We start from the raw sequence: 57,135 nt of genomic DNA, 5'->3' as shown, positions 1-57,135 counted from the left end.
ACACACTCGGTTGGGGTCTCATCTCCAGGCAGAAGCCAACTCTCATCGAGATGATCGGCCGGTGCGCCCCCGCACACGAGTGCAGCCACTGAACGCCGCACCCAGGTCGCGCCGGCGGGCGGCGGTGGCCGGCCGGGTGTCCCGGAACCGCTCGGGGCCCCTACGGAGTTAATCCGGAGAAGACCCCCATGAGAAGTAGATCCGGCCCTGCGAGAACCAATCGCAGGGCCGGATCTACACCTACAGGGGGCAATGCGACCTGGTGTCAGGCAACCTCGTCGCGCCAGAGAGCGACGATGTCGGGGCGCAGGGCGCCAGCGCCGGTGAACCGAGGTCGGCTTCCGCGGTTGATCTGGGCGCAGTAGTCGGCCAGGTGGTTGGCGTTCTGTGCGCGCCAACCGTGGCCCAGCGCCCAGGACTGAATCGCTTCCGCAGGAAGCTCGTATCCCGCATCGTGCAGCGCGAGCAGCGCGCTGACGACATCGCGCTTCTCGTAGCCGGCCTTGATCGTGTTGCTGTGGTTGATGAGCAGTGTGATGCTCTCCATCCCTCGAACAACGACCGGGTCGAGACCCTGACCCGCAGAAGTGGTCAACTGCCAGTCGCGGCCGTCGCCGAGGATCTCCGCGTCAACGGCCCGCACCCACCCGGCAAGGCGCTCGGGCACCCACGGCACGATGCACATGGCTGTCGGCCTACCGATCGGCATTTTGGCCAGGTCCTCGGTGTCCTGCCACATTCCGAGTACCGGGCCCTCGTACCAGCCCGAGGAGAACCGACCCCGGGACGTCCCGACGAGGACGTCTGGATGGCGTGAGATGGCCTCCACCTGGCGATCGTTGCGGATGTTGCTCTTCTGCGGAGTCCACAACAGGATCTTCTGCCCCGGCTGCTTGCGCTGGCGCACCCAACGGAAGGCGCGCTCGATGGCAGTCGGGTCTGCCGAACTGCTGTTGGTGACCGCGCAAGGGTAGTCGGGTTGCTTCTCGAACATCACTTGCTCCGCCTGTTGTACGGCGACTGGTTGGTCGGCTTCAGGCTGACGCCGAGATCGGATGCATGCGTACGGACGGCATCCTCGGTGCGTCCGAGCTTGAGTCCCATCACGCGGGTCGGGGTGTTCTGATCGGCGAGCCGACGCAACTGCTGATCGTCGTTGCTGGTCCATGCCTTGCCGTGGTTGCTGGGGTTCTTGCTCATGGCGTTGCTCCCTCCTCAAGAGAGCGTGCGACTGACAGCCAAAACGAGCCGACGCACCGTTCCCACCGGAGTTCACCCCATCTGGGGTAGTGCCTGGTGCAGTGCGTTACCGTGACCTAACAAGGCTCCAATCTTGTGCAGGCCCTGGCCTGTCGGCTCACCCCGACGGTCGGGGCTTTGCTGTCGACGCGTATCCCGCGGAACCTCGACCCGACCGCCACAACATGTAGGCGAATCACATCGATGTCACCACTAGATGTTCTTACGCTATCGGGGCACACCGACATCTCTTCCACACAGCAACGGGATGTCGTCCCCCTCAATCGTCCTCGGGTGTTTGGGTGAGGGCCCGAGCAACGGCAGGTGCCTGCATCATCTCGCGGATCGCGGCAGCGAATTTCGGGGCCTGAGCGGCCTCGAGACGGGCGGCGAGGTTGAACGGCCTGCCGAGCCGGCGGTAGTACCCGATCTGGTCGAGCAACGCTTCGCGGACCGTGGCGATCGCGTCCCGGTGGACGAGCATCAGGAAGTCGTCCGGGGTGTACACCTCGTAGTCGAGGCGCTCGTCGTTGGCCGCGGCGAAGTCGTGGAATCCGCGATCATTGGTCAGGACGTACTGGACACCACCATGCTCTGCGGCGACATGCAGATGCGCGTCGTACTCGTCGGTGTACGCGAGGTCCGGGTCGATCTCGTATCCGGCGATCCGGCCGTGTTCGGCGACGATGTCGACGATCTTGTCCCGCACTCCCCCGATCTGACGATCGGAGAAGTGCGGGTGGTTCTTCCGCAGGTGGTAGACCAACTCCGCCAAGATGTCCTCGGTCCAGCGCAGGTGGAACAGCGGCGGACCGGACCTGGTGGCCAACAGGCAGATCCAGTCCCGCAGCGTCCGCGAATACAGCACGTTCGCGTCCGGCAGCACGTTCGGAACTCGTGAACTCACCCGAGTGACAATAGGCGCCGGCACCGACCACCCTGTCACACCACCGGTCTCGGACCGTCAGTAGTCCAGGCCCTCCGCCTCTTCGAAGTCACGCAACTGCTGCAGCGCCGCCCGTTGCCGCTCACGCAGCCGATCCCGGTAGGCGAGAACATCGGAGGTGTTCAGTCGGGTGTGGGTGCCGACCTTGTGCGCAACGATCTGACCATCCCGGACCAGTTTCATCAACGTCGGCCGCGAGATGCCGAGCAGATCCGCCGCCGACGTAGTGGTCAGCTCCTGCGGCATCGACCCAATCGTCACCGTGCCACCGGCGGCGACGATCCTCACCACCTCAGCGAGAACCCCTGCCAGCTCAGCCGGTACCACCGACCGCAGAGCTGTGGGGTCGAACGCCCCGGCCTGCGCCACCTGATCGGATGTCACCGTCAGGGTCGTCTTCCCGACGCCACTGTCGATCACCGCGTTCATCGTCTCGGACCTCCCTGCTGTCTGCACCGACCGTAACCCGATTTCACTTACAAGTGCAACATCGTTTTCTGGTGGACAGTCCACCCCGAAGTGCGCGACCACAAACCAGCTCTTCCCGGATCGGGAACACTGACGGCGGTTTCCACAGGCCGATCGGACCGTTGCCGAACACGCAATCCAGCACCGGCAGCACATGCCCACCGGGGTGGAGTAGCCACGCTCCGGCTCGCTCGCCTACCGGCCGAACTCACCGACGACACGACCGGTCAGGAGTGGAGACTGCACACAGGATTCGTGCCGGTGGCCCAGCCTCGCATTTCGAGCCACCGCAGAACCGCAGCAGGCAGCTCCCCTCCGACGTCGATGCCGCTGATCAGCGGCCCCACCCCGCAGCGCGTGCAACTGACCGCCACGACCTGCTCGTGGGGCTGACAGTGCGCACAATGCCGACACTCACGCACCTGCCCGCCGGGGTCGAGATGCAGCCAGACGGTGTCGAGATCGTCGAGATGCGGAATCATCTCGCGGCGCGTTTCCGGCCGGTACCCGCAGGTCGGGCACTCGAGCCGGTCCCCGGATCCGGCTGCCGTATCGGGCTCGGCCGAAACCGTCGGGGTGTGGGCGGGCGGAATCGGAGCGGCGGTGACCGGATCGGCCGGTCGCGCAGGCAGGTGCCGGTAGAGGGTCGAACGGGTCAACCCGGTCTTCGCGACGATCTCTGCGACCGTGGCGCCGCCGTCCCGAAGCTGGATGGCGTAGGCCAGTTGCGCTTCGGACACCACCGAGGGCCGGCCGATCCGGCGTCCTTGCGCCGTGGCCACCGCCCGAGCGTGCGCGGCCCGCTCGAGACTGTAGGTGCGTTCCATCTGCCCGAACAGCGCCAGCAGCACCACCGCCAACTGCGCCATCGGATCGTCCGTATCCGACGAGTCGATCCGGATCGGATCGGCGAGGTTACGTACCCCGACCCCGCGCTCGCGCAGGTCGTGGATCAGGTTCAGCGTGTCCCGCACGGTGCGGCCCAATCGGTCGAGGGTGTGCACCACGATGATGTCCCCGTCGCGGGCGTACTCAAGCAGCGCCACCAGGCCCGGTCTGTCGGTGGTGGCCCCGGATTTCTTGTCGACGTAGATGCGCTGCGGGTCCACCCCCGCTGTGGTGAGTGCGTCGATCTGTCGGTCGAGGTCCTGTCTGGTCGTCGACACCCGCGCATAGCCCAGTTCCATGCGCCGGAGAGTATCGAAAGTTGTGTCCGTACCATGATTTCGACACGCAGTTATGGGATTAACTTTTGAGACGCGCTTTCCCGATCTTCTCGACAGTTCGATGTCAGGTTTCGAAGTTGCCTTCAGTGATTTTCGAAGTCCTGTTCAGCGGTGAGACTCGACACTGGATGTCGTTCGCCCGCCTGTGATTTCGTCGATGGTGTCAAGTGCGTCTCGTCTTGGGATGTCGGTCGACTACGAGAAACTGAAAGCCAAGCACGCCGAACTGCTCGCGTACTGCGCCGACCTCGAAACTCAGCTACAGCCTGGTGCATGGTTCATCGGATGAGCCGGCTGGTCCGTAACCACCGGTCGATGTCGGGTCCGGCATCGGCGGCGGTTTCGCCGCGCACAGCGAGACCGGTCCGGATGCTGGTGTGCGGGAGCATGTTTCGATAGTCGTCCTCGACGGTGCCGATGCCGCTGACAGCATAGGTGACGAACGGCAGGATCGTTTTGCCGGTGAGGTCGAGGGCGTGGACGAAGGTGGACATGATCATGGGTGCGCGCACATTCCAGACCGGGCTGCCGAGCAGGACGATGTCGTAGTCGCTGATCTGCGGTAGCGGGTTCGCGATGGCGGGGCGTGCGTCGGCGTGTTCCTCGGCGACGTTGCGTTCCACGGTGTCGTCGTAGGACGCGGGGTACGGGTCGGCGGCCTCGATGCGGTAGCTGTCGCAGGTGATGCGCGAGGCGATCATTTCCGCGAGTACTTGTGTATTGCCGATCCGGAGGGATCGGCGCCCGCCGTTCCAATAGTTTTCGCCGGCGCGGGAGAAGTGGGCGAGCAGGACCTTCGCGTCCGGATCGAGGGCCATATCGGGTGAGACTCCTGTCGAGGGCCGGGCTTGCTGCGGTTGTCCGGTGGTGCAGGCCGCCGCGATGAGGCCGGCCCCACCGAGGGCACCGGCACGGAGTAGAGCGCGGCGGGACAGATTCTTCGCCATTTGACCTCCTATCGGATTCACGAACACCTCGGGCGCGTATCGGCCGGGCGGTTTGGGAGCGCGGCCCGGTAGGCGCTGGTCAGCGTCGGTGCCAGTGCACCGTCGCGGCGGTGGCCGCGGCCAGCAGGATCGCCGTGGCGAGCAGGTCGATCCGCAGACCGGTCTGGAATCCTGGAGCGACCGCGATGACGGCGCCGAACACGGCGACACCGAGTGATCCGCCCATTTGGCGGGCGGTGTTGAGGACTCCGCTGGCGGTGCCGGCCGCGTGCGCGGGGACGGCATCCAGCAGCAGGGAGGTGATCGGTGGGACGGTAAAGGATCCGCCCACTCCGATCGGCACCATCACCACCGCGATCAGCCACAGCGGTGCCTGTGCGGGCTGGAGGGCGAGCAGGACGAGTCCGGTCATCATGGCCAGTTGGCCGCCGAGGACCGGTACGAGTCGTCCGTAGCGTTCGGCGATGCGCGCGACGAGCGGGTTCAGGGCTGCGACCAGTCCGGTCATGGGCAGGAACAGCAGTCCGGTCGCGAGCGCGGAGGTGCCGCGTTGTTGCTGGAAGTACAGGCTTTGTACGAACACCACTCCGTAGAAGGCGGCCATCGACACGAACGCCACCACCAACCCGACGATGACGACCGGTGCCCGGAACAGCGACGGCGGAACCATCGGATGGCGGCCGCGGCGCTGGGCTCGCACGAATACCACCGCCGCGAGCACCGCCACCAGTATCGCGGCCATGATCAGCGGATCGCTATAGCCGCGGTCTGCGCCTTCGATGACAGCGAACGTCGTTGCGCCGAGTGCTAGGACAGCGCAGATCTGGCCGACCCAGTCGAAGGGATGAGGACGCCGCGGTGATCGCGAGACGCGGGTCAGCAGGGCGAGTGCTGCGGCGCCGACGGGCAGGTTGAGGAAGAAGATCAATCGCCAGTCGATCTGGGTCAGCGCGCCGCCCACGACGGGTCCGGCGGCCGCGGCGACCGAGCCGCCCATCGCCCACAGCGCGATCGCGCGGGCGCGCCGGGGCGGGTCGTCGTAGGCTTCGCGGATCAGCGCCAGCGAGGTGGGGGTGATCAACGCCGCCCCGAGGCCCTGCACCAGCCGTGCGGCGATCAGCAGCGTCAGGGTCGGGGCGAGCCCGCACGCGGCCGAGGCCACCACGAACAATCCCATGCCGACGCCGTAGGCGCGGTGCGCGCCGACGCGGTCGGACACGGTGCCGGCGCACAGCAGCAGCGCGGAGAACATCAGGGTGTAGATGGTCACGACCCACTGCAGCCCAGCCAGGCCGCCGCCGAGCCCGGCCCGGATATCGGGCAGGGCGACATTGACCACCTGCGCGTCCAACGCGACGACGAAGAACCCGAGCATCGCCACCCCGAGCGCCGCGCCGGATCGTTTCCGCGTCGCGGTCGTCGCCGGCCGGCTCGACACCGCAGACCGTCTCGGATCCGTGCCGGTCGAATCACTGATCGTCATAGATCCACACAACGCTTGCCCCGCGCGCAGGTGGAAGGACCTGCCATAACGTGTACTGGCAGTACCTTCCACCCTCGGCCACGATCGACGTAGCGTCATCGATGTGGACCACCGCGAACAGGTGCACCACCTTCTCGCCGCCCGGCGAGACCGACCACTGGCCCCGCGTAATCGCCTCGAAAGGAACCGGTACCGATGACCGTCCCGACGTTCACTCTCAACAACGGCGTGCAGATCCCTGCTCTCGGGTTCGGGGTGTTCCAGACCCCGCCCGAGGAGACCACCGACGCGGTGCTGGCGGCGTTGGAGACCGGTTACCGTCACATCGACACCGCCGCCTCCTACTTCAACGAGCGCGGCGTCGGCGAAGCCCTGCGACGCTCCGGGCTCCCGCGTGAAGAGGTGTTCGTCGAGACGAAGGTCTGGATCTCCGACTACGGCTACGAGGAGACTCTGCACGCGTTCGACAAGAGCGCCGGCAAGCTCGGCGTCGAGCAGATCGACCTGTTCATCCTGCACCAGGCGCTGCCCGGCAACTTCGACCGCACCCTCGCCGCCTACCGGGCCTTGGAGAAGCTGCTTGCCGACGGCCGGGTGCGCGCCATAGGGGTCAGCAACTTCATGCGCAAACACCTCGACGCACTGATGACCGAGGCCACTATCGCCCCCGCAGTCAACCAGATCGAGGTCCACCCCTTCTTCACCCAACCCGACGTCCAGGCCGCCGACAGCGAGCTCGGCACTCTCACGCAGGCGTGGTCACCGATCGGCGGGATCACCAGCTACCGGGGCACCGGCGCCAGCACCTTCGACGACCCCACCATCGCCTCCATCGCGCAGGCCCATGGCAAGTCACCGGCCCAGGTGATGCTGCGCTGGCACCTGCAACAGGGACGCTCCGCGATCCCGAAGTCGGTGAAGAAGAATCGGATTGCCGAGAACTTCGACATCTTCGATTTCGACCTCACCACCGCGGAGCTGGCCGCGATCAGCGGCTTGGACCGAGGCGTGCGCGGCGGCCCCGAACCCGAAGCGGTCACGCTCGAAGCCTTTTCCCGGGACATCGACGAAGCCTGATCATGGATCACCGCAAAGACGTGCACGACTTCCTCGCCACCCGGCGAGCCCGGATCACCCCGGCCCAGGCCGGGTTACCGGCCTCCGACGACAAGCGCCGCCTGACCGGTCTGCGCCGCGAGGAAGTCGCCACTCTTGCCGGGATCAGCGTCGACTATTACGCACGCCTGGAACGCGGCAACCTGCGCGGGGTATCCGACTCGGTCCTCGAGGCTCTCGCGCGGGCGCTGCGCCTCGACGACGCAGAACGAGCCCACCTGCACGATCTCGCGCGCACCGCCAACGCGACCACCGCCGCCCGGACACGAACAGCGAAAACCGCACGCACCCCGCGTGATCCGGTCCGGCAGCACGTGCGCGCCATCCTGGCCGGAATGACCGGAACACCCGCCTATGTCCGCAACGCCCGCATGGACATTCTCGCCGCCAACGCCCTGGCCACCGTCCTCTACGACGGGATCCTCGACCCGGGCGCCCTGCCGGTGAACCTCGCCCGATTCGTCTTCCTCGACAGCCGTTCCCGCGAGTTCTTCGGCGATTGGGAGACCATGGCCGACCAGATCGTCAGCACGCTGCGCACCGAAGCCGGTCGTTCTCCGGGCGACCGCGCGCTCAGTGACCTGATCGGTGAACTCACCACGCGCAGCGACGAATTCAGTACCCGCTGGGCCCGCCACGACGTGCGACTGCACCACACCACCCGCAAAACCCTGCACAACTCGCTGGTCGGTGACATCGAACTCACCGGCGACGCCCTGCACCTACCAGGTGACGGGCTGGTCATCATCGCCTACAGCGCCGCACCCGACAGCCCCGCATCCGAACAGCTGTCCTTCCTCGCCAGCTGGGCCGCTCAGCACCGGAGCACCACCGGCACCGGCCACGAAACCGTGGCCCACACCGAACACGCGAGACGATCCGACAACAGCTGAACAGACGCGCGAGGCGTCGGCGGGTCCGATCGCACAAACAAGCCGCCGTCCCGCGATCACGACCGACCCGATCGACTGCACCCCACGACGAACGGAGTCACCATGAGCGACAACAGCGGCCGCGTCGCGGTCATCACCGGCGCGTCCTCGGGCATCGGCGCGGCGACTGCCCGCGCCCTGGCCGCCGACGGCTATCGCGTCGCGCTTCTGGCCCGCCGCCTGGATCGCATCCAGGCTCTCGCCGCCGAACTCGACAACGGATCAGTCGCGATCCGAGCCGACGTCACCGACCGCGACGCACTCGTGGCCGCGGCCCAGCGAGTGGAAACCGAACTCGGTAGCGCCGATGTCCTGATCAACAATGCGGGGGTCATGCTCCTGGGCCCGTTCTCCCCCGACCGGCACGACGACTACCGCACCATGATCGAAGTCAACCTGCTCGGCGCGATCACCACCACCGAGGTCTTCCTCGACCAGTTGAAATCCGGCGGCGGCGATATCGTCAACCTCTCCTCCGTCGCCGGACGCACCGCCCGCGCCGGAAACGGCGGCTACGCCGCCACCAAATGGGGCATGAACGGCTGGTCGGAATCCCTGCGCCAAGAACTGCTGCCCGGCATCCGGGTCACTCTCATCGAGCCCGGCGTCGTCGACACCGAACTACCGACCCACATCACCCACGAAGAAACCCGGCAAGCCGTGCAGAAGGGCTACGACGCCGCCACCGTCACACCCGACGACATCGCCGAAGTCATCGCTTTCAGCCTCGCCCGCCCCCGCCACCTGGCCATCAACGAAATCCTGCTCCGCCCCGCCGACCAACTCGGCTAACCCCACTGACCGGGCCAGGCCGAAAACCCTTATCTGTCAGGAGGAATCCGACTAATGAAACACATCGAACTCGGCAACCTCGACGTCGCCCGGATCGGTCTGGGCGCGATGGGCATGTCCCACGGCCTGACCCGTGCCGGCACCGACGACGCGGAATCCATCCGCACGGTGCACCGCGCCATCGATCTCGGCGTCACCCTCATCGACACCGCCGAGATCTACGGCCCCTACATCAACGAAGAACTCCTCGGCCAAGCCCTCCAGGGACGCCGTGACCAGGTTGTCCTGGCCACCAAGTTCGGCCTCGTCTCCCATTCCGGAGCCGGGGCATGGACCCTCGACTCCAGTCCAGCCAACGTCCGCACCGCCCTCGAAGGATCCCTGAAGCGCCTCGGCACCGACCACATCGACCTGTACTACCAGCACCGCGTCGACCCGAACACTCCCATCGAGGAAACCGTCGGCGCCCTGGCCGAACTCGTCGCCGAAGGCAAGATCCGCCACATCGGCCTGTCCGAAGCCGGACCCGACACCATCCGCCGCGCCCACGCCGTTCACCCCATCACCGCCGTGCAGTCGGAGTACTCGCTGTGGACCCGCGGAATCCAAGACCGCGTTCTGCCCGTCCTGCGCGAATTGGGCATCGGCTTGGTTCCGTTCGCTCCCCTCGGCCACGGCTTCCTGACCGGCACCGTCCGCAACGAGAACGACTTCGGCGAAGGCGACTTCCGCCGCGGCAACCCCCGCTTCACCGGCGACAACTTCCGGCGCAACCTCGCCCTCGCCGACGAAGTCCAAGCCATTGCCGCCGACGTCGGCGCCACGCCCGCACAGGTCGCCCTCGCCTGGCTACTCGCCCAGGGCGACGACATCGCCCCCATCCCCGGCACCAAGCGCGTAACCCGCGTCGAGGAAAACACCGCCGCAGACAGCCTCCACCTCCCCGACGACGCCCTCACCAAACTCTCCAACCTCCCTCCAGCCGCCGGCGACACCCACACCGAAGCCGGGCGCCGCATGCTCGAACGCTGAACAGAACGAACCATCCGCTCGCCGGCACGCCCGAGCGCTGCGGAAACTTCAGCATCGCCTCCCTCTACCGCGCTCGCGAAGCAGAAGCCGAATACACCGCCGTGTGGATCACGCTGGGGTTCGCCAATAAGCCGATGACCACATCATCGACGGGGTATCGGTGATCAACGATTTCAAGGGGCTCGGCAACACCCGCGCCGTCTACGGGCGGCTGCTGAGCTGAACGGGCGGCCCCGGAACCACAGACCGGGGCCCCCTCGACCGCTGTCCCGAAGGGGGTGACGGGACCGCGGCCTCCCGCCGATCTTCTCAGGAAGCTCCACCAGATCCGTTGCTGGACAACGAATCTGGCGAATCGTACACAGCGGCGTAGGGAATTCCCGGGTCACTCGGCACCGGATCGCCAGTCTCCGGACTCGGCGGCTCACCGTCGGTCGCCGGGCAACCCGCGCCACCGGCGGGGCGCGATCGGACGGCGAGGACGGGCAGGCCGTGCTCGCCGGCCATGTGGTCGACCCAGTGGATGAACTCCAGGGCCGATCCGGCGAACATGCGCCGTACCCGGTCCTGGAAGGCACGCACGTCGTGGCCGGGCAGGAAATCGCGGGTGCTGATCTCGCCGCACCCACAGCCGCAGGGACGTTCGCGGAACTCGGCTTCTTCCGGGAGGTCGCAGTAGCCGACCGGGTTCTGTGAGGCGTTGACCACCGGATCGGGTTTGCCGATCCAGGCGTCGCGGACCGGGTGACCTTCGATCAGCACCTCGCCGTCGACGGCGACCCGATCCTCATGGACGGACAGGCCGTGGATCTCGGCAACGGCGCACACCCGGCCATCACCGATGATCAGGGCGAACTTTTCCCGGGACAGGCGTTCCTTGTTGGCCTTCCATACGCCTCGGCCTGCTGTCCATGCCTCCTCTTCGGTCAAACGCGGGAAGTAACCGACGTAATCTCGATTCAGCGGGTCGTCTGAGACTGGTGAGTAGTAACCGAGCTTGAACCGGACGGCCATGCAGCACACTCCTCGTGTAGACCTGGTGCGGTATTCATAGTGTTCCATCGATTAAAGTCAGGTGGCAAACGATGAATTGAACCAGATCAAACCAGATGCGTACTGATGCAGTGGCTTCGGCGCGAACCTGGTTGGGAGCATGTTCGGTCCGAATGATGGTTGTCGGGAAACGATCATTTGCCGACAACCGCGCGTGAGCGGGAAAAACCCCAAGACAGGAGTGTCGAAAACCCGCGCCGGGAAACAACGTCGGCAAACCCGATTTCAGCAATTTTCGACACCATGTTGATCGGCTACGGGCGGGTGTCGACCGCCGAGCAGAACCCCGCCCACCAGATCGACGCGCTCCGGCGCGCCGGGGTCGAGGCGGGCGACATCCATATCGATACTGCCAGCGGGGCGAAGGCATCGCGACCGAAACTCGATCTCGTCCTCACCCTCGCCCGCCGCGGCGACACCATCGTCATCACCCGCCTGGACCGGCTCGGCCGGTCGATGCTGCACCTGGTCAACCTCGGCGCCGATCTTCGTGAGCGGGGCATCGGGCTGAAGGTGCTCGAACAGGGCATCGACACCGACACCGCCGAAGGGCGCGCCATGTTCGGCATGCTGTCGGTGCTGGCGGAGTTCCAGCGGGAACTGATCGTCGCCAACACCCGCGACGGACTCGAAGCCGCCCGCGCCCGCGGCCGCAAGGGCGGCCGGCGGCCCAAGCTCACCGTCCACCAGATCGAACAGGCCCAGCGCCTCTACGACGAGGGCCGACACACCGTCCAGCAGATCGCCGACATCCTCGGCGTCAAACGCGGCACCCTCTACGGCCACCTCGACAAGAACAGCATCGGCACCCGGCCCCACTCCGGGCCCGCCGACCCACTCCCGACAGCCGGTGCACCGGCCACCGTCGTGGTCGACCAGGCAGACCCGGCACCAGATGTCGTGTCGGCCATCACCGAAACCGCAACCGCCACACCGCAAACCCTCGGTGTCCCCGCCGGTGATCCCATCGACGGGCGACCTGTTTCCCCGGGCGGTTCCAGCGCGGTGGTGACGGAGGCGGCGCCGACCGGCCTGGTCTGCCTCGTACCCGAGCCGGATCCGATCCGGCCGCTACCGACGGCCGATGACAACGCCGCCGGCGAACATGCTGAAACCGACTCCAGCACAAGCGAGTTCGCGCGCGAGCGGCCGAATCTGGCGTGGCGGCTCAAGCAGACCGCCCGCATGAACCTGCCCGATCCGCCGCCCGCGGTCTGCTCGAACGACGCCTGCGGCTACACCGCCCGCGAGACCTCCGAACGGGGGCGACTCCTCGAAGACATCAAGGTCGTCTGGCTCGAACCGGCCGACGACGGCGGCCTGATCGAGGCCCGCCACTGCCACCGGTGCCGCCCCCGCGACGTGCCGATCGCCGACATCGAGTGCGCGGCCTGCGACTGCGGCGGTCCCCTGCTCACCGGCGTCTACGCCACCGAACTCCGTGACACCGGCGAAATCCCGGCACTGGTCCGGCGCTGGCTGGCGGTGCGCCGCTGGCGTGTCACCGACGCCGGGCCTGTCTGCCCGGATCACCCCGACAGCTAGTCGGATCCGGGGTCGTTGGTGAGCCCGCCGAAGACCCATGCCGGGAACCCTCGCTTGAGCGCATAACGTCGAGCGATCTGTGGCCAATCTGGTGGTGGTCCAGCCTGCACCGGCGCGGCGGGCCACCAGCGAGGCGGATTCAGCAGGTCCCGCCGGGGTGGCGTGCGGGGTCGCACTGGGGGATCTCCGGGCGGCACCGGCCGGTAGGGCATCGGTGCGAGTGTGGGCCCGAGTTCCCCGAGCGCCGGAATGGACCGTTCGGCCGCCAGCCGCAGCGCCAACGCGGCAGCGCGCAGCAGCGTGTCGGCGACCTCGGGGTCCAGGCACTCGAAGGGCTCCAGCATCGCGATTCGGCCGCGCATCGAGAGTTCGATTGTGTCCCAGATGGTTTCCAGGACCGCGCCCGTGCGGGCACTGCACGACAGGCGGGACATGCAGAGTTCTTCGAGCACGCAGCGCAGCAGCCGGAACCACACCCCGGCGTGCACGGTGCGGCCCGGCAATCGCACCAGACCGGTGGTGAGTGCTTGGTAGGTGTAGCCGTCCATCGTGGTGACCGTCTCGTCCACAGCGACCACCGTGGCGTCACCATTCGCGATAGCGCCGGCGCGTTCGAGGCGGCAGCGGTGGGCGACGCAGCTGAGCATCAGCGGCAGATCCCACACCAGGGCGCGGCCGGAGTCCGGGTCGGTGGCGCAGACCGGGCAGGCCCGCGGCCTGCGCGGGGACGCCAGCCAGGGACCGTCCCACCGGGATTTGACGCGACGGACAATGTCGCGGTCGATGGTCCCGGGCAGCAGCAACACCGACTGACGCCCCACATAGTTGTCGAACAACTGCTGATGCTCGAACTCGCGCGGCCACAGTTTCTCGAACAGCCACGGCACCCAACCGGACAAGGTCATCGTCGCCAGCCGGGGCACTGGAACGCCGGTGCGGTCGGCGAGCGCGGCCAGCAGAGCTGGGTGCGGAAAGGTCGAGGTGACCCGGCGAATGTTCAGCCCGGAATCGGCACACAGGTCCGCCAGCAGCACTTTCACCGGCAGCTGATAGACCGTGGCGAGCCGTTCCAGCCACGACGACAACGATTCGATCGGCCCCGGTCGCGGGTGTATCGGCCATCGGGGCACGCTCACAACTCCAGGCGGGCGCGGATCTGGCCGAGTTCGTCCTCGTCGATCAGCACGCCCTCATCGGCCACGTCGCACAACGCTGTCGGCTCGGCGACACACCGGTCCAGCTCGTAGGCCACGTCGCGGGGATCGTATCCCTCGGCCACCAGCAGGGTTTCGGTTTCGTCCCAGGTGCGCCGTCCTGGGCACTTCAGTAGATCGTCGCGCAGGAATCGCGCAGGGATACCCTCACCGATCAGCACGTCACGGTGCCGGATGGCGTGGGCCGGAGTCGTATTGAGCGCGGTCAGCCACCGCAGCATCGCGCGGGCGGCATCGGCATCGACGCGGGCCCGCGCGTGCCAGGCGTTCATCGCCTGCATGAGTTCCCGCCCGGCCCGTTCGGCAGGAGTAGGGGCCGGTGGCCACGGTGAGTCACCGTCATAGACGGGCTGCGGCCGCGGTTCGGTCAGCAATCCGGCCAGAGTCCCCCGGGGTTGGATGCGCTGGTCGGCGGCCAGCACCAGCGCGGTCGCGGCCGCGGTCAGCAGCTTCTCCTGGGTGGGCCAATCCAGATTCTCGTAGGGCTGCCACACCGTCAGCCCGGCCCGCACCGGCTCACCGGTCGCGTCCCAGATCTGTTCGAGAAGCTGCTGCGAGCTGCGGGTGACGGTGGAACCGGCGAGGCTGAGCTCGTCGAGCAGACAACGCAGCAGCCGAAACCACACCCCGGCATGCACCGTGCGGCCCGGCAACCGCACCGAGGCATCGATCAGGGCTTGACGGGTGTAGCCGTCCAGGGCCGCCACTGGGCCGCAGATCGGAACCGCCTCGTTGGGCCGACCTGCTATCTCGGCCGCGAAAGTATCCGCGTCCAGCGCCAGTCGGCATCGGTGTTCGAGGCAGCTCACCGTGAGCGGCAACTGCCAGATCAGCGCGCGGGCCGGGTCGGGCCCGGCCGCACACTGCGGGCACGAGCGCCGCAACGGGCGTTCCGGAATCCACGGGCCCCGCCAGCGGCGGCGACTGGTCACCTCGAAACGCGGCGCCTCCCGCGGCGCCAGCAGCACCGAATACTGGCGGACATAGGTGTAGAAACCGTCGGTGGCGTCGCGTTCGGGCAGCGGGTAGGAGTCGAACAGCCACGGCACCCACCCGGGCAGCGTCATCGCCCGCAGCTGCCCCGCCGGCACACCGGTGCGCTCGGCCAGCGCGGTGAACACCGCCGGGGGCGGGTCTTCGTCGAGCACATCGCGGATGCCTACCAGCACACCGAGATTCGGGCCGAGCAGATCGGTCACCGGCACCCCGTAGATGCGGGCGAGCCGGCCCAGCCACGACGACAGCGACTCCAACGCACCCGGTGCCGGGTGCACCGGCCAGCGCCGCGGCGGCGCTGGGCTCACGCCAGCTCGCGTTCGAACATCCGCCGCCGCTCGGTCGGCCCCGCATACGACGCGAGCAGCAGGGTTCGCTGGTTGATGGTCTCCTCCCCGGACTCGATCGCCGCGATCGCCGCATCCGACAGCAGCGCGGTCAGCTCCCCAATCGTGCCCTCACACCGGGTGAGCAGGTACGACGCCATCTCCTCAGTCGCGATCGGCGAGGACCGGCGCAGCGGGAACGACGCCGCGAAACTCGCCAGCAACGCGCACGCCTCGTCGCCGGGCTCCCACAACGGCAGCGTGAACGGCGCGAAACGGTTCTCCAGCTGCGGATCGGAACGGATCGCCAAATAGGCGTCCCGAGTACCGACACCCACCAGCGGAATCCGCAACTCGTTGCCCAGAAACCGCAGCACGTTCAAAAACTCCCGGCGCGAGTCTCCCCGCCCGGCGAGCACATTGTGCAGTTCATCGATCACCAGCACCCGCACACCACAGGTCCGCAGCAGGCGCAACACCAGCTGTTCCAGCTCGGCCAGCCGCGGTGCCCTCGGCCGGATCGGCGCGCCGAGCGCGGCCAGCGCCGCGACATAAAACCGCGACACCGACGGCTCCGAGGGCATCTGCATGGTCAGCACCGGGATCTCCTCCCGATCGGCGTGTGAGACCGGCGGGTGGTCGCGGCGGAACTTCTCGATGATCATCGACTTGCCGTTGTTCGTCGCACCGATGAGCAGCAAGTTCGGCATCCGCTGCTTACCAGGCATCGTGAGCAGGCCCTCCAGCACGGCCAGGGCCTCGGTCGCGCGGGTGTAGCCGATCCACCGATCCGCCCGCACGTACTGGATCCGCTCGGCATCCGGCAGCATCGCCGGGCGCTGCGCCGACGGATGCAGATGCGACAGGTCGAGGGGTTCACCGATGCTCACCACTGCTCGATCACCTCGAACGGTGCCACCGCCACCGGTCCAGCACCCGATCCCGCCGGTGACGGTGGTGGTGCCGGCGGCAGGGTTTGGGCCCTGCTGCGTGCCGGGACCGCGTTGCGGCGTTCGGTGTTGCGGCGCGCTCGCCGGCTTGTCGCGGTCGCGTTCTCGGTGATGTGGCGCATCTGTTCGACCATCGCGAACAGCGCGTTCTCGTCGATCTCGGCGCGGCCCTGCTCCCGCAAACGGGCCACCGCCGCGCGCTGCTCCCACAGGCTGATCGCCGGCCGCGACCACGTCCGGTACGGCACCTCCAGATACTCGCCGGTCTCCGGGTGCAGCGCCCAGATCCGGGAGATATCGCGCGGGTCGCGCCGCAACACCACCTTCCCCAGCTGCTCGCGCCGCGCGATCAACGGCTTCAAAGCGTCGCTGTAGTACTGCACGTGATCGAGCACAAACCCGGTGCGCCGCAACGCTCTCCGTTCCACCGGCAGGAAATCGACCAGAAACGCCGTCTCGTTCGTCACCGTCGGTGGCGCACCGTGGGCAGCCACCTTCTCCGCCCACACTCCGCCCGGGGTCCGCCCGCCCAAACCGTCATGGGGTTCGCCGTGGTAGCAGGCCACGGCCAGGGCCATCCAGCGTTGCAACTCGGCAAGGGTGAGAACGGCTTTCGCGTCGCTGTCGTAGTCGCCGCGCTCGCGAATGTCGGAAAACGTCGTACCCGGCAATTCGTGGACCATCCGCATCATCGTCCCGACCAGCCGTTCCACGATCCCGCCGTAATGCGGGGCACCCGGCGGGCGGTAGCCGATCGCGATGCCGTGCTGGTCACAACCCCGGCGCAGGGCCTCGCTCTTGAACTCCGTCGCGTTGTCGGTATACAGCTGAAGGGGTTTGCCGCTCATCGGCCACACCGCCGCCTGAACTCCGATGCGTTCCAGCCACGCGCGTTTGTCGATCGCCATGTGCGCCAAACACAGTCCCACCGAGATCGCCGACGGTGCCTCCAGCGTGAGCACGAACCCAGGCACGCACTTGGTGGCCTCGTCGATCGCCGCCGTCACATACGGCCGCCCGATCGGCAGCCGGTGATGCTCGTCGACCACGATCACATCCGCCGGAGTGTGATCGATCTGCACCCGCTCCAACACCCCCGTCACCGGCGGCGCCACCCCGCCGGCGGGCCTGCGGGACCGGGCCGCCCCCTGGCCCTCCCGCGCGGTCACGGTCTTCACCGGATCCAGCCTGCCGATCCGGCGCTGCACCGCCGACCGCGACGGTGGCCGCAGCCCCCGCACCTTGCACTCCCGATCGATCTCCCGGCAGATCACCGCCACCGACCGCCGCTGCCGGGCCAGATACCGCGCCCGCAGCACCGAACGCACAATCTCCTCCACCTCCGCCGGCAGCCGCTCACCACCCCGGCCACCCGACGAACGGCGCGGCAGCAGATCCGAGGCCACCCCATCACCAGCCCGCCACCGTTTCACCAGCGCATATACCTGCCGCTGCGTCACCCCCAACTCCACGGCGGCCTCATCGGCAGCGGCCACGCTCACCCGATCCAATTGCGCGAGACGGCCGATCACCTCTGCCCGCTGCACCGCCACCTGCCAGCGGGCTTCCTCCGCGGTCAGCACACCGCGGTCAGCCACCGACGAATCCCCGGCCATCCCTTGTCCCTCACTGAAGACGAGTACGAGCGAAAAGCACGCTACTGAACCGGAGTTCGAGACACGCCGATGATCGAACTCCTCTTCAACCAGAACCGAACCCGCAGGTCAGCACTGAACACGACTTCGAACAATCACATTCGACGCGTGAGCATGGGCTGTCTCAATACCAAGGAACTGGGACGGTCGTGGTGGCACGTCGACGGTGATGACGTCGCCTGAGCGACCCAGCAGGTTACTGACTGTGCCTCTTGCCTTCTCCTGCGGGCTGTTCGGTCGAAGAGGTCCACCCCTGGCCGCCGGCGCCAATGGCTGCGGTCATGCGGTCGTAGGCGGCGAGGACAAGCCGTCGGGTGCGGTGCTCGCCGAAGTCTCGTTCCTCGGACTTGCGGACGACCGGGAACGAGTCGAGTACATGCTCGGCTTCGGTACGTGTTAGCCCGTACAGGTGGAGGAACGCGGCATCGAGGTCGGCACGCAGTAGTGCCCGTCGGTCCGGGTCCCACCGGATGACATCCGGCACACCGTCGAGGCCGCGGTCTATCCTGCAAAGTTCCTTGCATCTCCGAGGAGTTGACCACCGTCGACGACCAGTGTCTCGCCCGTGATCCAGCGGGCACCGTCGGAGGCGAGGAACAGGATCGCCGATGCGACGTCGTCCGGCTCACCGATCCTTCCGAGTGGGGTGGCCGCGGCCACCGATTGTTCCTGTTCCGCCCATAGCGCTTCGGCGAGCTTGGTGCGCACCACTCCTGGCGCCACGGCGTTGACGCGGATCGCCGGTGCGAGTTCCATTGCGAGCTGCTTGGTGAGATGGATCAATGCTGCCTTCGAGGCGTTGTACACGCCGATTCCCCTCTCGGCGACCATGCCTCCGATCGAGGCGGTGTTCACGATCGCGCCACCGTTGTCCGCCATCCATGCTTTCGCGGCGAGACCGCTCCACAGCAACGGTGCCCAGAGATTGACGTCGAACGTCTTCGAGAATCGCCCATGATCCTGTTCTGTCATCCGGCCGTAGGCGGGATTCGTGCCGGCATTGTTCACCAGGATGTCGAGACCGCCGAATCGCTCGATGACGTCGTCGATGCACCGCCGGGCACCGTCTTCGTCGACGGCGTGCACGCCTACCCCGATCGCCGTCCCCCCGACCTCTGCAGCAGCGGCGTCAGCGGACTGAGCGGAGCGGGATGTGAGTACGACGTCGGCGCCGGCGGCAGCGAACGCCTGCGCTGTGGCCAATCCGATGCCACGGGAGGCACCGACGACGAGCGCGGTGCGTCCTTTCAACTCGTATGGGCTCATCGGACGACCGCGACCTTCGCAGTGTCGGGCCTTACCGCTTCCCGGCTGGCGGACCTGTACTTCTTCAGTTCTCCCTTGGCAATGGCACGCAGGTGGACCTCGTCGGGCCCGTCGGCGATCCGGAGTGTGCGCAGGTGGGCGTACGCCATGGCCAGCGGAAAATCGTCGGTGACACCGGCGCCGCCGTGCACCTGGATGGCACGGTCGACGATTTTCAGGGCGATGCGGGGCGCGGCCACTTTGATCGCGGCGATCTCGGTTCGGGCCTGTTTGTTGCCGACGGTGTCCATCATGTGAGCCGCCTTCAAGGTGAGCAGACGGACCATTTCGATGTCGATGCGAGCCTCGGCGATCCAGTCCTGAATGTTGGCACGTTCGCCGAGTGGTTCTCCGAAGGTCGTGCGCGTGAGCGCCCGGGTACACATCAACTCCAGTGCTCGTTCGGCCATTCCGATTGCACGCATGCAATGGTGAATTCGTCCGGGGCCCAGTCGCGCTTGGCTGATCGCAAAGCCCTCTCCTTCCCCGGCGAGGAGGTCTTCCTTCGGTACGCGGACGTTGTCGAAGAGCACCTCGGCGTGGCCCTCGCGGTCGACATAACCGAAGACCGGGAGGTTACGCACCACGGTGACACCCTCGGCGTCGATCGGCACCACCATCATCGACTGTTGCCGGTGCGGTGGCGCGGACGGATCGGTCTTTCCCATCACGATCAGCACGCGGCAGTTCTGGTGCATGGCGTTGGAGGCGAACCACTTGCGGCCGTTCAGCACATAGACGTCACCGTCGCGTTCCATCCGGAGTTCGATGTTGGTCGCGTCCGAGCTGGCAACTGCGGGTTCGGTCATGGCAAAGGCGGAGCGGATTTCCCCGGCCAGCAACGGTTCGAGGTATGTCCGCTTGTGCTCGTCGGTGCCGAAGAGTGTGAGCACCTCCATGTTTCCCGTGTCCGGTGCACTGCAGTTGCAGGCCTCCGATGCGATGTGGCTGCGACCCATGATTTCGGCGAGGGGTGCATACTCCAGGTTGGTCAATCCTGGTCCCCATTCCGGATGCGGATGGAACAGGTTCCACAGTCCGCGCCGCCGTGCCTCGTCTTTGAGTTCTTCGAGGATCGGGGGTTGGAAGTGAGGATCTCCGGACTCACACATCTGCCGGTCGTAGACGGACTCGGCGGGGTAGATGTGCGAGTCCATGAAGTCGAGCAGTTCGGCTCGGTAGTGCTGAGTGCGTTCGGAGAGTTCGAAGACGCTCACCGGGGCTCCTGTCTGGCTGCGGCGACCACGGAGGCCGCACCTGCGGCCGGCAGGGTCCGAATCGATATCGGACCCCCGCCGGCCACAGGTAGGTGTGTGAGATGTCGCTGATGAATCAGAGGTCGAGGTGTCGACGGACGAAGGCGCCTGCCGTCGCGATGGACGCGTCGGCTTCCGGAGACCGTCCAGCCATGAACTGGAAGACGTGCTGCATTTCCGGTGTGATCTCCAGAGTCACCTCCACCCCTGCGCCGCGTGCCAGATCGGTGAAGCGTTCCGCGTTGTCCCGAAGCGTTTCGTAGCCGCCGGCGGTCAGGTACATCGGCGGCAGACCGGCGGGATCGGCGTAGAGGGGGTTGGTCAACGGATCGGTGGGTGACCCGTTCTCGCCGAGGAACATCTGGGCCATCATCTCCACGACGGCCCGGTCGATGAGAGCGTCGGTGCCGGCATTGGTTTCGAGGGTGGTGCCCCTGTGTTCCAGGTCGTACCAGGGCGAGAACGCGACAATCGCGGCCGGAAGGCGTTCACCGGCATCGCGCAGAGCCAGGACAAGGGTGGTGGCGAGATTGCCGCCGGCCGAGTCCCCTGCTGTGGCGATGCGTGTCGGCTCGATCCCTTGGGCAAGCAGCCACCGGTAGACCTTCTGTGCCTCGTCGAGTTGGGTGGGGTACGGGTATTCGGGTGCGCGGCGGTAATCGACGTTCAGCACTTTCACACCGGCCGCCTTGGCCAGGTGGCCGGCGAGTTTGCGGTGACTGTGCATCGACATCACCGAACATCCGCCCCCGTGGGTATAGATGATGGCGGCGTTGTCGGGTGCGCCCGCAGGAACGATCCACATCGCGCTGACGCCATCTGCGTCGACCTCGCGGTAGGTGACGTCCTCGGGTTCGGTCGCCAGAAGATGCGCTTCCTCGTAGATGTCGCGCATGGTGGCAAGGTCCATGTCGGGGTTGTCGGCGGCCCGCTTGGCCCAGCTTCCGTAGAGATCGCGCAGAGCGTCGGTGCGCACGTCGTTCGTCATCGTCGGTACTCCTGATTACTAGAGATGGGTTAGTGGGCGTAGGCGGGCTCGGTGGTGGTGATCTCGAAGCCGGAGTAGTTGTCTGCGGCGACCTGCTCGCAGATGTCCATGTACTTGTCGGCGCCGCCGAAGAAGACGTTGATGACGGCGGCCTTGCCGTCGACGTTGGTGCCGGTGAACCAGGAGTGCACGTCCTTACCGGCGGTGAGCAGGGTTTGTTCGGCGATGGCGGTGATCTGTTCGGTCCAGGCCTGCTCGGCTGCCTCGGTGGCTTCCATGCGGGTCGCGCCTTCGCGGCGGAGGTGGGCGATGGCCTCGGCGATCCAGTCGGCAGTGTTCTGCGCACACGGGGGGATGTTGGTGAACGGGCTCTGCGGTCCGGTGATCATGAACATGTTCGGGAAGCCGTGCGTACCGATACCCAGGTGAGTGCTCGGGCCGGGGGCCCACTTGTCGGCGAGAACGCGTCCGTCGCGGCCGACGATGTTCATTCGGGTCAGTGCTCCGGTGGAGGCGTCGAAGCCGGTGGCGAAGAACAGCACGTCGACCTCGTGTTCGGTGCCGTCGGCCAACCGGACTCCGCGGGGGGTGATCTCGGCGATCGCGTTGGTGGCCACGTCGACCAGGGCTACGTTGTCTCGGTTGAACGTCTCGTAGTAGCCCGTGCCCGACGGCGGACGCTTGGCGCCGAAGGGGTAGCGCGGGCACAGCAACTCGGCCATGGCCGGGTCCTCGACCGCGGCACGGATCTTGGTGCGCACGAACTCGGCTGCCGACTCGTTCGCGACGGGATCGAACAGCAGATCGTCGAAGGTGAACAGGAACGGGAATCCGCCGTTTGCCCAGCCCTGCTCGTAGATCCGGGTGCGCTCGGCCTCGTCCGTCGAGCCCGCGAGCAGGTTGGCCATGTCGAACGGGAACGAGAACCAGTGCCGGCGCACCTTGGCCCATACCTCGTCGTAACGCGCCTTGACCTCGTCCATCTCCTGCTGTGAGACGGGCCGGTTGCGGGCGGGGATCACATAGTTCGGGGTCCGCTGGAACACGGTCAGGTGCTCGGCCTGTTCGGCCAGCAGCGGGATGGCCTGCACTCCGGTCGAGCCGGTGCCGATGATCCCGACTCGCTTGCCGGCCAGGTCCACGCCCTCCTCGGGCCAGTACGCGGTGTGGTACCACTGCCCCTCGAAGGACTCGACGCCGGGAAAGTTCGGCAGGTTCGGGGCCGAGAGGATTCCCACGGCGGTGATCAGGTACGTCGCCGAGGTCCGCTCACCGGCCTCGGTGCGCACCTGCCACCGCCCGGAGTCCTCGTCGAACACCGCCGCCTCGACGCGAGTCCCGAACCGGTAACTGCGCCGCAGATCCAATTTGTCGGCCACGTACCCGAAGTAGGCCCGCATCTCCGGCTGGGTGGGATACCGCTCCGTCCAGTTCCACTGCTGCAGCATCTCCGGGTCGAACGAGTAGCAGTAGTAGTACCCCTCGCAGTCGGTCCGCGCGCCCGGGTAGCCGTTCCAGCACCACGTTCCCCCTACGTCCGGAGCGGACTCGTAGCCCTGCACCGTCAGTCCCATCTCCCGCAGCCGGTGCACCATGTACAGCCCACCGAACCCGGCCCCGACCACCACGGCATCTACTTCCCGACCCGGGATCGGCGGGTTCGGGCGCGATGTCCATAGCCCCATGGTGCCGCTGTACGGGCTCTTCCGGATCTGGAGCGCTGTCCCGGCTACCCGGACGGATCGTGCGTGTGGTCGTCGAGTTCCTCTCCGGCCCGCGGGCAGAGAATCCTCACCGGATGAGCAAGCCGCTGCGTTACGAGCTGGAGGGCCTGCGCAGCGCCCGCCGCGGCGACTACCGCATCCTGCTCCGTGTCGACGACGAGCACCGTGTCCTCCTGATCGTCGGCGTCGACCCCGCGCCCACATCTACCGACCCGGAGACCGCTGAGCTGGTCCTGCGGCTGGGCTACGCACGGCTGCAGCGGTCCGTGCAGATCACCCCGGACGTAGCCGTAGCGGTTGCCCGTGTTCGCCGGCGGCGAGGACATGACGCGGGGTTCGCCGAATCGTCGATCGTCCGAGGCTGCAATTCGGCACGAGGATTCCTCTCCGCGTCGGCTGAGGTTCACGGATTGCGGCGATCGGTCACGCGTACGGCGGCGCAAGGAACCGGGAAGCACGGTATCCGCGTCGGGCGGCTCTATATGGTGGCGCGCAGGGTGCAGACCACCCCGGCGTGATCACTCAGCTTTCCGGCCTCGTCACTGCCGGCCCAGGTCCGCAGACCGGTGCAGGGCAGGTCGGAGGCAATGTGATCGATCAACGGTCCGTGCTCGACCTCGCCGCCGGTGTGCAAGGTCCATCGGTCCATTACTTCGAGCAGCCGCTCGAACACCCGGATGGGTTGGCGTCGCCGCGGGATCCGCTGGTTGAAGTCGCCGGCGACGATCGTGGGGATCCGCGGGTCGAACTGGGCCGCCAGCTTCTCGATCTGGTCGCAGCATTCGAGGTGCTCGGACCAGTTCGTCGCATCCCGACGCCCGGTGGTCACATGCGCGCTCGCCCACGGGATGCACACCGCCAGCACCCGGATCGGGCCGAGTGGGGAGTCGGCGCTCGCGGTCAGCACGCGACCGGCCCCGGCACCGGTGGGCAAGGAAGTGAGGTCGGTGAGCGGCCACCGGGACCACAGCAGCGTCTTGCGGCGCAGCGGATGCGCGGTGGTGTCGTAGCCCCAGTCGGTACCGGCGTCGACGACATGACCGCCGTCGGGGAGCAGGTCGCATTGGCCTTCGGTGACGATCAGCAGGTCCGCATCCGCCTCGCGCAGCACGTGCCGGATGCGCTGCCCGCGGGGGCTGGAGGCGTTGGCCCACATGGTGTTCCAGATTGCGACGGTCAGTTCGGTGTTCTCCACACGGGCACTGTACGAACAGGCGGCGACACGACCGACAACCCACACGGGTGACATGTCCCCATCTTCGGAGTCCGAAGAGCGTTCGGTCTCGGCAGTTACCTTCCGAAGATCGACAGCACTATGGATCAGGGTGACTCGGTAGAGATCGAGCCGGGCAAGCCCGGGGTGCGGGGAGGGTGCGCGATGGTGGCAGTCGGTGCTGTGATGAGGAGGTGATCGATTCGTCTTTCGGGCAGAGCCTGCCCTCCGCTGTCGGTACCGGCACGCGGGAGGGGGAGGGGTGGGAGCAGGCGCTCGCGTCCCGGGTGGTGGTCGAGCGAGCTACGGGTGTGTTGATGGAACGTCATCGCCTGACCGCCGAGGATGCCGGTGGTGTGTTGGTGTCGGCGTCGCGGGAGGCGGGGATGCCGCTGCTGGAGTTGGCGCAGTCGGTGCTCGGTTCGGGCCGGACCGACGAGCCGCCGGTGATCCGGAAGATGTTGGCACGTCCTGGCGAACCCGCCGCGTTGCAGCGCGCGATCGCCTTCATCGACGCTCACGCCGAGTCCCGGATCCGGCTGGCGGACATCGTCGCGGCTGCCGGGATCGGTGCGCGGGCGCTTCAGTACGATTTTCTGCGCCACCATCAGATCACGCCGCTCGGCTACCTGCGCCGGGTGCGGCTGGAACGAGCCCACCGCGATCTGCTGGCTGCGGATCCGGCCGGCGGTGACACCGTGTCCGCGATCGCGGCCCGTTGGGGCTTCGCCAAGACGGGACGTTTCGCCGAGCAGTACCGTGCCGCCTACGGCCGGCTCCCCAGCCAGACCCTGTCCGCGTGACCGACCGCCCTTCGGCGCCGGGGCGGAGCGGCCCCGGATCGGATCGTTCGGGTGCTGGAACGGACCCCGGTATTCGTCGTCGCCGCCGACGAAGACGAATACACTGACCCCCGGAACGAACAGATGTGGTGGGTGTGTTCCGCCTGGGTGCACCGCCGGTGCGCTCCGGGCGCCGAGTGTGCCGGTGGGGCTCCGAGGGCGGTCCGCCGCCTTCCTGCTCCCTGCGGTGGCCGCGCCCGGTCACAACCGCCGACGGGGCGGGTCGCGCCCTGGCGCAGGGGGCTGGGGACGCCCATGCCCGCCTCCGTCGGCGGTCGGGTCGTTCTCGACCGAACCCGGGTCGCCTCGCCGGAACTGCGAGGTGCGCCGTCCGTTTTCCCCTATCCGGAGGATCCGTCTCGGTCGCTCCCGGCGCCGTCGTTGCGGTCGCCGTCGTCGTGATCGGTGGCGTGGCCGGGGTCGGTTCGTGGGGTGGGGCGGTGCCGGTCCGGGTGGGTGCCGTCCGGGCGGGCCGCCGACGGCGCACAGCCGTCGGTGGCGGCCGACGGTGGCAGGTCGGTGGAATACGGAGCGCGCGGTGGGGCGAGTTCGTCGAGCCGTTCGTTGATCGCGTGGGCGAGGAGGTCGTGCTGCAACGGCGGCAGTGGCAGCAATCCGCTGAGATACGCCTCGATCTCCACCTTGCCGGCCTCACCACCGAGACCGAAATACCGCAACCACAACTGCTCGACACTCAACCCACTGGCCCGTAGCGCCGCCAGGAACCGGTGGCGATCGCTACCGTCGGGCATACTCCGCATCGGGCGGGGGCGGTGCTCGGGATAGTGTGCCATCGCGCGACTCACGACTGCTCGAAGACAGTAGCGAGGATCGCCGCGGCCACCTCCCGCATCGGGGTGCGCTCACGTTCGGCGAGCGCGAGCATCCATCGCAGCGCCTCGTCCGCGCCGAGGTGCTCGCGCAACATCACGATCCCTTTGGCGGTGGCGATCAGGTCCCGGGTGCGTAGCGCCTCCTTGAGCTGATCGCCGAGTCGCTCGGAGCCGGCGAGGGTGGACGCGTTTGCCAGCAGCAGGGCGACCTGGGCGGCGAACCGCCGCAGCAGATCCTCGCTGGTGTCGGTGTAGGCATGCGGACGCGCCGAATACACCTTGATCGCCCCGAGCGTGCGGTCGGCCGAGACCAACGGGGCGCTGAGCACGGCACCCATTCCCGCTTCCGCGGCCAGCGCCGACCACCGCGGCCACCGCGATTCGGTCGCCAGATCGTCGACCCGCACCATGACCCGGTCCCGCAGCGCAGTCAGGCACGGCCCTTCCCCGAGTTCGTACTGCAGCGCGTCGAGCCGCTCGACCACCGGATCGGTCGCCGCCGTCGTGGTCTCGGCGCCGTCCCCGGCGAGCAGCGTGATGCCGGCCCCGACCGAACCGGGCAGGGTGTCCTTGGTCAGCGAGGTGGTCAACTCCACCACACTCGAGAGGGTCTGTTCGGACAGCGCCAGCCCCGACATTCCCGCATAGACCGCGGCCAGGGCGTCCGACTCCGGCTTTCGTGGAGGCGTCATCGCGTGCCTCCTTCGGCCGGTTCCCGCGGCCGCCGCTGCGACCCGCTCACCTCGAACCTACCCGTCTCGGTGCGTCGATGCGATGCTTGCCCGCCTCGGTCACCACCGGCTCGGATCCGGTGCCGACTCGCGCGCCTGTCCGCCTGCGCGCGGACATCCACTCCCAGGGTGTGCCGAAAAACGAATATGCTTACCCGAAAGCGAAGTCGTGCGGTGGTCGACCTGTTCGCCGACGGTTTCACTCAGCCGGGGATCTACTGTGCCAGAGACCGCGAGGACCGCTATGCACCGGCATCCGCTCGATCCGTCGATCACTTCCACCGTCTGCTGGTATCGGCAAGCTCCGGCCACCGCCGCAGAGATCACCTCGCTGCGCCGCGCCCTGGCCGGCTGGCTCGCCCGCATCGGTGTCGACGACCGATGCCGCCAGGACGTCGTCGCCGCGGTGTACGAGGCGTTGGCCAATGTCGTCGAACACGCCTACCCCGGCCGGGACGCCGGCGTCCACGGTGGGGTGGTGGAGGTGGATGCGACCTTCGTCGCCCACGAGCAGGACCTGGAGATCACCGTCGCCGACCACGGCCGGTGGCGAGCCGGGATGCGCGCGTCTCACACCGGGTCTCGGGGCCGGGGGCTGGAGCTGATCGCGGCGCTCACCACCCACACCCGGGTGAGTACCGCCGGAACCGGCACCACGGTCACCATGTCCTGGCAGGCGGACCTGCCGGTCTGACTGCGGCGCAGGCTCGGTACGGACTGCCTCCGAGCGACGGGTCGTCGAAAATACCGCCCAACCGGTTGTTCACGCGCGTATGGTCCCCTTGTGGGGGAGACATTGTGGCCGGTCGACACGGATTCCGTGTCCGTGCCCGGGTATCGGTGCCCGGCGTGTGGGGCCGACGCTGTCGCCGTGGCCGAGGTGATGTCGTTTGCGGACGGCTCCCGCCGCGACATCGGCGTCGTGGGGTTCTGCGCCCGCGGGTGCGGCTGGGGAGGGCGACTCGGATAACGACATCCCCGCGACGCACGAGCCGGGCACGGGAAGGGCGGTCTGCAGGTCCGGGGCGGCGACAGGATCGAGCCTGCGCGCAGCTCGCGCCGTCGAGTCGTGTCAGGCGAATCCCTCACAGTGCTGTCATGCACTCGGTATGATCTCTCACAGCCACCGTCACCCCCCTGCACGGTGGCCCAGACCCCGCCGGAGTTGCCCCAAGCTCTCTCCGGCGGGGTTTGTCGTCCCACGAACTCCGTCCTCTTCACGGCTCTGCTGCCGCATCCGACACGCCGGCCGGTCCGGGGGCCGCGCGTGCACGACTCGACCCCCGCCTCCGCGACGTCGCCGACGGTTCGACACCTCGGTGCGCCGACCGCGCGGCACAGGTGTGCAGAGGACCAGCCCGCCCTGTGACAAGGGCCACGCTGCACGGTAGGTTGGTGTAACCGCCAGAACTACTCACCAGTAGGGGTTCGACATGCCAGCTCCCAGCGCTGCCACCTTCGCTCGGTTGGCCGAGCTCATCGCCATCCCGGACGCGGCGAGCCGTCCCACCCGCTCGGTCGTGGAAGCTTTCACCGGTCGTGAACTCGCGACGGTCCCGGTCGGCACCGCCGACGACGCCAGAGCCGCCCTCGAGCGTGCCCGCGTCGCGCAGGCCGACTGGGCGCGCCGCTCCGTCGAGCAACGCGCCGAGATCTTCCACCGCTACCACGACCTCGTGCTGGCGCACCGCGAAGAGCTGATGGACATGGCCCAGGCCGAGACCGGCAAGGCTCGCGCCTCGGCGCAGGAAGAGGTCCTCGACATCGCCCTGACCGCGCGCTACTACGCGCGGACCGCTCCCAAGCTGCTGCGTCCGCGCCGCGCCACGGGCATGCTGCCCGGCCTGACGAGGACCACCGTGCACTACCACCCGAAGGGGGTCGTGGGGGTCATCGCGCCGTGGAACTACCCGATGACCCTCGCGGTCTCCGACGCGATCGCCGCACTGCTCGCCGGCAACGCCGTCGTCCTCAAGCCCGACAGCCAGACCCCCTACTGCGCGCTGGCCGTCGTCGAACTGCTCTACCGGGCCGGCCTGCCGCGCGACCTGTTCGCCGTCGTGCCCGGACCCGGCTCCGTCGTGGGCACCGCCCTCGTCGAGAACGCCGACTACCTGATGTTCACCGGCTCCTCGCAGACCGGCAGCCTCCTCGCCGAGCAGGCGGGCCGTCGCCTGATCGGGTTCTCCGCCGAGCTCGGTGGCAAGAACCCGATGATCGTCACCGCCGGGGCGAATCTGCGTGAGGTCACCGACGCCGCCGTGCGGGCGTGCTTCTCCAACTCCGGGCAGCTGTGCATCTCCATCGAACGGATCTACGTCGAGAAGTCCGTCGCCCCCGAATTCATCCGCATGCTCGGCGAGCGGGTGCGGAACATGACGCTCGGCCCGGGCTACGAGTACGGCGTCGAAATGGGCAGCATGGTCAACGAGACCCAGGTCAAGGCCGTCTCCGGACATGTCGACGACGCGGTCGCCAAGGGCGCCACCGTCGTGGCCGGCGGCAAGGCCCGGCCCGACCTCGGCCCGCTGTTCTACGAGCCGACGGTGCTCACCGACGTTCCCGAGGACGCCGAGTGCTACCGGGAGGAGACGTTCGGTCCGCTCGTGTCGGTGTACCCGGTGGACAACGTCGAGGAGGCGATCCGCCGCGCCAACGACACCGAGTACGGACTCAACGCCAGCGTGTGGGCGGGCACCAAGGCGCAGGGCGAGGCGATCGCGGCGCGGGTGCGGGCCGGCACCGTCAACGTCGACGAGGGCTACGCGCCCGCATGGGGCAGCACCGACGCACCGATGGGCGGCATGGGCATCTCGGGCATGGGCCGGCGCCACGGCGCGGAGGGCCTGATCAAGTACACCGAGCCGCAGACGATCGCGACGACCCGGGTGATGAATCTCGGTGGACCCCGCGGGGTTCCGCCGAAGCTGTGGTCGAAGGTGATGCCGCCGTTCGTCAAGGCGATGCAGTGGCTGCCGGGTCGGTGACCCGCGGCATTTCGCCGAGCCGGACACGAACGGTGCGACGAACGGGATAATCCTGGTGTGGGCGATCGCCAGGTGCTGCACGGTGCGACGGCGAATCTCCGCGTCCAGCGGCGCCGTCTGCTCGCGTGGTACCTGGCGATCAGCACCGGGCTCGCCGCAGTAGGAATCGTTGCGGCCCTGCTCGATCCAGCGGTCGCGCGATCCGGCAGCTTCGCCGGCATGGCCTCGGCGCTGGCGTTGGGCATCGCCGGGCTGGTGATCCTGCGGTGGACGCCACGGCGTCTGGGGCGCACCCCCATCGTCGCCGCCACCGCGTGCGCGGTCGCCGCGATGCCGGCGGTGATCGCGTTCCACGTCGACCCCTCCCGCATCCTCATCAGCGTCATGGGCTCGATGTTCCTGTCGATGTATCTCGCGGCGTTCTGGCCGCCGCGGCAGGCCGTCCTGTGGATCGGGACGCTCACCGCCGCCACCCTCGGCGCCGCGGCCCTGGCCCCGACGCGCCTGCTGTGGGTCGGTTACGTGGTCGTCGCCGCGGCGCTGCTCGGCTCCGGTGCGATCTTCGGGGCCGTCGGGCGCCTGCTGGTGAACGCGGCGACCCGAGATCCGCTCACCGGGCTGCGCAACCGCGCCGGCCTCGACCTCGAACTGCGATCGCGGCCGCGCGACCGCGGCGCCTGGGTCTGCCTCGGTCTGCTCGACGTCGACGGGTTCAAGGCGTTCAACGACGAGCACGGGCATCCCGCGGGAGACGCCCTGCTCCGCGACGCCGCCGAGGCGTGGGCGCAGCAGGTGCCGCGCGGCGGGATCCTGGCCCGCCTCGGCGGCGACGAATTCCTCGTCGTCCTCCCGGACACGGACGAGGAGGAAGGGCGCGCGGTGCTCGAGGGCCTGGCCCGCGCGAATCCCGTGCCGGTCAGCTTCGGGGTCGCAGCCGGCGTCGTCAGCGACCCCATGGACCTGTACCACGACGCCGACATGGACCTGTATCGGGCGAAGGCCGCGGCCTGGGCTCAACTGCCGGACCGGCTGGCCCCGTTGCCCCTGCCGGATGTCCTCGATCTGCTGCCCGTCCCCATCCTCGCCGTGCGCGACGGCGGGACCGTCGCCTACGTCAATCCGTGCTTCGCCACGCTGTTCGGCGTCGACGCCCGGAACGTGGAGAACCGGCCGCTGCACGAGGTCCTCACCGGCGGCACCTGGCCCGACAGGTCTGTCACCGTCCGCTCGCTGCACGACCGGACCGGGCAGCTGTGCGAGTTCGGCCGGCCGGACGGGACCGTGGTGCAGGCGACGGTCGGCGCCGCCCGGATCCGGTGGGAGAACACCCTGGCGACGCTGGTGGTGCTCGGCGACGTCACCGAACAGCCCAGTTACGTGTCCCGGTGACCGCCGCTCGGTGACCGCGCGGATCCGGTTCGGCGACTACCCTTTCAGGTGTGCCGCGCACGGTGACGCTGTTCCTCGCCGGGGACGTGATGACCGGCCGGGGCGTGGACCAGATCCTCCCGCATCCCGGAGGGCCGAGGTTGCGGGAGTCCTACGCGCAGGACGCCCGGGACTACGTCGAGCTCGCCGAGACCCGCAGCGGGGTGATCCCGCGGCCGGCGGGCTTCGACTGGCCGTGGGGCGTCGCGCTGCCGGTGCTCGACGAATGCGCCCCGGACGTGCGGGTCGTCAACCTGGAGACGTCCGTGACCACGTCGCGGGACTACGCCCCGGACAAGGGCATCCACTACCGGATGAACCCGGCGAACGTCGGGGTGATCACCGTCGCGCGGGTCGACGTGTGCACGCTCGCCAACAATCACGTGCTCGACTTCGGTGTCCGCGGTCTGCGCGAGACCGTCGAGGTCCTCACGGCGGCGGGACTGCGGCTCGCCGGTGCGGGCGACGACGACCGGGCGGCGTGGCGGCCGGCGACGGTCCCCGCCGGATCGTCCCGGGTGCGGGTGTGGTCGGTCGGTGCGGTGTCGAGCGGGATCACCCCGTCGTGGGCCGCCACGCCGACGCGGCCGGGAGTGGCCCTGCTGCCGGTGTCGGAGGCGGGCGCCGACGAGCTGCTCGCCCGGATCGACGCCGACCGCGGGGCCGGCGACGTGGTGGTGGTGTCGGTGCACTGGGGTTCCAACTGGGGCTACGCCGTGCCGGACGCGCACGTGCGGTTCGCGCACCGGCTGATCGACGGCGGCGTCGGCGTGGTGCACGGGCACTCGTCCCATCACCCGCGCCCGCTGGAGATCTACCGCGGCAAGCCCGTGCTGTACGGGTGCGGCGACCTGATCAACGACTACGAGGGCATCGGCGGTTACGAGCGCTTCCACGACGAGCTGCGGCTGCTGTACCTCGTCACCCTCGACGCGGGCACGGGGGAGGTGCAGGAGGTGCGGATGCTGCCGGTGCAGGCGCGGCGGATGCGGCTCGAGCACGTCACGCAGTCGCAGCAGCGGTGGTTGCGCGCGACGCTCGCGGAGGCGTCGGCCGGCTTCGGCATCCGCCTGCAGGCCGGGGACGACGATCCGTGGATCCGGATCGCCTGCTGAGGCCGCGTGGTCAGCCGCCGGGACGCGGCACGGGCACACCGTCGACGACCAGATCCACCTTCTCGTCGTAGAACGCGACGTGGCCGGCGATCGGTGCGACGGCGGGAAGGGGATCCGGGTACGACCACGCGAGGTTCTCGGCCCCCGGTGGTCCGGTGAAACTCCAGTACCGGGCCGTGCCCTTGTAGGGGCACTCGGTGTGCAGGTCCGTCTCTTCGAGCACCGAGAAGTCGACGTCCGCGGACGGGAGGTAGTACCGCACGGGCAGCCGGGTTTCGAACAGCAGCACGGGCTTGCGGGTCTCGGCGACGACCGCGCCGGCGATCGACACCTGCACGTGCCGGCTGCTGGGCAGCGCCTCGACGCGGTGGTACGGGTTGCGGAGACGAACGAAGATTTCCGGGTCCTCCTCGTGTCGGGTGCCTCGACCCGACGGTACCCCGACAGTCCCTGCGCCGGGGCCCGGATCACCCGGCGGACACGCGCTCGTCGTCGCGCGTGACGGCGTAGACGTCCGGGTCGAACGCCGACACCCGGCGCCGGAGCGCGGCCGACGACCACGGCCAGTTGAAGCTGTTGCGGCCGTTGACGTCGAAGAAGTAGCTGCGGCATCCGCCGGAGTTGTAGACGGTGCCCGGAAGGGCGGCCTGAACCTCGTCGTCGAAGGCGTCCTGGGCCTCCCGGCGCACCTCGAGGGTGCGCCAGCCGCGGCGCAGGGCCGTGTCGATGGCCGTCACGACGTGGTCGAGCTGGGCTTCGAGGATGAGGAAGGCCGAGGTGTGGCCGGTGCCCAGGCTCGGTCCGAGCAGGACGAACGCGTTGGGGAAGCCCGCGACGGACGAGCCGAGGTACGCCCGGGGGCTGCCCTGCCAGTGCTCGTCGAGACTGCGGCCCTGCCCGTCGAACACCCGGCGCGCGATGGGCATGTCGAGGATGTGGAAGCCGGTGCCGAAGACGATCGCGTCGACCTCGGCTTCGCTGCCGTCCCCGGCGATCACGGTGGAGCCGCGGACCTCCTGCACCGCCGCGGGGTGGACCTCGACGTTGGGCCGGGTCAGGGCGGGGTAGTAGGTGTTCGACATGAGCAGCCGCTTGCAGCCGAGGGTGTAGTCGGGGGTCAGGGCCCGGCGCAGCCGCGGGTCGCGCACCTGCGCGCGGAGCTGCGCCCGGCCGATCCACTGCAGCCGGCGCATGAGCCACGGGTGCCGGAAGCCGAGGCCGAGGGCCTCCATCAGGCCGTATTCGATCGCCTCGACCAGCCGTCGCGCACCCGGGAGACGGGTGAGCAGCCGGCGTTCGGCCGCGGACAGGTGCCGGTCGGGTTTGGGCAGCACCCACTGCGCCGTCCGCTGGTACAGGTGCAGGCGTGCGACGTCGGGAGCGATCTCGGGGACGAACTGGACCGCCGAGGCGCCGGTGCCGACGACGGCGACCCGTTTGCCGCGCAGGTCGTAGTCGTGGTTCCAGCGCGCGGAGTGGAACACCTCGCCGGGGAAGCGGTCGAGACCGGGGATCTCGGGCACGAGCGGTTCGTTCCACGGCCCCGCGGCGGCGACGAGGAAACGCGCCCGGACGGTGCCGGCGGTGGTGGCGAGCGTCCAGCGGGCGTCGACGTCGTCCCAGTCCGCCCTCAGCACCTCGACGCCGAACCGGACGTGGGACGTCACGCCCTGTGCGGCGGCGGTGTGCTCGATGTAGTCGCGGATCTCCGGCTGCCCGGCGAACAGGCGGCTCCAGTCGCGGTTCCGCGCGAACGAGTACGAGTACAGCAGCGACGGCACGTCGCACGCGGAGCCCGGGTAGGTGTTGGCGCGCCACGTCCCGCCGAGGCTGTCGGCCTTCTCGAGGACGACGACGTCGGTGATGCCGCGCCGTCGCAGGGCGATCGCCGCGCCGATGCCGGAGATCCCGGCACCGATCACCACCACCCGGTGTTCGTCCATCGTGTCGCCTCTCGTCTGCGTCCAGTCCGAATACCGTCGGTATTCGGATAACCACAGTATCCCAATTCGGGTCGCTCCGGTACCGTCGAGTCGTGGCACGACAGACCCGGCAGCAGACCCAGGCACGCACGCGCGAGGAGCTGCTCGCCACGGCCACCGAGCACTTCCTCGACCGCGGTTACAGCGCGGCGTCGCTCGAGCAGATCGCCGAGGACGCCGGCTATTCCAAGGGCGCGGTGTACTCGAACTTCCGCAACAAGGACGAGTTGTGTTTCGCGGTGCTCGACCGGATCCGGGCCGAGCGCATGGGGGAGATCGCCGCGACGCTCGAGGCCGGTGCGTCGCTCGACGACGTGGTGGCCGCCTTCGGCGCCTGGGCCGAGCGCACCATCGGCGACCGGCGCTGGACCCTGCTCGAGATCGAATTCTCGGTGCGCTCGCGGCACGACGAGGAGATCCGCTCCCGCATCGCGGCCGGGGCCGCCGGGGTGCGGACCCTGATCGCCGAACTGATCCGGTCGCTCGCCGCACGGTTCGGCCTCGAACCGGCGATCGAGCCCGAGCAGGCGGCGACGATGCTGCTCGGGCTCGGCATCGGCCTCGGCCTGCAGCGCGCGATCACCCCCGACCTGCCGGCCGCGGCCCTCACCGGCGCCGTGCGGGCAGTGCTGGGAGTGGGACGGTGAACGGTTCGATCCGTTACCGGGCCTGGTAGGTCAGGCAGTTGGCGGCGTGCTCGCCGCTGCCGCTGCCGCCGACCCGGATCTCGCTCGCGGTGCACTCGAGATCCTGGTTGTGCATGCAGTCGGCGCGCTGGCAGGCGCCGACCATGCTGGTGACGGTGTCCAGGCCGCCCTTAGTCGACAGCGGGATGAACGTCTCGCAGTCGGCGCTGCCGTTGTGGCCGGCGACGTTGATGGCGTAGGCGTGGCAGCCGTCGTGGTTGTAGGAGCAGGTGCTGACGCTGCACTCGGTGACGTGCGGCATTTCCATCGTGGTCATGATCGAACCTTCCCGAAAGGGGGGTGTCCACTGAGGGCTGCCCACCATGCTAGTGCCGCACCGTGCCTCCGAACAGGGTGCTCGGACAACGGATGTCGTTGATACGCCGCCTATTTCGGGCACGCCGATGTTGCGCAATACCTGCCGGGTCGCGTCGTGCCCCGGCTCGGGTCCCGGTCGCCGGGCGCCCCACGTCCGTTGACATTGACGTCAACGTCGACGCATGCTGTGCGGGTGACCACGAGCGAAGCCCAGGAACGGGCCCGATCCGCGCGACGCGACAGCGACGGACCCCGCCGGCGGGAGCTGCTCGACGCCGCCCGCGACTGCTTCGGCGAACTCGGGTACGAGCGCACCACCGTCGCGGTGATCACCGAACGCGCCGCCGTCTCCCGCGCCACCTTCTACGCGTACTTCTCGTCCAAGGAGGAGGTGTTCCGCGCCCTCGCCACCCTCGTGTGCCGGCAGTTCCTCGACGCCCAGCACGTGGAGGGGCCGACGGTGGACGACCTGCGGGAGGTGCTGCGCACGACGACCCGGGCCTCCATCGAGTCCATGTACGTCAACGGCCGCATCCTCGAGCTGATCGAGCACCGTGCCCGCCTCGACGACGAGGTGGGCACGGAATGGGAGAGCGTGCGCGAGCGGCTCGTCGGGCGCTACGTCCGCTTCGTCGAGCGTATCGACGCCACCGGCGACGTCACGCTCAGCGCGCATCCCGAACGGATCGCGCGCACCCTCGTCGACGCCCAGCGCGTCGGCGCGGTGCGCCTGCTCGACGCCCCGAGACAGGAACAGCTCTCCTACATCGACGACATGATCGCGATGTCCGAACGGCTCATCGGCTTCCGCTGACCGGCCCCGACCGACAGGACCCCCGACACCCATGCTGCTCGTAGCCAACCGCGGCGAGATCGCGCTGCGCGTCGTCCGTTCCGCCACCGAACTCGGCATCGACACCGTCGCCGTGTATGCCGAGGACGACGCCGACAGTCCCCACGTCGCCGCCGCAACACGCGCCGTCGCGCTGACCGGCGCCGGGCCGGCCGCCTACCTCGACGGCGCCGCCCTGCTGCGCGCCGCCACCGAGACCGGCTGCACCCTCGTCCACCCCGGATACGGATTCCTCAGCGAGAACGCCGAATTCGCCGAGTCCTGCGCCGCGGCCGGGGTGACGTTCGTCGGACCCGACCCGCAGGTGCTGCGGGTCTTCGGCGACAAGGCCGCCGCCCGCCGCGCCGCCGTCGCCGCCCGGGTGCCCGTGCTGCCCGCCACCGACGGGGGCGTCACCGTCGGCGCGGCCCGCGACTTCCTCGCCGCCCACCCCGGCGGCATCGTCCTCAAGGCCCTCGCCGGCGGCGGCGGCCGCGGCATGCGGGTGGTGCGCGACGTAGCGACCCTCGACGACGCCTTCCGCGCGTGTACCACGGAGGCGGAACACGGTTTCGGCCACGGCGCGTTGTTCGCCGAGGCCCTGTGCGACCGGGCCCGGCACATCGAGGTGCAGATCGTCGCCGCGGCCGACGACGCGGGCGGGGTGCGGGCCCTCGCGCTCGGCGACCGGGACTGCAGCGTGCAGCGGCGCCACCAGAAACTGGTGGAAGTCGCTCCCGCGCAACGGCTCGACGCGACCGTGCGACGCGCGCTGCACGAGGCCGCGGCCCGGCTCTGCGCGTCGGTAGGGTACCGCGGTCTCGCCACCGTCGAGTTCCTCGTCGCCGGCGATCAGGCGGTGTTCCTCGAGGTGAACCCGCGAATTCAGGTGGAGCACACGGTGACCGAGGAGGTCACCGGAATCGACCTCGTCGCGACGCAGGTGGCGATCGCCCGCGGTGCCCGGTTCGGCGAACTCGGCCTGCCCGGCGGCGTCACCGCCGACGGCGCCGGGGTGCGCGGCGAGCCCGCCGCCGCACAGGGCATTGCCGTCCAGGCCCGCGTCAACACCGAGGCCATGCGCCCGGACGGGCGGGCCGTACCCGCGTCCGGCACGCTCACCGCGTTCACCCCGCCCACCGGCCCGGGCATCCGCGTCGACACCTACGGCCGTCCCGGGCTGACGACCAGCCCGCGCTACGACTCGTTGCTGGCCAAGGTGATCACCCACACCCGCATCGACGACTTCGCCGCGGCGCTGCGCAAGACGGACGCCGCACTCGGGGACCTGCTCGTCGCCGGGGTCGCCACCAACACCGATTTCCTGCAGAACATTCTGCGCGACAAGGACTTCGCCGCCTGCGACGTGCACACGTCGTGGCTGGACGAGCGGATCGCCGACCTCGCCGTCGCCGGCCCCGACGACGCACCCGTCGTCGCACCGGAACTGCACGCCGGGGAGGAGGCGGTGCGTGCCGACATGGTCGGCACCGTCGTCGAGACCGCCGCCGACGGCGACGCGCTCACCGCGGGCGCCCCCGTCGTCGTGCTCGAGGCGATGAAGATGCAGCACGTGGTGTCCGCGTCCGGACCCGCCACCGTGGTGCGGCTGCTGGTGCGGCCCGGACAGACCGTGCAACCGGGGGAGGTGCTCGCTGTGGTGCGCGCCGGGTCCGGCGACGCGGCCACCGGCGACGGGGACGCGCGGGACCTCGACGCCGTACGCGACGACCTCGCCGAGATCCGGGACCGGCACGAGCGCACCCTCGACGCCGCCCGCCCCGACGCCGTGGCCAAACGGCACCGGATCGGCCGCCGCACCGCGCGGGAGAACATCGCCGACCTCGTCGACGACGGCACCTTCGTCGAGTACGGGCCGCTCGTGCTCGCCGCGCAGCGCAGCCGGCGCAGCGAAGAGGACCTGATCGCCAACACCCCCGCCGACGGCCTCGTCGGCGGTCTCGCCCGCATCGACGGCGCCGAATCGGTGGTGCTCTCCTACGACTACACCGTCCTCGCCGGCACGCAGGGCATGCGCAACCACGCCAAGACCGACCGGCTGCTCGAGCTCGCCGCACGACGCGAGGTGCCGCTCGTGCTGTTCGCCGAGGGCGGCGGCGGACGCCCCGGCGACGTCGACGCCGGACCCGGCCAGGGCCTGGAACTGTCGACGTTCCGGGCGATGGCCGCCCTGCGCGGGCGCGTGCCGACGATCGCGGTGGTCTCCGGTCGGTGCTTCGCCGGCAACGCCGCCCTCGCCGGCGTGTGCGACGTGCTGATCGCCACCCCCGAGGCCAACATCGGCATGGGCGGGCCCGCGATGATCGAAGGGGGCGGCCTCGGCGTCTTCCGGCCCGAGGACATCGGCCCGGTCGACGTGCAGCGCCGCAACGGCGTCGTACACCTCGCCGCGCGCGACGAGGCGCACGCCGTCGAACTGGCCCGGCAGTACCTCGGCTACTTCACCACCGCGGCGGACGACTGGCAGGCCCCCGATCCGCGGCTCGCGCGGCACGCGGTTCCGGAGAACCGGTTGCGCGCCTACGACGTGCGCGCCGCGATCGACGCAATCGCCGACGTCGGCTCCGTGCTCGAACTGCGCGGCGACTACGGCGTCGGCATCGTCACCGCCCTGATCCGCGTCGAGGGCGCGGCGTACGGGGTGCTCGCCAACAGCAGCCACCACCTCGGCGGCGCGATCGACGCCGAGGCCGCCGACAAGGCCGCCGACTTCCTCGAACTGTGCCAGGCGCACCGCATGCCCGTCGTGAGCCTCTGCGACACACCGGGATTCATGGTCGGGCCCGAGTCGGAGAAGGAGGCCACGGTCCGCCGGTTCGGCCGGCTGTTCGTCGCCGGTGCGCGCCTGACCGTCCCGTTCGGCACGATCATCCTGCGCAAGGGCTACGGTCTCGGCGCCATGGCGATGGCCGGCGGCTCCTTCCACGCCCCCGAGTTCACGGTGGCATGGCCCACCGGCGAGATCGGCGGCATGGGACTCGAGGGCGCGGTGCGGCTCGGCTTCCGCAAGGAACTCGAGGCCGCACCCGATCAGGCCGCGCGCGACGAACTGTTCGCGCAGCTCGTCGCCGCCGCCTACCAGCACGGCAAGGCGTTGCAGGCCGCGACGATCTTCGAGCTCGACGACGTCATCGATCCCGGCGACACTCGGGCCTGGGTGTCGCGGCTGCGCATGTCCTGAGCCGGGCTGGGTACCCGTCCGGCACCGACGTGAGGGAGGTGGCGGTGAGCAGGCAACCGGGAGCCGAGGAGTTCGTGCCGGACAGCACCGACCTGGCCGAGCTCGCCGCCGCGGCGGGCGACTGCCGCGGGTGCGAGCTGTACCGGAACGCCGAACGCACCGTGTTCGGCGCCGGACCGGCGAGCGCCCGGCTCGTGCTCGTCGGCGAGCAGCCCGGCGATCAGGAGGACCGCGCGGGGGAGCCGTTCGTCAGCCCCGCCGGGCGGCTGCTCGACCGGGCGCTCGAGGAGGCGGGCATCGACCGCGACGAGGTGTACGTGACCAACGCGGTCAAGCACTTCAAGTTCGAGCGGGCCGCGGCCGGCGGGCGCCGCATCCACAAGAAACCGGCGCGCGGCGAGATCGTCGCGTGCCGGCCCTGGCTGGTCGCCGAGCTGCAGGCCGTGCGACCCGACGTGCTCGTGTGCCTCGGCGCCACCGCGGCCCAGTCGCTGCTCGGGCCGTCGTTCCGGGTGACCGCCCACCGCGGGGAGATCCTGCACCCGGACGTGCGGGTCCCGTCGGATCCGGCCGTCGTCGCCACGATCCACCCGTCGGCGATCCTGCGCGGACCGAGCGCGCAGCGGGAGGAGGCGCTCGCCGGGCTGGTCGCCGACCTGAGGGTGGCCGCCGGCGTGCTGTAGGCATCCTGCCGCAGCGCCGGTCCGTGGTTCAGTCGTCCGTGGTTCAGTCGTCCATGGTTCAGTCGTCGGGGTCCGTCCCGGCGAGGGCGTCCTGCACCCGCCGGGTCGCGGCCCCGTCCCAGCCTGCGGGGGCCAGGATGTCCGCCCACAGCTCGGCAGCCTCGGGACCGTAGGCGTGCCCGAACCCGGACGGCACGTCCGCGGAGAACACCATGTCCAGCGTGACCTGCCAGAACGTGACGAACGGCAGCCAGCGCATCCCGGGGTCCACATCCGGGCCGAGCGGTTCGCGCAGCCAGTCCGGCCGCTGCAGCAGCAACCGGAACGACCACCAGGTGATCGGATCGCTCGCGTGCTGCCAGAACACCACGCGGGGGAACTCCCACGGCCCCGGCAGGTCCGCGTCGTCGGGCCGGGACGCGAACCGGATGTTCCGGCCGTCGTCCACCACGGGCAGCCGCTCGAGGGAACCGGGGTCGCGGTCCGCGGTGATCCGGCCCCACGGTTGCGCGAAGTTGGGGGTGCCCACCAGCAGCGCCCCGTCGGTGCGCGCCACGATGTCCTGTCCCGACGCGAACGCCGCCTGCCCGCCGTACGAGCCGAGGCTCTCGCCGAACACCACCAGCTTCGGGCGCTGCCCCTCGGGCCGGGCCGACCACTGCCGGTACACCGCCTCGAACAGCGCCCGCCCGGCCTGCTGCGGGGTGTCGCGGTCGGCGACGAACGACAGCGCGCTGGGCAGGAACGAGTACTGCATGGCGGCGATCGCCGAGTCCCCGCCGTTGACGTACTCGAAGGCCCCCGCGACGTTCGCGTTCACCCAGCCGCGGCCGGTGGTGGTCACCACCGCCAGCACCCGGCGGTCGAACGCGTTCGTGCGTTCGAGTTCGGCGACGACCCGCTCGGCGATCCCCTCGACGGAGTCCGCGGATTCGCGGCCGGCGTACACCCGGATCGGGGTGCGCGCGGGCGCGCCGGTGACGGCTTCGATCTGCTCGGCGGCCGGGCCGCCCGCGACGAAGGTGCGGCCCTCCCGGCCGAGGCTGTCCCACGGCTCGTTCGACGCCGGCGACCCGGACCGTTCCGTCAGCTGGGGCTGGGTGACGCCCTCGGCGGTGCCCGTGTCGGCGACGGCCGCCGACCGCTCCGCGACGCCGAGCAGGACCCGGTCGACGGCGCCGTCGAGCACGAACACCGCCAGCACCACGACGACGAGCACCGCGGCCACGCGGGCGACGGGCCCGGGCACGAACCGGCCGGCGAAGCGGGTCAACCGGTCGGTGCCCCGGCGCACGGCGCGGGCCGCCGCGAGCAGCAGCAACGCGACGGCCAGCGCGATCAGCAGCACCAGCAGGTAGAAGGCGCGCTGCGCTCGCGGCACGCCCACCAGATCGCGGACGATCTGCTGCCACCACGACCCGAGCACCAGGAAGGTCGGCGCCAGGACCAGCGCCGCGCCGGCGAGCACCCACCAGCCGATCCGCCGGGTCCGCTCGGACCAGTGCGGCTCGACGCCGCAGCGCCGGACCACCCAGGCGATCAGGCAGCCCACCCCGTAGCCGATGGCGACGCTGATTCCCGTCGCGACCGCCTGCAGGTACCACACGCGCGGCAGCAGCGACGGCGTCATCGACCCCACGAAGAACAGCAGCGCCAGCCCCAGGCCGACCGGGTGGAACCGGCGCCCGTAGCTGCGCAGCCGAGCGCGCGGCGCGCCCGCCCGCTCGTGCTCGAGTTCGGCCGCGGCGGTCAGCGCAGGGCCTTGGCCTTGAGCCGGTCGAACTCGTCGCCGGTGATCGTCCCGGCCTCGAGCAGGGCCTGGGCCTCGGCGATCTCGGCGGCGGGGGATCGTCCGGCCACCTTGCGGATGTAGTCGTCGGCGGCGTGCTGGGCCGCGTCGTGGGCGGCGGCGGACCGCTCGGCCATGCCGCGGCCCCGCACCAGCAGGTAGACGAAGGCGGTCAGGTACGGCAGGACGATCAGGAAGATGATCCACACGACCTTGACCACGGCGGACGTGGAGCGATCACGGAACAGGTCCGTCAGCACCTGGAACAGGATCAGCAGGTACGCGACGAACGCGAAGACGACCAGCGTGTACCACAACAGGTCCCACAACGAATCCAGCATCACACACGCCCTTCAGGTTCGGAGGTGCCCGGGAAACGGACGGAAAGGACACCCGGACGCAAACAGGTACACCGTCTTCGCCGCACATTGGAACACGGCGACGCGGAATGTGCGGCGGTGGCGCGAAATGCACCACGCCCATTCCGTGGGCGATCGCGCTCAGCGTGGTCGAGCCAGCGTGGTCGAGCTCAGCGTGGTCGAGCTCAGCGTGGTCGAGCTCAGCGTGGTCGAGCTCAGCGTGGTCGCAGCTCCGCCGGACTCACCCCGCGCACCGTGCGCAGGGCGCGACGCAGCTCGGCGCTGGACGCGAAACCGGTGATCGCGGCGATCTCGGCGACCGTTGTGCGGGTATAGCCGGGTTCCTGCAGAAGCGCCGCCGCGCGGTGCGCGCGCAGCCGCCGGATCTGGAACGCCACCGTGGTGTCGTGGGCTGCGAACGCGCGCTGCAGGCTTCGCAACGACAGCTGCAGGCGTTCCGCGATCACGGTGGGGGTCAGCGTCGGGTCGTGGTGATGGGCTCGGATCAGGGTGAGGGCGCGGGCGTAGACGCTGCCACGCAGCTCACCCGAATCGGCGCCGTACCCGAGCGACTCGTGGTGCAGACCCACGACGAGCTCGATCAGGGCGTTCTCCACGCTGCGGGGGGCCGCGGTCGTGTTGTGGCGACCGCGTTCACGAAGCATGGTCATCCCCACCGCATTGAGCGCGTGCACCGACATGGTGGGCTTTGCCGGCCCGAACGTCACGGACGTCTCCTCGAGATCGAGTCCGCGTTCTTCGAGCCGGTGCCGGGGGATGCGCACGAGGAGAAGGTCCGACCCGTCCGCATCCACGGCCTCGTATCGGTTCCACCCGACCTGCAGGACGATCCGGCCGACCTCGATGTGCACGCGGGTCGTCCCGTCGTCGACCACCTGCTTGCCGGACAGCATCAGACACAGGTTGGCGACCTCGCCGTCCTCGACGAGGCCGGGCAGAGCACGATGCGGTGATATCTGCACCCGGCCGACGGTGAGCGCCCCGACGTCGCAGATCTCCATCCGGAACCGGAACTGCGTCACGTCGGGGACGGACAGCTCGGTGCGGTTCCCGGCATCGGGGGCCATCGCCTCGAAGCCGTGCCGGCCCCGCAGTTCGATCTTCCGATACACCGTCGCTCCTTCCGCCTCGGCGCGTCCGTGGCCCGGTGCGTCAGCGTGGCACGCGGCACCGGCCGTGGCATGGCATACGGGCAGACGGACAGCTCACACTCGGCGGACGATCGGGGACGAAGGTCTCTGGCGTCGCCTCCCCGGCCGGATCATGCTGGACCCAGCGGGCGCCCGCACCGCCGAGTCGGCGTCCCGGGAGGCCGACGGTGTCCACTCCTGATCCGTACACACCCCAGCTCCGGCGCGACGGTCCGCGACGTCCGGACACGGCATCGACGGTGCTGCTCGCCTGCGGGATCGTGTCGTCGCTGCTGTACGTGGGGGCGCACGAGGTACTCGCGGCCGCCCTCTACGACGGCTACAACCGCTTCGATCAGGCGATCAGCGAGCTGACGTCGATCGGCGCGCCGACCCGGGCGCCCCTGACCGTCGCGGGATTCGTGTACGACGCGCTGATCGTCGCCTTCGGGATCGGTGTGTGGCGCACGGGCCGCGGCGTCCGCCCCCTGCGCATCGCGGGAGTTCTCCTGGTGGCCTACGCATTCGTGGGACCGCTGTGGTTGCCGTTCCCGATGACGGGACGCGAGGACATCGAGGCCGGGGCAGCGATGCCGCTCGCCGACACCATGCACCTGGCGCTCAGCGTGGTGACGGTGTCGCTGTGGTGCGCGCTCATCGGATTCGCGGCCGCGGCCTTCGGCACCTGGTTCCGGGTGTACTCGGCCGGCACGGTCGCGGTGATCCTCGTGTTCGGCGCGTGGACGGGCCGGTACGTCCCGGCCGTCGCCGCCGCCGAACCCACCCCCGGCATGGGCGCGGTCGAACGGGTGATGTTCGGTGCGTTCGTGCTGTGGATCGCGGTGCTGGCGGTCGTCCTGCTCGCCGGCCACCCGGCGTCATCGCATGCCGAGCGACGTGCCGTCGCCCGGGGCGAGCCGGCGTGAGACCAGCGCACCGAGCGTGCCGTCCTGCGCGAGCGCACGCTGCGCATCCTCGAGTTCACCGCGCAGCACGTCGTCGCCGAGGCGCACCGCGAGCGCGATCTCCTCGCGGGTGATGTCGTACTCGACGACGTCGACGTGGGGGCGGACGCGCGTGAGCCACCTCAGCACGGGACCGAGTTTCATGAAGGCGTCGCAGCCGCCGGTCGACAGCTCGTCCCGGGCACGGTCGATCTCGTGGTACGCATACACCCGGATCCCGCCGATACGGCCTTCGGCGAGAAGGCGTTTCACCACCGGCTCGCTGGTGTTGCCCTGCTGCACCACGACGGTCAGGCCTGCCAGGTCCGCCACCCCTCGCACCGCGGGATGACGGGCGGTGTCCACCGCCACGGACTGCCCGGACCCGAAATACGGCGCGCAGAACGCAGCCCGCTCCCGGCGCGATTCGGTGACGGTGGTGCCGGAGGCGACGACGTCGAAGCGCCCGGAGGCCAGCTCGTCGAAGATTCGCGGGCGGTTCAGGCGCTGGTGGCCAGCGCCGCCGCGAGCCCGAACGCGACCGACGTCGCGGCGACCTCGAGCACCGCGTTGCGCAGCGACACCTCCGCGGTGACCCGGTGCGCGGTCGCGGCCGGCACCCACGTCCGTCGCCACCACCACGCCAGCGCCAGCAGTGCCAGCAGGGTCACCGCCTTGGCCAGCACGATGCGCCCGTAACCGGTGTCGATCAGGGCCGCGACCGAGCCGAGCCGAACGGCCGCGTCGACGACGCCCGTCGCGGCGAGCACGGCGACGCAGCGCACCGCGAGCACCGAGTAGCGGGGGAGCAGCCGGGCCCACGCCCCGCGGGACCGGACCGTCAGGGCCAGCGCGACGAGCGTGCCGAACCACAGCGCCGCAGCGAGCGCGTGCGCGGCGTCGAGCAGCGATCCGAGGGTCTGCTGCGACATGTGCCCGGTGACCGGCCGGGCGATGACCGCCAGCGCCGCGGCGACGAGGACCGGCACCGTCGACCACGTCGCCGACCGGCGATACGCGAGCGCCGCGACGACCGTGCACGCCAGCGCGCACACCAGTGCGGCCACCCCGATCCGGCCGGTGCCCGCGTTGCCGAGATACTCCGCGAAGCGCGACAGCCCGAGCCGCGACACGGGGACGTTCGTCGTGTCCGCGGCCTGCAGCACGAGCTGCACGGCCTCCGTCAGGACCCAGAATCCGCCGAGCCCGGCGATCGCGCGCCAGAGGTCGGCGGGGGCGACGCCGGGCCGCCGCTCGTCGCGCACCATGACTCCGAGCGCGGCCAGGCCGAGAACCGTCGCACCGAGACACAGCGACAACGCCCGGACCCAGCTCGACGCGGCCGGGTTCGCCAACAGCCAGCCGGCGGCGACGCCCGCGGTGGCGCCGGCGCCGGCGGTGAGCAACCACGCGCGGTGCGCGGCGGTGCCGGTACCGCTCGTCGTCAACGCCCGGCCACCGGCGTCAGGCCTTCTTCGGCTTGCGCAGCACGAACCACAGCACGCCGGCGAGGACGACGACGCCCACGACGACGAAGATCCACACGGCCGGGCCGCTGTCCTCGTCGCTGTCGGACGCGGGCGCCGCGGCACCGGCGGCGGCCGCCGCCGCACCGGGAGCGCCCGGACCGTCCTGCGTGAGGGTGAAGACCTGGGTGCCGGTGACGGGATGCCCGTCCGCGGAGGTCACCCGGTAGGCGATGGTGTACTCGCCGGCCGGTCCGAGATCACCGACCGCCACGGACACCGTGGCGTCCTCGACGAGGGGATCGCCCTTGGACCACAGGTTGCCGTCCGGACCCACGACGGTCAGGGCGGCGAAGGATTCCTGCAGGGCCTCGTTGAAGGTCAGGCTCACGCGCTCGGGACCCTGGGCGATCTGCTCGCCCGGCGCGGGTGTGCTGGCGATGACGACCGAGTGCGCGGCCGCCGGCCCGGCAGCGAACAGCAACGCTGCCGCGACCGCGCCGAGGAGCCCAGCGAGCTGGGCGAGGACGAGGGGGGTCTGTCGCCGGCGCGCGGCGACGGTGTTCGGGATGTTCATGGATTTCTCTCTTCGAGGGGGTCGGTCGCGGTCATGCCGCGACGGGCGGCCCCCGCCGGGAGATGCCCGGTGCCGCCCGCGCCGCCGCGACCGGCCGCACCGTCGCGGGCGGCAGCAGCGTCCGAACCGCCTCGACGCGAGGGGGCACGGTGAGCCACGCGGCCCGCACCGCCCGGGTCAGCGGCCCGCACAGGCGTTGCGCCGCCTCGAGCAGGGCCGCGCACGCGACGACCGCGACGGTGTGCGCGGCGAGCATCGGCACCGACGTGTGCAGGTGACCCGTCGTCACCGCGGCGAGCACCAGGTGCGTCGCGGCCTGCCCGCCCGCGAGCACCACGATGGTGGGCACCGCGCGCAGGTGGGCCGCGACGAGCCCGACCCCGGCCGCGACGGCGACGAGCAGCGTCACCTCGGCGTTGCCGGGCACGCCGCCGCCCGCACTGCCGTGGGCGGCGACCGCCAGGGCGGCGGTCAGCGCTCCCGCGGCGGTGCCGCGCAGGGTCGAGCCGGGTGCCACGGTGGTCGTCGCTAGCGCACGCCGAGCCGGGCCAGCAGGTCGGCCTCGATGCCGTCCAGTTCCCGCGAGATACCGGCATGTGCGGCCTTGCGGCGCGGCGCCGGCATCTGCTCGGCCGCGTGCACCGCCGCCGTCAGGTCGCTGAGGCGGCCCCGGATGGCGTCGGCGAACTTCTGGGTTTCGGCGTCCTTGGGATGGCGCTCGAGGATCTCGGCGAGCGACTTCTCGGCCCCGGCGATGCGGGCGCTCAGGTGCGCGCCGTGACCGGTGTACTCGCCGAGCTGGTCGACGGCGACGCCCATGCGCTGGGCGCGCGCGGCGTCGAGCTGGCCGCGCAGCGCGGTCACCCCCTGGTACACCAGCGGCACGAGTACCGGTGCGAGCAGTCGCACGACGGCCAGGTAGCGCCGGACCTTCGCCGCGGTGAAGCCCTTCTGCGCGGCCGCCTTCTCCTGGGCCTTGAGCGTGGCGATCTGCTGCTTCTCGACCCGGGACTGCGCGGCGATCAGTGCCTTGTCCGCCTTGACCTGCGCCTTGGCCGCCTTGATCTCGGCCTTCGCCAGGCGGCGGTCGCGCCGGCGCTGGTTCTTCGCGTTGAGTTTGGCCTCGAGCTTCGCCTTGTGCTTGAGAGCCTTCGCCTCCGCCTTGCGGGTGGCGCGGCGCTTCCGCCTGCTGAACAACGCCATCGAACAGGACCCTCCATTCGGTGTACGGCACCCACGGCGCCACGATCAGCCTATCCGTGACGGCCGTTTCCGGTTGACCCTAGGTGGACGAATACTGTTCTTCAGTGTGAACGTATCCAGCGAGAGGCGGACCTCGCCGGCCCTGATCGAGGCGAGCGCGCTGACCCGGTGCCGGCACCGGGTCCATCTGGACGCGGCCTTTCCGGACGAGTTGAGCGCGGCTCCGGAGCACCCGGGAGCCAAGCAGCGGCAGGAGGCGGCGGCCACTCACCGCGAGGCCGTGCGGCAGCGGCTGTTCGACGCCCACCCCGGTGGGTGGGTGCGGATCGACCCCGAGGGCCCGGCGTCGCGGCGCGCCGACGCCACCCTCGACGCGTGCCGTCGCGGCGCGGACCGGATCTGGGGGGCGGTCCTGCCGGCGGAGCCCGACACCGGTCGGCGGGGCCGGGCCGAGATCCTGCTGCGCGACGTCGAGCGCGGCGGCTACATCCCGGTGATCGTGGTCAATCACAAGGTCACCGACCCGGGCCGCGGTGCGACGACCTCGGGGCTGTTCGTGTGGGAACCGGCGGTCGACGAGACCCGCAAGGTGCGCGGTCAGGTGCGCGACCAGATGCGGGTGGCTCACCTGTACCGGATGCTCGAGCGTCACGGCCTGGCCAGCCCGGCACAGGTCGGCGGCGCCATCGGGTACGGCGGGGACTGCATCCTCGTGCACGACCTCGGCGCAATCCTCGAGGACTACGACGCCCGGCTCGCCGACCGGCTCGCGATCGCGCGGGGCGAGACCCCGACGGAGCCGTCGCAGATCGGGGAGTGCAAGACCTGCCCGTGGTGGCCGCGGTGCCGCGAGCAGCTGAGTGCGACGCACGACGTGTCGCTGGTTGCCCCGGGGCAACGCGCGACGGTGCTGCGCGAGCTGGGTGTGCACACGATCGACGAGCTGGCGCGCTGGGAGGGGGACCCGCCCGAGGTCTGGCCGCAGGGTTCGTTCGAGGACACCGTCGTGGTGGCCAAGGCGTGGCTGGCGGGTGCGCCGCTGGTGCGACGGCACGACCACGTGCACGTGCGCCGGGCGGACATCGAGATCGACATCGACATGGAGAGCTACCACGAGCACGGTGCGTACCTGTGGGGCACGCTGCTCAACGTCGACGGGATCTCCGCGTACCGGGCGTTCGTCAGCTGGGATCCGGTACCGACCGACGACGAGGCGCGCTCGTTCGCCGAGTTCTGGACGTGGCTGTCCGCGGAGCGGGCCGCCGCTGCGGCGAGCGGGAAAACCTTTGCGGCCTATTGTTATTCACGTACCGCGGAGGACAAGTGGCTACTCGGTTCGGCTCGGCGGTTCGCCGGGTTCCCGGGGGTGCCGAGCGAGGCCGAGGTGCGCGAGTTCATCGACTCGCCGCAGTGGGTGGACATCTACCAGGTCGTCACCGACCAGTTCGTGTGCCCGAACGGCAAGGGCCTCAAGAAGATCGCACCGATCGCGGGTCACCGCTGGCGCGACGAGGAGGCCGGCGGCGAGGCGTCGATGAGCTGGTACCGCGAGGCAGTCGGCTACGACGGGGACCCGGACCCGCAGCAGCGACGCCGGCTGCTCGAGTACAACGAGGACGACGTGATCGCCACGAAGGTGCTCCGTGAGTGGATGAGCGAGCGTGCGGTGCACGAGATCCCGCACATCTCGGACCTGTAGGTCACTGCTGCGGGGCGGCACCGGGTCACTGCTGCGGGGCGGCACCGGGTCACTGCTGCGGGGCGGCACCGGGTCACTGCTGCGGGGCGGCACCGGGTCACTGCTGCGGGGCGGCACCGGGTCACTGCTGCGGGGCGGCACCGGGTCACTGCTGCGGGGGTGGCACCGCCTCGGCGAGCCGGATCAGGGCGTCGACCACCGGCGGCCCGAACATCACGGGATCGTTGTGCTCGGCGCCCGGCAGGGCCACCTTCTCGACGAGCCGGCGGGCGGCGGCGGCCACGGCCTCGCTCTGGCCGGGCGGGACGATCGTGTCCGCCGTCCCGTAGACGACGGTGATCGGCACGTCGAGCCGCGCGACGGTCTCGGCGATCGGGAAGCGGTCCCACATCAGCCCGGTGGGCAGCAGCGGGTAGTGGTGCCGGCCGACTGTGGGCAGATCGACGAACGGTGAGCGCAGCAGCATGCCGGCGGGCGGATGCTCGGCGGCGAGGCCGGTCACCACGCCGGTGCCCAGGCTCTCCCCGAGGTAGAGCAGCCGGTCCGGAGCGACGTTCTCGCGGTCGAGGAGGTACTGCCGGGCGGCGCGCACGTCGCGGGCGAGGCCGTCCTCGCTCGGGCGGCCGGGGTTGCCGCCGTAGCCGCGGTAGTCGAAGAGCAGGGTGGCGAAACCGGCCTCCGCGAGTGCCGTCGCCAGCGGGGCGCGGTCGACGCGGCTGCCGCCGTTGCCCGAGGCGAGCAGCACCGTGAAGCCGCGTGCGGCGTCGCGGGCCGGGACGAACCAGGCGCCGAGTTCGAGCCCGTCGGAGGTCGTCAGCCGCACGTCGCGGGCACCGGGGAGCAGCGACTGCGCCGGCGGGGGCGGGGACCGGTCGGGCAGGTAGATCAGCCGGCGCTGCCCGAACCACAGCGCCGACGCGAGCACCGCGACGACCGCGACCACGACCACGACCCATAGCAGGCGCATGAGTTGGATGGTGTGCCCTTTGGGCGGCCCTGGCAACCCAAAGGACACACCGGCCGCGGAGCGGCCTATCGCGGCGCCATGCGCAGCGCGCCGTCCATGCGGATGGTCTCGCCGTTGAGGTAGTCGTGCTCCGCGATCATCTGCACGAGCTGGGCGTACTCGGCCGGCTGGGCGAGGCGGGACGGGAAGGGCACGCCCGCCTCGAGACCCTTGCGGTACTCCTCGGTGACGCCGGCGAGCATCGGGGTGTCGACGATGCCGGGGGCGATGGTGTTGACCCGGATGCCGTACTGGGCCAGGTCGCGGGCCGCGGGGACGGTCATGCCGTGGACGCCGCCCTTGGAGGCGGAGTAGGCGATCTGGCCGATCTGGCCCTCGAACGCGGCGACGGAGGCGGTGTTGACGATGACGCCGCGCTGGCCGTACTCGTCGACGGGCTCGGTCTTGGCCATCGCGTCGGCGGCCAGGCGCAGCACGTTGAACGTGCCGAGCAGGTTGACGGTGATGACGGTGCGGAACAGCTCGAGGTCGTGCGGGCCGTTCTTCGACAGGACCCGGCCGGCCCAGCCGACGCCGGCGCAGTTGACGACGATGCGCAACGGCACGCCCGAGGCGACGATCTGGTCGACAGCGGCCTGCACGTCGTCGGCGCTGGTGACGTCGGTGGCGATGAGGGTGACGCCGGCGGGCGCCTTGTCGCCGACGCGTTCGATGGACTGGGCGAGGTCGAGACCGAAGACGGTCGCGCCGGCGTCGGCGAGACGCTGGGCGGTGGCTGCGCCGAGACCGGACGCCGCGCCGGTGACCAGTGCGGCGGTTCCCTGAATTTCCACTGCCGTGCTCCTTTCGTGGCGCCACCGTTCGGCGTGCGCCTTGTCGACGGTGGCACCTTAGCGCGCGCTAGCTCCGTCCGGTGCGGCGGCGGACCGCATGCCATCCTCGGGGGATGGCACGGACGTGGTTGTCGGTGACGGTGGAGCTGCTCGGTGGGCGCGGCGAGCAGCTGTGGCCGTGGCCCGGCCGCGTCTTCGCGGTCGGACCGTCGCACACCTTCGAGGACCTGGCCAGTGCCATCAACGATGCCTTCGCTCGATGGGACCGCTCCCACCTGTCGATGTTCATCCTGCCCGGCGGACGAGTGGTCACCGACGCGCAGACCGGCGCCGAGATCGCCGGGTCGATCGGTGGGCCCGTCACGGAGCCGGTGGACATCGAGTCGTCCGAGGTCGCTCGGCTGCTGGAGCCTGGAGCGGAATTCCAGTTCACCTTCGACCTGGGCGACGACTGGACGCACCGGTGCGTGATCGGGAAGGAGAAAGTCGACCCCGTGGAAGTGCTGGGAACCGCGCCGACAAAGCCCCTGCCGTACTGGGGGTGGGGCGACATCCCGGACCAGTACGGGCGCCGGTGGGCCGACGACGACGGGCAGAGCCGAGCGCCGCGCAGACCGAGTCGTCCGCATCCCATGCTGGTGCACGCCTGGCCCGCACGAGAGCAGGTGGTCGACCCGTCCGAGCTGCGCGCGGCTGTGGCGACTGCAGATGCACCCCGCTTCCTCGCTGCGGTGCGGGGACACGAGGTCGACGATTTGCTGCAGCAGGTGGGGGCCGGCATACCGACGGCCCTGCAGCAGCGGCGTCGGGAAGCCGAGCCGGTGGCACTGTCGGTGATCGACCGGCTGACTCGGCGCGGCGGCCCCGGTGACGAGGTGCTGGCCGAGGACCTGCTCGCGTGTCTGCACGGCGAGTCGCTGACCGGCCGGGTGCTACCTGTCGACCTCGAGATGCTCAGTGCCGCGCTGGAAGGCGATCCGGGCGTATCGACCGGTGGGTACATCGATCTGCGCACCGGGGAGGTGTACGACGAGAGCAGTACCGACCCGATGATGGTCGGGGAAGACGTCGCCGTCGACGTCGAGACCGAGCCCGACCGGTGGCTTCGGTTCGACCGCACCGGCGCGCGGGACGGTTGGCGCGACATGGCGGCCTTCGCCGAGCGGCAGCAGGATGTCGCGCTGCGGGAGCGGCTGCAGCGGGCGATCGAGGGCAAGGGCGCCTTTCGTCGCTTCCGTGACCTCGTCCACCACGAGGGTCTTGCCGGCCCCTGGGACGCCTTCGCCGCCGACCGCCGACTGGGTCGTGCCCGCGAGTTCCTCGCCGACGCGGGTATTCGCGTGGGCTGACGGTCCGGGCGGGTGTGCCGGGAGCGTCTGTGCCCCTCGGGGGTCAGCCGGCGGACCACGGTGGCCAACGGTGTGCGACCAGTTCGGTCGTCGCCGCATCCCGTCGCCGCACGCCGGCCGGCTCCGTCCTGCACGAGGGACGTTCACGGTGTCGGTCCGCGCCGGTGGATCCCCGTTCCGCTCTCGCCGGCGCGGAGAGCGGGAACCTACCGCGGGTCGCCGCGTCCGAGTCGCGTCGCGCCGATACCGGCCGCGACGAGGCACGCCGCGGCACCGAGCAGCAGCCCGGCCCGGCCACCCCACTGCTCGCTGACCCACCCCGCGATCGGGCCGCCGACGGCGGTGGAGCCGAGGAAGGCCACGGCGAACAGCGCCATCACCCGCCCGCGCATGCCGGGGGCCGCGGCGAGCTGCAGGGAGCTGTTGGTGGTGGCGGTGAACGCGACGCTCAGGACGCCGACCAGCACCATCGCGGCGAGCATGAGTTCGAGCGTGGGCGCCGCCGCGGCCGCGAGCAGCACCACACCGAACACCGCGGAGGTGACCACCACGGCGGTGGTGCCGGTGCGACCCCAGGTCGCCACGGCGAGACCGCCGACGACGGCACCCGCGCCCATCGCGGCGGTGAGGAAGCCGTAGGTCTCGGCGCCGGCGCCGAAGGTCTGTCGGGCGACCACGGGCAGCACCACCTGGAACTCGTAGGCCAGGCAGCCCACCAGTGCCATCGTCAGCAACGGAACCGCGAGGGCCGGGGTCTGCCGCACGTGCGCGAACCCCTCGCGGAGCTGCCCGCGGGCACGGGCGGCGGGTGGCGACGGGCGCAGCAGGGACAGGTCCAGGCTCGCGAGGGAGGCGACGACGGCGACGAAGCTGAGTGCGTTGAGCAGGAAGCACACCCCGAGACCGCCGACGGCGATGATCAGTCCCGCGACGGCCGGGCCGATCAGGCGCGCGACGGACGCCAGCACCGATTGCAGGCTCACGGCGTTGCGCAGGTCCTCCGGCCCGACGAGCTCGAGCATGAACGACTGCCGGGCGGGATTCTCGAAGCACTGGTTGAGGCCGAGGACGACGGCGAGGACGTAGACGTGCCACAGCTGGACGGCGCCGGTGACGGTGAGCAGGCCCAGGACGAGGGCCTGCACGCCCATCGCGGACTGCAGGCCGATCATGAGCCGGCGCTTGTCGACGCGGTCGGCGACCACGCCGCCGTAGGGGCCGAGCAGCAGCATCGGCACGGTCTGCAGGGCCAGGACGAGGCCGATGGCCGTGCCGGAACCGGTGAGTTCGAGCACCAGCCAGGACTGGGCGACCGTCTGCATCCACGTGCCGATCAGGGAGATCGCCTGTCCGCTGAGGTAGCGCCGGAAGTTGGCGCCGCGGAAGGCGGCGAAGGTCTGTCCGCGCAGGTCGGTGAGGACGGTCATCGGCGCTCCTCCGCGGAGCGACGGCACATCTGCTCGGCGAGCGCTTCGAGCGCCGGGAGGGCGTCGTGCAGGGCGTGGAGCCGATCGGAGGACAGTTCCGCGAGGTGCTCGGTGAACACCGCGGTACGCATGCGACGCAGGTCGGCGAAGGTGCGGGCACCGGCCTCGGTGATGTGGGCGCGGACGACGCGCTTGTCGTCGGGGTCGGGGGAGCGGGTGAGCAGCCCGGCGTCCTCGAGCTTGCCGAGCATCCGCGAGAGCATGGTGGGGTTGAGGCCCTCGATCTCGGCGAGTTCGCGCACGCCGACGGTCTCGCGGCGGGCGACGGTGGCGAGGATCGAGAACTGGGAGCGGGTGAGCCCGCCCGCGCCGGTGGTGCGGCGGTCGACGCGGCGCGCGATGCGGCCGAGAGCCACGCGCAGGCGGTTGACGTCCTCGTCGTCGAAGCGATCGTGTGCGGGCGTGATGCCACCTCCATTTAGTTGCCTATCGGCAAGCATACTCCTGGGCGTGCGGTCGCGCAGGCGTCCGGAGGGCACTCTCTATCGTTCGACGGAGTCCGAGGCGGCGGGGACCGGGTGGGTCTCGGCGCGGCGGCGCAGCAGGGCGCGACCGGTCACGGCGGCGAGCGCGACGGCGAGGGTCGCACCGCCCGCGACGGGGCCGACGGGCGTGCCGGGGGCCAGGCCCTCGCCGAGCATCCAGGCGCCGAACCCGAAGAACAGCGCCGACGCCGCCAGCCGGATCGCGTTCTCCGGCAGGTGCCGGCCGAGGACGGCGCCGAGGACGATGGCCAGGGCGTCGGCGGCCACCATGCCGACCGTCGAGCCGACCCACACGCCGGCCCAGTCGTTGTCCGCGGCCAGGGTGATGGTGGCGAGCATGGTCTTGTCGCCGAGTTCGGCGAGGAAGAAGGCCGACAGGACGGCGAGGAAGGCCGAGCGGGTGACGCGGGCCGCCTTGCCCTGCTCGTCCTCGTCGAGGGAGTCGCCGCGCAGCGTCCACAGGCCGAAGAACAGGAAGGCCAGGCCACCGACGATCGCCATCGCCGAGGTGGGGATCGCCAGACCCAGGTAGTGGCCCACGGCGACGGAGACTAGGTGCACGGCGGTCGTGGCCGCGAGAATGCCGGACAGCACCACCCACCAGCGGTAGCGAAGGGCGAACGTCATCGCCATGAGCTGCGACTTGTCGCCGAGCTCGGCCGCGAACACCACGACGAAACTCAGAACCAGGGCGGACCACATGCCGGGGTTGCTCCTCCTCGTGTCGTGTGGAGGAGGCGGGGACCTTCCTCCGGCCGGACGACGCGGATGCGTCGCGGCCGAAGGTCTCGCCCACCGGTACGGATTCCGGTTCGCCGGGCCGGGCTGAACGCCAGTATGTCGACCGGGCGATTGCGGGCTACTCCCCTTCGCTTAGGCAACCATAATCGGAGCGGCACGAAATCGCAAAGGCGGCAACAAGTTTGGGAACCCGAACTTTTCGGTGCGGGTCCCGGTCAGGCGGCGAGCAGCATGGCCAGAACCGCGGTGTCGGGATCGCTGTTGGGGTCCACCCCGACCCGGCTGACCAGCGACGTCACCGTTCCGTCGGCCTCCGCCTCCACCCACGCGGCCCGGTGCTCGAGCCCCAGGTGCGGCAACCCCGGCAGCAGCACGCAACCCGAGGCCGCCCCCGTGCACTCCGGCAGCGACGGCCGGGTCTCGGACGGCGGGTGCAGCACGATCAGGGCGGGCGGCTGATGCGCCGCGAACCGGCCCGGCTCCACCGCCTCGTCGCCGATCACCGGTCCCTCCGCGAGCACCAGGCCCACCGTGCCCGGCTCGGGGTCGTCCGGCAGTTCCTCGCGCACCCCGAACACCGTCGACGTGGTCAGCAGGCCGGGCAGCGACGCCACCCGCACCGTCACCGCGAGCAACTGCGCCCACTCGCGGGTGCTCTCCGGCCACCGCCCCGACACCACGAATCCCCGCAGGGATCCGGCGGTGTGGAAGGCGGCGAGGCCGATCTGTTCGTTCCCGTTCATCCCGCTACCTCCTCGGTGTGACGACAGTCGATGACCGATACACGCCGTTGGGTAGGTGAAGAATGACCGTTTCGTCCGCTGGCACACAAGAGCCCCCGAGTGCCAGCTCCGTCCGAAGCCCCGGGAACGCGCGAAGGGGACGCCGGAATCCGGCGTCCCCTTCACGACGTGCGACGCGACTAGACCAGCAGACCGGAGGTCTGGGTGCGGGCGCGCTCGAAGCGGGCCTGCACGTCGGCCCAGTTGACGATGTTCCAGAAGGCCTTGACGTAGTCGGCCTTGACGTTCTGGTACTGCAGGTAGAAGGCGTGCTCCCACATGTCGAGCATGAGCAGCGGGGTCAGGCCGATCGGGATGTTGCCCTGCTGGTCGTACAGCTGGACGATGATCAGGCGCTGGCCGATGGAGTCCCAGGCCAGGATGGACCAGCCGGAGCCCTGGATCGAGTTGGCGTTCGCCGAGAAGTGGTCCCGGAAGGCGTCGAAGGAACCGAACGCGTCGTCGATCGCGGCACCGAGTTCACCGTCCGGCTTGTCGCCACCCTCCGGCGACAGGTTCTTCCAGAAGACGGAGTGGTTGGTGTGGCCGCCGAGGTGGAAGGCCAGGTCCTTCTCCAGCTTGGTGGCCTGCGCCGCCATCGTGCCGTTCTCCCGTGCCTCCGCCATCTTCTCGAGGGCGGTGTTGGCGCCGGCAACGTAGGTCGCGTGATGCTTGCTGTGGTGCAGCTCCATGATCTTCGCCGAGATGTGCGGCTCGAGCGCGGCGTAGTCGTAGGGCAGGTCCGGAAGTGTGTACTCAGCCACGAAGGGTCCCTTCTGTTCGGGCCCGGTGGGGCCCGTGCGTGATTTTCAAGTACTCCTGGGTTTCCACCCAAACCCATAAGTACACCCTCTGCAAGATCGCCTGCGCAGCCGGTCGGCGCCGGGACATCGGGGGTCACGGCGCCGGCCGGCCACGGGCGGAGCGTCTACCTGCGGAAACGCCGCGCAATTCGGCCGGCACATGAACGGCCGCTTAACATCGGCGGGTGTTTCGGCCCTTCGCGAGCGACGGGACGCGCGATGCCCCGGCGCCGCGCGTGGACCTGCCGGGTGTGAACCTGCTCCGCACCGTCGCCGTCCTGGCGGTGCTGTACTCGCACATCTCCTTCTATCTGATCGACGACCTCGGCACCGGCTGGTGGGTCATCGACGTCGTGTACCGGGTGCTCGTCGAGGGGGCCGGTCTCAACCAGCACCTGTCCTTCCTCGGCGTCGCGATGTTCATGACCCTGACCGGGCTGCTCATCACCCGCTCC

Annotated in this window: 54 protein-coding genes and 2 pseudogenes (1 of these 56 cut by a window edge); 19 read left to right on the top strand and 37 right to left on the bottom strand. The window is 69.9% G+C overall.

Going from position 1 to position 57,135, the window contains the following annotated elements; all coding sequences use genetic code 11:
- Window positions 1-265 precede the first annotated feature (265 nt).
- The 7 genes from RR3_RS15170 to RR3_RS15140 all read right to left on the bottom strand — a co-directional run bounded on the left by RR3_RS15170 (window position 266) and on the right by RR3_RS15140 (window position 6,309).
- Window positions 266-994: a DUF1889 family protein gene (locus tag RR3_RS15170; RefSeq protein ID WP_064066380.1), complete on the bottom strand. Its 729-nt coding sequence runs from the start codon at window positions 992-994 to the stop codon at window positions 266-268.
- Window positions 994-1,200 (bottom strand): hypothetical protein, encoded by a 207-nt coding sequence (locus RR3_RS15165; RefSeq protein ID WP_064066379.1) that lies wholly within the window; start codon window positions 1,198-1,200, stop codon window positions 994-996. Before RR3_RS15165 ends, RR3_RS15170 begins: the two co-directional genes overlap by 1 nt.
- 319 nt (window positions 1,201-1,519) lie before the next feature.
- Complete coding sequence (locus RR3_RS15160) at window positions 1,520-2,146, bottom strand: PIN domain-containing protein (protein ID WP_234420145.1); 627 nt, start codon at window positions 2,144-2,146, stop codon at window positions 1,520-1,522.
- Between the two features lie 57 nt (window positions 2,147-2,203).
- Window positions 2,204-2,614, bottom strand: coding sequence for a helix-turn-helix domain-containing protein (locus RR3_RS15155; protein ID WP_064066409.1), 411 nt, complete (start codon window positions 2,612-2,614; stop codon window positions 2,204-2,206).
- 266 nt (window positions 2,615-2,880) lie between these two features.
- Complete coding sequence (locus RR3_RS15150; protein ID WP_064066377.1) at window positions 2,881-3,840, bottom strand: recombinase family protein; 960 nt, start codon at window positions 3,838-3,840, stop codon at window positions 2,881-2,883.
- A 317-nt stretch (window positions 3,841-4,157) separates the two neighbouring features.
- Complete coding sequence (locus RR3_RS15145; RefSeq protein ID WP_072786467.1) at window positions 4,158-4,826, bottom strand: flavodoxin; 669 nt, start codon at window positions 4,824-4,826, stop codon at window positions 4,158-4,160.
- A 79-nt stretch (window positions 4,827-4,905) separates the two neighbouring features.
- Window positions 4,906-6,309: an MFS transporter gene (locus RR3_RS15140; protein WP_064066375.1), complete on the bottom strand. Its 1,404-nt coding sequence runs from the start codon at window positions 6,307-6,309 to the stop codon at window positions 4,906-4,908.
- A 195-nt stretch (window positions 6,310-6,504) separates the two neighbouring features.
- On the opposite strand from RR3_RS15140, the gene RR3_RS15135 reads away from it, so the two are divergent.
- The 4 genes from RR3_RS15135 to RR3_RS15120 all read left to right on the top strand — a co-directional run bounded on the left by RR3_RS15135 (window position 6,505) and on the right by RR3_RS15120 (window position 10,181).
- A complete protein-coding gene (locus RR3_RS15135) occupies window positions 6,505-7,386 on the top strand; it encodes an aldo/keto reductase (protein WP_064066374.1) in 882 nt (293 codons plus the stop codon).
- 2 nt (window positions 7,387-7,388) lie between these two features.
- Window positions 7,389-8,318 carry a helix-turn-helix transcriptional regulator gene (locus RR3_RS15130; RefSeq protein ID WP_064066373.1) on the top strand — a complete coding sequence of 310 codons (930 nt, stop codon included), beginning with the start codon at window positions 7,389-7,391 and terminating at the stop codon, window positions 8,316-8,318.
- Between the two features lie 102 nt (window positions 8,319-8,420).
- Complete coding sequence (locus tag RR3_RS15125) at window positions 8,421-9,149, top strand: SDR family oxidoreductase (RefSeq protein ID WP_064066372.1); 729 nt, start codon at window positions 8,421-8,423, stop codon at window positions 9,147-9,149.
- 54 nt (window positions 9,150-9,203) lie between these two features.
- On the top strand, window positions 9,204-10,181 hold the full coding sequence (locus RR3_RS15120; protein WP_064066371.1) for an aldo/keto reductase: 978 nt from the start codon (window positions 9,204-9,206) through the stop codon (window positions 10,179-10,181).
- A 309-nt stretch (window positions 10,182-10,490) separates the two neighbouring features.
- Here the strand turns inward: RR3_RS15120 and RR3_RS15115 are convergent, their stop codons facing one another.
- Entirely contained in the window at window positions 10,491-11,195 is a 705-nt protein-coding gene (locus tag RR3_RS15115; protein ID WP_064066370.1) for a hypothetical protein, read from the bottom strand.
- A gap of 159 nt (window positions 11,196-11,354) precedes the next feature.
- Here RR3_RS15115 and RR3_RS15110 point away from each other — a divergent pair, with 159 nt between their 5' ends.
- Window positions 11,355-12,779 carry a recombinase family protein gene (locus RR3_RS15110; RefSeq protein WP_234420146.1) on the top strand — a complete coding sequence of 475 codons (1,425 nt, stop codon included), beginning with the start codon at window positions 11,355-11,357 and terminating at the stop codon, window positions 12,777-12,779.
- Here the strand turns inward: RR3_RS15110 and RR3_RS15105 are convergent.
- The 8 genes from RR3_RS15105 to RR3_RS15065 form a co-directional block, all read right to left on the bottom strand.
- Window positions 12,776-13,909, bottom strand: a complete 1,134-nt coding sequence (locus tag RR3_RS15105) for a TniQ family protein (RefSeq protein ID WP_072786473.1) — start codon at window positions 13,907-13,909, stop codon at window positions 12,776-12,778. The two genes, RR3_RS15110 and RR3_RS15105, sit on opposite strands and share 4 nt — an antisense overlap.
- 2 nt (window positions 13,910-13,911) lie before the next feature.
- A complete protein-coding gene (locus RR3_RS15100; protein ID WP_064066368.1) occupies window positions 13,912-15,297 on the bottom strand; it encodes a TniQ family protein in 1,386 nt (461 codons plus the stop codon).
- Window positions 15,294-16,205: a TniB family NTP-binding protein gene (locus RR3_RS15095; protein ID WP_428839231.1), complete on the bottom strand. Its 912-nt coding sequence runs from the start codon at window positions 16,203-16,205 to the stop codon at window positions 15,294-15,296. Before RR3_RS15095 ends, RR3_RS15100 begins: the two co-directional genes overlap by 4 nt.
- The gene (locus RR3_RS15090) at window positions 16,202-17,881 is read right to left on the bottom strand and encodes a TnsB C-terminal domain-containing protein (RefSeq protein WP_064066367.1); all 1,680 of its coding nucleotides are present in this window, start codon (window positions 17,879-17,881) and stop codon (window positions 16,202-16,204) included. The genes RR3_RS15095 and RR3_RS15090 overlap by 4 nt, the downstream gene beginning before the upstream one ends.
- Before the next feature lie 540 nt (window positions 17,882-18,421).
- Window positions 18,422-19,186: an SDR family oxidoreductase gene (locus tag RR3_RS15080; protein ID WP_064066365.1), complete on the bottom strand. Its 765-nt coding sequence runs from the start codon at window positions 19,184-19,186 to the stop codon at window positions 18,422-18,424.
- Window positions 19,183-20,442, bottom strand: a complete 1,260-nt coding sequence (locus RR3_RS15075; protein ID WP_064066364.1) for an acyl-CoA dehydrogenase family protein — start codon at window positions 20,440-20,442, stop codon at window positions 19,183-19,185. The genes RR3_RS15080 and RR3_RS15075 overlap by 4 nt, the downstream gene beginning before the upstream one ends.
- 115 nt (window positions 20,443-20,557) lie before the next feature.
- A complete protein-coding gene (locus tag RR3_RS15070; protein WP_064066363.1) occupies window positions 20,558-21,469 on the bottom strand; it encodes an alpha/beta hydrolase in 912 nt (303 codons plus the stop codon).
- Between the two features lie 29 nt (window positions 21,470-21,498).
- The gene (locus tag RR3_RS15065; protein WP_234420148.1) at window positions 21,499-23,097 is read right to left on the bottom strand and encodes a flavin-containing monooxygenase; all 1,599 of its coding nucleotides are present in this window, start codon (window positions 23,095-23,097) and stop codon (window positions 21,499-21,501) included.
- Window positions 23,098-23,138: 41 nt separating this feature from the next.
- Here RR3_RS15065 and RR3_RS15060 point away from each other — a divergent pair.
- Window positions 23,139-23,419: pseudogene (locus RR3_RS15060) on the top strand (type II toxin-antitoxin system RelE family toxin).
- Between the two features lie 252 nt (window positions 23,420-23,671).
- On the opposite strand, the gene RR3_RS15055 reads toward RR3_RS15060, so the two are convergent.
- Complete coding sequence (locus RR3_RS15055; protein ID WP_234420149.1) at window positions 23,672-24,388, bottom strand: endonuclease/exonuclease/phosphatase family protein; 717 nt, start codon at window positions 24,386-24,388, stop codon at window positions 23,672-23,674.
- A gap of 176 nt (window positions 24,389-24,564) precedes the next feature.
- On the opposite strand from RR3_RS15055, the gene RR3_RS15050 reads away from it, so the two are divergent.
- Window positions 24,565-25,209: a helix-turn-helix domain-containing protein gene (locus tag RR3_RS15050; RefSeq protein WP_234420150.1), complete on the top strand. Its 645-nt coding sequence runs from the start codon at window positions 24,565-24,567 to the stop codon at window positions 25,207-25,209.
- A gap of 380 nt (window positions 25,210-25,589) precedes the next feature.
- On the opposite strand, the gene RR3_RS15045 is transcribed toward RR3_RS15050, so the two are convergent.
- Complete coding sequence (locus RR3_RS15045; protein WP_234420151.1) at window positions 25,590-26,000, bottom strand: hypothetical protein; 411 nt, start codon at window positions 25,998-26,000, stop codon at window positions 25,590-25,592.
- Between the two features lie 50 nt (window positions 26,001-26,050).
- Entirely contained in the window at window positions 26,051-26,773 is a 723-nt protein-coding gene (locus RR3_RS15040) for a GAF and ANTAR domain-containing protein (protein WP_064066480.1), read from the bottom strand.
- A 283-nt stretch (window positions 26,774-27,056) separates the two neighbouring features.
- Between RR3_RS15040 and RR3_RS15035 the strand changes: the two genes are divergently transcribed.
- The 4 genes from RR3_RS15035 to RR3_RS15020 all read left to right on the top strand — a co-directional run bounded on the left by RR3_RS15035 (window position 27,057) and on the right by RR3_RS15020 (window position 32,342).
- Window positions 27,057-27,506 carry an ATP-binding protein gene (locus RR3_RS15035; RefSeq protein WP_010595938.1) on the top strand — a complete coding sequence of 150 codons (450 nt, stop codon included), beginning with the start codon at window positions 27,057-27,059 and terminating at the stop codon, window positions 27,504-27,506.
- Between the two features lie 739 nt (window positions 27,507-28,245).
- A complete protein-coding gene (locus tag RR3_RS15030; protein WP_010595939.1) occupies window positions 28,246-29,799 on the top strand; it encodes a succinic semialdehyde dehydrogenase in 1,554 nt (517 codons plus the stop codon).
- Window positions 29,800-29,856: 57 nt separating this feature from the next.
- On the top strand, window positions 29,857-31,188 hold the full coding sequence (locus tag RR3_RS15025; RefSeq protein ID WP_064066479.1) for a GGDEF domain-containing protein: 1,332 nt from the start codon (window positions 29,857-29,859) through the stop codon (window positions 31,186-31,188).
- 50 nt (window positions 31,189-31,238) lie between these two features.
- On the top strand, window positions 31,239-32,342 hold the full coding sequence (locus RR3_RS15020) for a CapA family protein (protein WP_064066478.1): 1,104 nt from the start codon (window positions 31,239-31,241) through the stop codon (window positions 32,340-32,342).
- A 10-nt stretch (window positions 32,343-32,352) separates the two neighbouring features.
- Here RR3_RS15020 and RR3_RS15015 read toward each other — a convergent pair whose 3' ends face one another.
- Together RR3_RS15015 and RR3_RS15010 are read right to left on the bottom strand one after the other, a co-directional pair.
- The gene (locus RR3_RS15015; protein ID WP_225222958.1) at window positions 32,353-32,697 is read right to left on the bottom strand and encodes a DUF427 domain-containing protein; all 345 of its coding nucleotides are present in this window, start codon (window positions 32,695-32,697) and stop codon (window positions 32,353-32,355) included.
- A 112-nt stretch (window positions 32,698-32,809) separates the two neighbouring features.
- Window positions 32,810-34,285 carry a flavin-containing monooxygenase gene (locus tag RR3_RS15010; RefSeq protein WP_064066477.1) on the bottom strand — a complete coding sequence of 492 codons (1,476 nt, stop codon included), beginning with the start codon at window positions 34,283-34,285 and terminating at the stop codon, window positions 32,810-32,812.
- A gap of 92 nt (window positions 34,286-34,377) precedes the next feature.
- Here RR3_RS15010 and RR3_RS15005 point away from each other — a divergent pair, with 92 nt between their 5' ends.
- Window positions 34,378-34,971 (top strand): TetR/AcrR family transcriptional regulator, encoded by a 594-nt coding sequence (locus RR3_RS15005; protein WP_040272819.1) that lies wholly within the window; start codon window positions 34,378-34,380, stop codon window positions 34,969-34,971.
- A 13-nt stretch (window positions 34,972-34,984) separates the two neighbouring features.
- Here RR3_RS15005 and RR3_RS15000 read toward each other — a convergent pair whose 3' ends face one another.
- Window positions 34,985-35,287: a DUF1540 domain-containing protein gene (locus tag RR3_RS15000; RefSeq protein WP_010595945.1), complete on the bottom strand. Its 303-nt coding sequence runs from the start codon at window positions 35,285-35,287 to the stop codon at window positions 34,985-34,987.
- A gap of 228 nt (window positions 35,288-35,515) precedes the next feature.
- On the opposite strand from RR3_RS15000, the gene RR3_RS14995 reads away from it, so the two are divergent.
- The 3 genes from RR3_RS14995 to RR3_RS14985 are packed head-to-tail and all read left to right on the top strand — an operon-like array spanning window position 35,516 to window position 40,045.
- Window positions 35,516-36,142, top strand: coding sequence for a TetR/AcrR family transcriptional regulator (locus RR3_RS14995; RefSeq protein WP_064066476.1), 627 nt, complete (start codon window positions 35,516-35,518; stop codon window positions 36,140-36,142).
- 31 nt (window positions 36,143-36,173) lie between these two features.
- Window positions 36,174-39,362 carry an acetyl-CoA carboxylase family protein gene (locus RR3_RS14990; RefSeq protein WP_064066475.1) on the top strand — a complete coding sequence of 1,063 codons (3,189 nt, stop codon included), beginning with the start codon at window positions 36,174-36,176 and terminating at the stop codon, window positions 39,360-39,362.
- A 44-nt stretch (window positions 39,363-39,406) separates the two neighbouring features.
- The gene (locus tag RR3_RS14985; RefSeq protein ID WP_371851037.1) at window positions 39,407-40,045 is read left to right on the top strand and encodes a UdgX family uracil-DNA binding protein; all 639 of its coding nucleotides are present in this window, start codon (window positions 39,407-39,409) and stop codon (window positions 40,043-40,045) included.
- Between the two features lie 58 nt (window positions 40,046-40,103).
- Here the strand turns inward: RR3_RS14985 and RR3_RS14980 are convergent, their stop codons facing one another.
- From RR3_RS14980 to RR3_RS14970, 3 genes are all read right to left on the bottom strand, one after another.
- A complete protein-coding gene (locus RR3_RS14980) occupies window positions 40,104-41,675 on the bottom strand; it encodes an alpha/beta hydrolase (RefSeq protein WP_064066473.1) in 1,572 nt (523 codons plus the stop codon).
- Between the two features lie 119 nt (window positions 41,676-41,794).
- Window positions 41,795-42,175, bottom strand: coding sequence for a PLDc N-terminal domain-containing protein (locus RR3_RS14975; RefSeq protein ID WP_017682033.1), 381 nt, complete (start codon window positions 42,173-42,175; stop codon window positions 41,795-41,797).
- Between the two features lie 233 nt (window positions 42,176-42,408).
- Window positions 42,409-43,326 (bottom strand): helix-turn-helix domain-containing protein, encoded by a 918-nt coding sequence (locus tag RR3_RS14970; protein ID WP_064066472.1) that lies wholly within the window; start codon window positions 43,324-43,326, stop codon window positions 42,409-42,411.
- Window positions 43,327-43,532: 206 nt separating this feature from the next.
- Between RR3_RS14970 and RR3_RS14965 the strand changes: the two genes are divergently transcribed.
- Entirely contained in the window at window positions 43,533-44,270 is a 738-nt protein-coding gene (locus RR3_RS14965; RefSeq protein ID WP_234420152.1) for a DUF998 domain-containing protein, read from the top strand.
- On the opposite strand, the pseudogene RR3_RS14960 reads toward RR3_RS14965, so the two are convergent.
- The 5 genes and pseudogenes from RR3_RS14960 to RR3_RS14940 form a co-directional block, all read right to left on the bottom strand.
- Window positions 44,223-44,777 (bottom strand): annotated as a pseudogene (locus tag RR3_RS14960) (ABC transporter substrate-binding protein); the annotation flags it as partial. The gene RR3_RS14965 and the pseudogene RR3_RS14960 overlap by 48 nt on opposite strands.
- A gap of 11 nt (window positions 44,778-44,788) precedes the next feature.
- Window positions 44,789-45,736, bottom strand: a complete 948-nt coding sequence (locus tag RR3_RS14955; RefSeq protein WP_064066470.1) for a CopD family protein — start codon at window positions 45,734-45,736, stop codon at window positions 44,789-44,791.
- 16 nt (window positions 45,737-45,752) lie between these two features.
- A complete protein-coding gene (locus RR3_RS14950; protein WP_017682038.1) occupies window positions 45,753-46,331 on the bottom strand; it encodes a copper resistance CopC family protein in 579 nt (192 codons plus the stop codon).
- 31 nt (window positions 46,332-46,362) lie between these two features.
- Window positions 46,363-46,848, bottom strand: a complete 486-nt coding sequence (locus RR3_RS14945) for a hypothetical protein (protein WP_010595956.1) — start codon at window positions 46,846-46,848, stop codon at window positions 46,363-46,365.
- 11 nt (window positions 46,849-46,859) lie between these two features.
- A complete protein-coding gene (locus RR3_RS14940) occupies window positions 46,860-47,534 on the bottom strand; it encodes a DUF6474 family protein (RefSeq protein ID WP_010595957.1) in 675 nt (224 codons plus the stop codon).
- Window positions 47,535-47,640: 106 nt separating this feature from the next.
- Between RR3_RS14940 and RR3_RS14935 the strand changes: the two genes are divergently transcribed.
- A complete protein-coding gene (locus tag RR3_RS14935; protein ID WP_017682041.1) occupies window positions 47,641-49,233 on the top strand; it encodes a TM0106 family RecB-like putative nuclease in 1,593 nt (530 codons plus the stop codon).
- Window positions 49,234-49,378: 145 nt separating this feature from the next.
- Here the strand turns inward: RR3_RS14935 and RR3_RS14925 are convergent, their stop codons facing one another.
- Window positions 49,379-50,200, bottom strand: a complete 822-nt coding sequence (locus tag RR3_RS14925; protein ID WP_072786461.1) for an alpha/beta hydrolase — start codon at window positions 50,198-50,200, stop codon at window positions 49,379-49,381.
- A gap of 65 nt (window positions 50,201-50,265) precedes the next feature.
- The gene (locus RR3_RS14920; protein ID WP_010595961.1) at window positions 50,266-51,033 is read right to left on the bottom strand and encodes an SDR family NAD(P)-dependent oxidoreductase; all 768 of its coding nucleotides are present in this window, start codon (window positions 51,031-51,033) and stop codon (window positions 50,266-50,268) included.
- 113 nt (window positions 51,034-51,146) lie between these two features.
- Between RR3_RS14920 and RR3_RS14915 the strand changes: the two genes are divergently transcribed.
- Window positions 51,147-52,382, top strand: a complete 1,236-nt coding sequence (locus RR3_RS14915) for a UPF0158 family protein (RefSeq protein ID WP_017682043.1) — start codon at window positions 51,147-51,149, stop codon at window positions 52,380-52,382.
- 206 nt (window positions 52,383-52,588) lie between these two features.
- Here the strand turns inward: RR3_RS14915 and RR3_RS14910 are convergent, their stop codons facing one another.
- From RR3_RS14910 to RR3_RS14890, 5 genes are all read right to left on the bottom strand, one after another.
- Window positions 52,589-53,809, bottom strand: coding sequence for an MFS transporter (locus tag RR3_RS14910; RefSeq protein WP_040271390.1), 1,221 nt, complete (start codon window positions 53,807-53,809; stop codon window positions 52,589-52,591).
- Window positions 53,806-54,225: a MarR family winged helix-turn-helix transcriptional regulator gene (locus tag RR3_RS14905; protein WP_010595964.1), complete on the bottom strand. Its 420-nt coding sequence runs from the start codon at window positions 54,223-54,225 to the stop codon at window positions 53,806-53,808. Before RR3_RS14905 ends, RR3_RS14910 begins: the two co-directional genes overlap by 4 nt.
- A 126-nt stretch (window positions 54,226-54,351) precedes the next feature.
- Window positions 54,352-55,056: a TMEM165/GDT1 family protein gene (locus tag RR3_RS14900; RefSeq protein WP_010595965.1), complete on the bottom strand. Its 705-nt coding sequence runs from the start codon at window positions 55,054-55,056 to the stop codon at window positions 54,352-54,354.
- A 254-nt stretch (window positions 55,057-55,310) separates the two neighbouring features.
- Window positions 55,311-55,838 carry a hypothetical protein gene (locus tag RR3_RS14895; protein WP_010595966.1) on the bottom strand — a complete coding sequence of 176 codons (528 nt, stop codon included), beginning with the start codon at window positions 55,836-55,838 and terminating at the stop codon, window positions 55,311-55,313.
- 179 nt (window positions 55,839-56,017) lie between these two features.
- Entirely contained in the window at window positions 56,018-56,641 is a 624-nt protein-coding gene (locus RR3_RS14890; RefSeq protein ID WP_003939397.1) for a superoxide dismutase, read from the bottom strand.
- Between the two features lie 275 nt (window positions 56,642-56,916).
- Between RR3_RS14890 and RR3_RS14885 the strand changes: the two genes are divergently transcribed.
- Window positions 56,917-57,135 carry the 5' portion of an acyltransferase family protein gene (locus tag RR3_RS14885; protein ID WP_026138067.1) on the top strand. It continues 885 nt past the right edge of the window, so the window shows 219 of its 1,104 coding nt (coding positions 1-219); it begins with the start codon at window positions 56,917-56,919; the stop codon falls past the right edge of the window.

The organism is Rhodococcus ruber NBRC 15591, from assembly GCF_001894945.1.
GTDB classification, from domain to species: Bacteria; Actinomycetota; Actinomycetes; order Mycobacteriales; family Mycobacteriaceae; genus Rhodococcus; species Rhodococcus ruber.
This window is presented reverse-complemented; position numbering and strand designations above follow the sequence as displayed.

What these genes read in the sequence shown, in the direction of transcription:
- RR3_RS15045 (WP_234420151.1), bottom strand. Translation starts at nt 26,000, where the DNA reads ATGCCCGACGGTAGCGATCGCCACCGGTTCCTGGCGGCGCTACGGGCC.
- RR3_RS15115 (WP_064066370.1), bottom strand. Translation starts at nt 11,195, where the DNA reads ATGGCCGTCCGGTTCAAGCTCGGTTACTACTCACCAGTCTCAGACGAC.
- RR3_RS15030 (WP_010595939.1), top strand. Translation starts at nt 28,246, where the DNA reads ATGCCAGCTCCCAGCGCTGCCACCTTCGCTCGGTTGGCCGAGCTCATC.
- RR3_RS14895 (WP_010595966.1), bottom strand. Translation starts at nt 55,838, where the DNA reads ATGAACGGGAACGAACAGATCGGCCTCGCCGCCTTCCACACCGCCGGA.
- RR3_RS15090 (WP_064066367.1), bottom strand. Translation starts at nt 17,881, where the DNA reads ATGGCCGGGGATTCGTCGGTGGCTGACCGCGGTGTGCTGACCGCGGAG.
- RR3_RS15165 (WP_064066379.1), bottom strand. Translation starts at nt 1,200, where the DNA reads ATGAGCAAGAACCCCAGCAACCACGGCAAGGCATGGACCAGCAACGAC.
- RR3_RS15150 (WP_064066377.1), bottom strand. Translation starts at nt 3,840, where the DNA reads ATGGAACTGGGCTATGCGCGGGTGTCGACGACCAGACAGGACCTCGAC.
- RR3_RS15035 (WP_010595938.1), top strand. Translation starts at nt 27,057, where the DNA reads ATGCACCGGCATCCGCTCGATCCGTCGATCACTTCCACCGTCTGCTGG.
- RR3_RS15010 (WP_064066477.1), bottom strand. Translation starts at nt 34,285, where the DNA reads ATGGACGAACACCGGGTGGTGGTGATCGGTGCCGGGATCTCCGGCATC.
- RR3_RS14950 (WP_017682038.1), bottom strand. Translation starts at nt 46,331, where the DNA reads ATGAACATCCCGAACACCGTCGCCGCGCGCCGGCGACAGACCCCCCTC.
- RR3_RS15130 (WP_064066373.1), top strand. Translation starts at nt 7,389, where the DNA reads ATGGATCACCGCAAAGACGTGCACGACTTCCTCGCCACCCGGCGAGCC.
- RR3_RS14910 (WP_040271390.1), bottom strand. Translation starts at nt 53,809, where the DNA reads ATGACCGTCCTCACCGACCTGCGCGGACAGACCTTCGCCGCCTTCCGC.
- RR3_RS15170 (WP_064066380.1), bottom strand. Translation starts at nt 994, where the DNA reads ATGTTCGAGAAGCAACCCGACTACCCTTGCGCGGTCACCAACAGCAGT.
- RR3_RS14915 (WP_017682043.1), top strand. Translation starts at nt 51,147, where the DNA reads ATGGCACGGACGTGGTTGTCGGTGACGGTGGAGCTGCTCGGTGGGCGC.
- RR3_RS14900 (WP_010595965.1), bottom strand. Translation starts at nt 55,056, where the DNA reads ATGTGGTCCGCCCTGGTTCTGAGTTTCGTCGTGGTGTTCGCGGCCGAG.
- RR3_RS14940 (WP_010595957.1), bottom strand. Translation starts at nt 47,534, where the DNA reads ATGGCGTTGTTCAGCAGGCGGAAGCGCCGCGCCACCCGCAAGGCGGAG.
- RR3_RS14925 (WP_072786461.1), bottom strand. Translation starts at nt 50,200, where the DNA reads ATGCGCCTGCTATGGGTCGTGGTCGTGGTCGCGGTCGTCGCGGTGCTC.
- RR3_RS15000 (WP_010595945.1), bottom strand. Translation starts at nt 35,287, where the DNA reads ATGACCACGATGGAAATGCCGCACGTCACCGAGTGCAGCGTCAGCACC.
- RR3_RS14975 (WP_017682033.1), bottom strand. Translation starts at nt 42,175, where the DNA reads ATGCTGGATTCGTTGTGGGACCTGTTGTGGTACACGCTGGTCGTCTTC.
- RR3_RS15040 (WP_064066480.1), bottom strand. Translation starts at nt 26,773, where the DNA reads ATGACGCCTCCACGAAAGCCGGAGTCGGACGCCCTGGCCGCGGTCTAT.
- RR3_RS15145 (WP_072786467.1), bottom strand. Translation starts at nt 4,826, where the DNA reads ATGGCGAAGAATCTGTCCCGCCGCGCTCTACTCCGTGCCGGTGCCCTC.
- RR3_RS15080 (WP_064066365.1), bottom strand. Translation starts at nt 19,186, where the DNA reads ATGAGCCCATACGAGTTGAAAGGACGCACCGCGCTCGTCGTCGGTGCC.
- RR3_RS14990 (WP_064066475.1), top strand. Translation starts at nt 36,174, where the DNA reads ATGCTGCTCGTAGCCAACCGCGGCGAGATCGCGCTGCGCGTCGTCCGT.
- RR3_RS15140 (WP_064066375.1), bottom strand. Translation starts at nt 6,309, where the DNA reads ATGACGATCAGTGATTCGACCGGCACGGATCCGAGACGGTCTGCGGTG.
- RR3_RS15155 (WP_064066409.1), bottom strand. Translation starts at nt 2,614, where the DNA reads ATGAACGCGGTGATCGACAGTGGCGTCGGGAAGACGACCCTGACGGTG.
- RR3_RS15135 (WP_064066374.1), top strand. Translation starts at nt 6,505, where the DNA reads ATGACCGTCCCGACGTTCACTCTCAACAACGGCGTGCAGATCCCTGCT.
- RR3_RS14980 (WP_064066473.1), bottom strand. Translation starts at nt 41,675, where the DNA reads ATGACGCCGTCGCTGCTGCCGCGCGTGTGGTACCTGCAGGCGGTCGCG.
- RR3_RS15070 (WP_064066363.1), bottom strand. Translation starts at nt 21,469, where the DNA reads ATGACGAACGACGTGCGCACCGACGCTCTGCGCGATCTCTACGGAAGC.
- RR3_RS15125 (WP_064066372.1), top strand. Translation starts at nt 8,421, where the DNA reads ATGAGCGACAACAGCGGCCGCGTCGCGGTCATCACCGGCGCGTCCTCG.
- RR3_RS15120 (WP_064066371.1), top strand. Translation starts at nt 9,204, where the DNA reads ATGAAACACATCGAACTCGGCAACCTCGACGTCGCCCGGATCGGTCTG.